The sequence below is a fragment of the Kitasatospora sp. NPDC091276 genome (assembly GCF_040684355.1).
Lineage (GTDB): Bacteria > Actinomycetota > Actinomycetes > Streptomycetales > Streptomycetaceae > Kitasatospora.
Window position 1 is genome coordinate 316,640 of the sequence record NZ_JBFBFU010000004.1, and the last position, 48,102, is coordinate 364,741.

At 74.4% G+C, this 48,102-nt stretch carries 43 protein-coding genes and 1 pseudogene (1 of these 44 running past the window's edge); 26 read left to right on the plus strand and 18 right to left on the minus strand.

From position 1 onward, the window contains the following. From AB0O19_RS07415 to AB0O19_RS07445, 7 genes are all read left to right on the plus strand, one after another. Window positions 1-931: the final stretch of a hypothetical protein gene (locus tag AB0O19_RS07415; protein ID WP_363618411.1), read on the plus strand. The gene continues 3,221 nt to the left of window position 1, outside the view; 931 of the gene's 4,152 nt are visible here — the last part of the coding sequence; its start codon lies beyond the left edge, outside the window; its stop codon occupies window positions 929-931. A gap of 128 nt (window positions 932-1,059) precedes the next feature. Next, complete coding sequence (locus AB0O19_RS07420) at window positions 1,060-1,485, plus strand: hypothetical protein (protein ID WP_350883251.1); 426 nt, start codon at window positions 1,060-1,062, stop codon at window positions 1,483-1,485. Further along, window positions 1,482-2,243: a nucleotide exchange factor GrpE gene (gene grpE / locus AB0O19_RS07425; protein WP_363618413.1), complete on the plus strand. Its 762-nt coding sequence runs from the start codon at window positions 1,482-1,484 to the stop codon at window positions 2,241-2,243. The genes AB0O19_RS07420 and grpE overlap by 4 nt, the downstream gene beginning before the upstream one ends. A 31-nt stretch (window positions 2,244-2,274) precedes the next feature. Continuing rightward, on the plus strand, window positions 2,275-4,842 hold the full coding sequence (locus AB0O19_RS07430; RefSeq protein WP_363618415.1) for an Hsp70 family protein: 2,568 nt from the start codon (window positions 2,275-2,277) through the stop codon (window positions 4,840-4,842). After that, entirely contained in the window at window positions 4,839-5,249 is a 411-nt protein-coding gene (locus AB0O19_RS07435) for a hypothetical protein (protein WP_363618417.1), read from the plus strand. The genes AB0O19_RS07430 and AB0O19_RS07435 overlap by 4 nt, the downstream gene beginning before the upstream one ends. Before the next feature lie 92 nt (window positions 5,250-5,341). After that, on the plus strand, window positions 5,342-5,581 hold the full coding sequence (locus AB0O19_RS07440) for a chaplin (protein ID WP_363618419.1): 240 nt from the start codon (window positions 5,342-5,344) through the stop codon (window positions 5,579-5,581). Window positions 5,582-5,720: 139 nt separating this feature from the next. After that, complete coding sequence (locus AB0O19_RS07445) at window positions 5,721-7,352, plus strand: AMP-binding protein (protein ID WP_363618421.1); 1,632 nt, start codon at window positions 5,721-5,723, stop codon at window positions 7,350-7,352. 145 nt (window positions 7,353-7,497) lie between these two features. Here AB0O19_RS07445 and AB0O19_RS07450 read toward each other — a convergent pair whose 3' ends face one another. The 4 genes from AB0O19_RS07450 to AB0O19_RS07465 form a co-directional block, all read right to left on the minus strand. After that, entirely contained in the window at window positions 7,498-7,899 is a 402-nt protein-coding gene (locus tag AB0O19_RS07450; RefSeq protein WP_063346584.1) for a YccF domain-containing protein, read from the minus strand. A 173-nt stretch (window positions 7,900-8,072) separates the two neighbouring features. Further along, window positions 8,073-8,600: a hypothetical protein gene (locus AB0O19_RS07455; protein WP_363618423.1), complete on the minus strand. Its 528-nt coding sequence runs from the start codon at window positions 8,598-8,600 to the stop codon at window positions 8,073-8,075. Then, a complete protein-coding gene (locus tag AB0O19_RS07460) occupies window positions 8,597-10,309 on the minus strand; it encodes an alpha/beta hydrolase (protein WP_363618425.1) in 1,713 nt (570 codons plus the stop codon). Before AB0O19_RS07460 ends, AB0O19_RS07455 begins: the two co-directional genes overlap by 4 nt. Window positions 10,310-10,312: 3 nt before the next feature. Beyond that, complete coding sequence (locus AB0O19_RS07465) at window positions 10,313-10,714, minus strand: hypothetical protein (RefSeq protein ID WP_363618427.1); 402 nt, start codon at window positions 10,712-10,714, stop codon at window positions 10,313-10,315. 199 nt (window positions 10,715-10,913) lie between these two features. On the opposite strand from AB0O19_RS07465, the gene AB0O19_RS07470 reads away from it, so the two are divergent. The 3 genes from AB0O19_RS07470 (at window position 10,914) to AB0O19_RS07480 (ending at window position 15,264) form a co-directional block, all read left to right on the plus strand. Continuing rightward, window positions 10,914-11,324, plus strand: a complete 411-nt coding sequence (locus AB0O19_RS07470; protein WP_363618429.1) for a DUF6153 family protein — start codon at window positions 10,914-10,916, stop codon at window positions 11,322-11,324. Window positions 11,325-11,422: 98 nt separating this feature from the next. Next, window positions 11,423-13,024, plus strand: coding sequence for a multicopper oxidase family protein (locus tag AB0O19_RS07475; protein ID WP_363618431.1), 1,602 nt, complete (start codon window positions 11,423-11,425; stop codon window positions 13,022-13,024). A 236-nt stretch (window positions 13,025-13,260) separates the two neighbouring features. Next, the gene (locus AB0O19_RS07480) at window positions 13,261-15,264 is read left to right on the plus strand and encodes an amino acid transporter (protein WP_363618433.1); all 2,004 of its coding nucleotides are present in this window, start codon (window positions 13,261-13,263) and stop codon (window positions 15,262-15,264) included. Between the two features lie 76 nt (window positions 15,265-15,340). Here the strand turns inward: AB0O19_RS07480 and AB0O19_RS07485 are convergent, their stop codons facing one another. Next, window positions 15,341-15,979 carry a transglycosylase family protein gene (locus tag AB0O19_RS07485; RefSeq protein WP_363618435.1) on the minus strand — a complete coding sequence of 213 codons (639 nt, stop codon included), beginning with the start codon at window positions 15,977-15,979 and terminating at the stop codon, window positions 15,341-15,343. 243 nt (window positions 15,980-16,222) lie between these two features. On the opposite strand from AB0O19_RS07485, the gene AB0O19_RS07490 reads away from it, so the two are divergent. After that, window positions 16,223-17,074 (plus strand): S-methyl-5'-thioadenosine phosphorylase, encoded by an 852-nt coding sequence (locus AB0O19_RS07490; RefSeq protein WP_363618437.1) that lies wholly within the window; start codon window positions 16,223-16,225, stop codon window positions 17,072-17,074. Here AB0O19_RS07490 and AB0O19_RS07495 read toward each other — a convergent pair. After that, window positions 17,049-17,471, minus strand: coding sequence for a hypothetical protein (locus AB0O19_RS07495; RefSeq protein WP_363618439.1), 423 nt, complete (start codon window positions 17,469-17,471; stop codon window positions 17,049-17,051). The two genes, AB0O19_RS07490 and AB0O19_RS07495, sit on opposite strands and share 26 nt — an antisense overlap. Further along, window positions 17,471-18,574 (minus strand): molybdopterin-dependent oxidoreductase, encoded by a 1,104-nt coding sequence (locus AB0O19_RS07500; protein WP_363618441.1) that lies wholly within the window; start codon window positions 18,572-18,574, stop codon window positions 17,471-17,473. The genes AB0O19_RS07495 and AB0O19_RS07500 overlap by 1 nt, the downstream gene beginning before the upstream one ends. A gap of 113 nt (window positions 18,575-18,687) precedes the next feature. Between AB0O19_RS07500 and AB0O19_RS07505 the strand changes: the two genes are divergently transcribed. Then, entirely contained in the window at window positions 18,688-20,118 is a 1,431-nt protein-coding gene (locus AB0O19_RS07505; RefSeq protein ID WP_363618443.1) for a glycosyltransferase 87 family protein, read from the plus strand. On the opposite strand, the gene AB0O19_RS07510 is transcribed toward AB0O19_RS07505, so the two are convergent. From AB0O19_RS07510 to AB0O19_RS07520, 3 genes are all read right to left on the minus strand, one after another. Then, window positions 20,039-22,438, minus strand: a complete 2,400-nt coding sequence (locus AB0O19_RS07510) for an ATP-binding domain-containing protein (protein ID WP_363618445.1) — start codon at window positions 22,436-22,438, stop codon at window positions 20,039-20,041. The two genes, AB0O19_RS07505 and AB0O19_RS07510, sit on opposite strands and share 80 nt — an antisense overlap. Window positions 22,439-22,528: 90 nt before the next feature. After that, the gene (locus AB0O19_RS07515) at window positions 22,529-23,755 is read right to left on the minus strand and encodes a glycosyltransferase (RefSeq protein WP_363618447.1); all 1,227 of its coding nucleotides are present in this window, start codon (window positions 23,753-23,755) and stop codon (window positions 22,529-22,531) included. A 311-nt stretch (window positions 23,756-24,066) separates the two neighbouring features. After that, window positions 24,067-24,540 (minus strand): hypothetical protein, encoded by a 474-nt coding sequence (locus tag AB0O19_RS07520; RefSeq protein WP_363618449.1) that lies wholly within the window; start codon window positions 24,538-24,540, stop codon window positions 24,067-24,069. Between the two features lie 264 nt (window positions 24,541-24,804). On the opposite strand from AB0O19_RS07520, the gene AB0O19_RS07525 reads away from it, so the two are divergent. The 4 genes from AB0O19_RS07525 (at window position 24,805) to AB0O19_RS07540 (ending at window position 28,018) form a co-directional block, all read left to right on the plus strand. Beyond that, window positions 24,805-25,518, plus strand: a complete 714-nt coding sequence (locus AB0O19_RS07525; RefSeq protein ID WP_363618451.1) for a molybdopterin-dependent oxidoreductase — start codon at window positions 24,805-24,807, stop codon at window positions 25,516-25,518. Beyond that, complete coding sequence (locus AB0O19_RS07530; protein ID WP_363618453.1) at window positions 25,502-26,110, plus strand: cytochrome b/b6 domain-containing protein; 609 nt, start codon at window positions 25,502-25,504, stop codon at window positions 26,108-26,110. The genes AB0O19_RS07525 and AB0O19_RS07530 overlap by 17 nt, the downstream gene beginning before the upstream one ends. Window positions 26,111-26,432: 322 nt before the next feature. Further along, entirely contained in the window at window positions 26,433-26,765 is a 333-nt protein-coding gene (locus tag AB0O19_RS07535) for a hypothetical protein (protein ID WP_363618455.1), read from the plus strand. Continuing rightward, window positions 26,762-28,018 (plus strand): MFS transporter, encoded by a 1,257-nt coding sequence (locus AB0O19_RS07540; protein ID WP_363618457.1) that lies wholly within the window; start codon window positions 26,762-26,764, stop codon window positions 28,016-28,018. Before AB0O19_RS07535 ends, AB0O19_RS07540 begins: the two co-directional genes overlap by 4 nt. A gap of 115 nt (window positions 28,019-28,133) precedes the next feature. On the opposite strand, the gene AB0O19_RS07545 is transcribed toward AB0O19_RS07540, so the two are convergent. From AB0O19_RS07545 to AB0O19_RS07555, 3 genes and pseudogenes are all read right to left on the minus strand, one after another. Beyond that, window positions 28,134-28,790 carry a class I SAM-dependent methyltransferase gene (locus AB0O19_RS07545; protein WP_363579898.1) on the minus strand — a complete coding sequence of 219 codons (657 nt, stop codon included), beginning with the start codon at window positions 28,788-28,790 and terminating at the stop codon, window positions 28,134-28,136. Next, the gene (locus tag AB0O19_RS07550; protein WP_363618507.1) at window positions 28,787-29,476 is read right to left on the minus strand and encodes a DUF2064 domain-containing protein; all 690 of its coding nucleotides are present in this window, start codon (window positions 29,474-29,476) and stop codon (window positions 28,787-28,789) included. Before AB0O19_RS07550 ends, AB0O19_RS07545 begins: the two co-directional genes overlap by 4 nt. Then, a pseudogene (locus AB0O19_RS07555) lies at window positions 29,450-30,127 on the minus strand (glycosyltransferase family 2 protein); the annotation flags it as partial. The pseudogene AB0O19_RS07555 and the gene AB0O19_RS07550, both read right to left, overlap by 27 nt. A 240-nt stretch (window positions 30,128-30,367) precedes the next feature. On the opposite strand from AB0O19_RS07555, the gene AB0O19_RS07560 reads away from it, so the two are divergent. Together AB0O19_RS07560 and AB0O19_RS07565 are read left to right on the plus strand one after the other, a co-directional pair. Continuing rightward, complete coding sequence (locus AB0O19_RS07560) at window positions 30,368-31,168, plus strand: response regulator transcription factor (protein WP_363618460.1); 801 nt, start codon at window positions 30,368-30,370, stop codon at window positions 31,166-31,168. Continuing rightward, window positions 31,165-32,337, plus strand: a complete 1,173-nt coding sequence (locus AB0O19_RS07565; RefSeq protein ID WP_363618462.1) for a HAMP domain-containing sensor histidine kinase — start codon at window positions 31,165-31,167, stop codon at window positions 32,335-32,337. Before AB0O19_RS07560 ends, AB0O19_RS07565 begins: the two co-directional genes overlap by 4 nt. A 74-nt stretch (window positions 32,338-32,411) precedes the next feature. On the opposite strand, the gene AB0O19_RS07570 is transcribed toward AB0O19_RS07565, so the two are convergent. Continuing rightward, window positions 32,412-33,962 (minus strand): AMP-binding protein, encoded by a 1,551-nt coding sequence (locus AB0O19_RS07570; protein ID WP_363618464.1) that lies wholly within the window; start codon window positions 33,960-33,962, stop codon window positions 32,412-32,414. A 39-nt stretch (window positions 33,963-34,001) separates the two neighbouring features. Continuing rightward, complete coding sequence (locus AB0O19_RS07575) at window positions 34,002-35,120, minus strand: NAD-dependent epimerase/dehydratase family protein (RefSeq protein ID WP_363618466.1); 1,119 nt, start codon at window positions 35,118-35,120, stop codon at window positions 34,002-34,004. Window positions 35,121-35,409: 289 nt separating this feature from the next. Here AB0O19_RS07575 and AB0O19_RS07580 point away from each other — a divergent pair, with 289 nt between their 5' ends. From AB0O19_RS07580 to AB0O19_RS07595, 4 genes are all read left to right on the plus strand, one after another. After that, window positions 35,410-37,032, plus strand: a complete 1,623-nt coding sequence (locus AB0O19_RS07580; protein ID WP_363618468.1) for a metallophosphoesterase family protein — start codon at window positions 35,410-35,412, stop codon at window positions 37,030-37,032. A gap of 301 nt (window positions 37,033-37,333) precedes the next feature. Beyond that, complete coding sequence (locus AB0O19_RS07585) at window positions 37,334-37,819, plus strand: hypothetical protein (protein ID WP_363618470.1); 486 nt, start codon at window positions 37,334-37,336, stop codon at window positions 37,817-37,819. A 125-nt stretch (window positions 37,820-37,944) separates the two neighbouring features. Further along, the gene (locus AB0O19_RS07590) at window positions 37,945-38,271 is read left to right on the plus strand and encodes a cupredoxin domain-containing protein (RefSeq protein WP_363618472.1); all 327 of its coding nucleotides are present in this window, start codon (window positions 37,945-37,947) and stop codon (window positions 38,269-38,271) included. 134 nt (window positions 38,272-38,405) lie between these two features. Continuing rightward, entirely contained in the window at window positions 38,406-39,035 is a 630-nt protein-coding gene (locus tag AB0O19_RS07595; protein WP_363618474.1) for a hypothetical protein, read from the plus strand. A gap of 10 nt (window positions 39,036-39,045) precedes the next feature. Here the strand turns inward: AB0O19_RS07595 and AB0O19_RS07600 are convergent, their stop codons facing one another. Next, window positions 39,046-39,498: a hypothetical protein gene (locus AB0O19_RS07600; RefSeq protein WP_363579906.1), complete on the minus strand. Its 453-nt coding sequence runs from the start codon at window positions 39,496-39,498 to the stop codon at window positions 39,046-39,048. 599 nt (window positions 39,499-40,097) lie between these two features. Between AB0O19_RS07600 and AB0O19_RS07605 the strand changes: the two genes are divergently transcribed. Both AB0O19_RS07605 and AB0O19_RS07610 read left to right on the plus strand, forming a co-directional pair. Then, entirely contained in the window at window positions 40,098-41,285 is a 1,188-nt protein-coding gene (locus tag AB0O19_RS07605) for an alpha/beta hydrolase-fold protein (RefSeq protein WP_363618476.1), read from the plus strand. A gap of 179 nt (window positions 41,286-41,464) precedes the next feature. After that, complete coding sequence (locus AB0O19_RS07610; RefSeq protein WP_363618478.1) at window positions 41,465-42,976, plus strand: ATP-binding cassette domain-containing protein; 1,512 nt, start codon at window positions 41,465-41,467, stop codon at window positions 42,974-42,976. Window positions 42,977-43,052: 76 nt separating this feature from the next. Here AB0O19_RS07610 and AB0O19_RS07615 read toward each other — a convergent pair whose 3' ends face one another. Both AB0O19_RS07615 and kdpB read right to left on the minus strand, forming a co-directional pair. Next, complete coding sequence (locus AB0O19_RS07615) at window positions 43,053-43,541, minus strand: universal stress protein (protein WP_363618480.1); 489 nt, start codon at window positions 43,539-43,541, stop codon at window positions 43,053-43,055. 169 nt (window positions 43,542-43,710) lie between these two features. Further along, on the minus strand, window positions 43,711-45,945 hold the full coding sequence (kdpB, locus tag AB0O19_RS07620; RefSeq protein ID WP_363618482.1) for a potassium-transporting ATPase subunit KdpB: 2,235 nt from the start codon (window positions 45,943-45,945) through the stop codon (window positions 43,711-43,713). A gap of 379 nt (window positions 45,946-46,324) precedes the next feature. Between kdpB and AB0O19_RS07625 the strand changes: the two genes are divergently transcribed. Together AB0O19_RS07625 and lysA are read left to right on the plus strand one after the other, a co-directional pair. Continuing rightward, window positions 46,325-46,528, plus strand: a complete 204-nt coding sequence (locus AB0O19_RS07625; protein ID WP_363618484.1) for a hypothetical protein — start codon at window positions 46,325-46,327, stop codon at window positions 46,526-46,528. A gap of 50 nt (window positions 46,529-46,578) precedes the next feature. Beyond that, window positions 46,579-47,970: a diaminopimelate decarboxylase gene (gene lysA, locus AB0O19_RS07630; RefSeq protein WP_363579911.1), complete on the plus strand. Its 1,392-nt coding sequence runs from the start codon at window positions 46,579-46,581 to the stop codon at window positions 47,968-47,970. The last annotated feature ends 132 nt before the right edge of the window (window positions 47,971-48,102 follow it).

Here is a 48,102-nt window from a genome sequence, read left to right on the forward strand (position 1 = left end):
GATCGCCGCCGAGTCCGGCGTCCGGGCCGCCCGCGCCCTGCTCAAGAGCAGCGACGACGACCAGGCGGGCGCCACCGAACTCCTGGAGAAGGCCCTCGCGCTGGCCCCCGACCACCCCGAGGTGCGCGGCGACCTCGGCGCCACCTACGCCCAGTGGGCCCGCAAGATCAACAACGAGGACAAGGACTACCCCCGCGCCCTGGTCCTGCTGCGCAAGAGCATGGAACTCGCCCCCGGCGACCCGACCGCCGTCCACTTCCTGGAGGCCGCCCTCGGCAACCGGGCCGGCCAGCTCAGCCGCCCCGACGCCCCCGAAGCGGAACTGGAGGAGGCCGCCGAAGCGTGGCGGGAGCTGATCGCGCTCAACCCCGACCCGGACCACCGGCTCGGCCTCGCCTTCGTGCTGCGCCACCTCTCCCGCATCGCCGCCTTCGCGGACCACCGCGCCCTCGCCGTCGACCGGATGGCGCAAGCCCTGCGCGCCGACCCGGAATGGGACGGCGACACCGAGGAGGAGGCCCCGCGCCGGGTCGCCGTGATGCTGGCCAACCACATGCTGGACAACCTCCAGGGCAGCCCGTTCACCACCCAGGCCGCCATGCTCCAGAAGGCCAGGTCCTACGACGACTCGGCCGAGATCCGCCGCCTGATGGTCAGCGTCTGGCGCGGCGAGGCCATCGGCCACTACGAGGCCCACCGATACCCCGACGCGATCCGGCTGCTGGAGGAGGCGCGCGCGCTCTCCCGCACCCCGGAGGACGTCGCCAAGCTGCACGTCGAACTCAGCGTCGTCTACAGCTCCTACGCCGTCAGCCGGGCCAACCTGCGCCAGTTCCGGGAGGCCCGCTCGCTGATCGGCAAGGCCGTCGAGTACAACCCGGACGACCGCGACCTGCGCGCCCTGCAACGGAGGATCGGCGCGCTGCGCTGACGGCAACCGCGGCGCCGCCGTCGTCGTCGTAGCCCATGCACCCGTTTTTGATCCGCGGCCGAAGCCAATCCCTGAGCCACAAGCGACCCCTGAGATCACGTCAGTCGTGAGGAGAGAAGCCGCCCGCCATGCCACTGCACGAACCGTCGCCGTACGAGGTCCTGGGCGTTGCGCTCACGGCCGGCGTGCGGGAGATCAACCTCGCCGTCGGCCCGGCGATGAAGGCCGGCCGCTACAGCCGCCAGCAGATCCAGGACGCCGCCGCCCTGCTGCGCAACCCCGACCGGCGGCTGGAGCTGGACCTCCAGCGGCCCCTGCCGCCGGAGCCGGTCGACCAGGCCGCCGAACTGTTGGCGCCCGCCCTCGCCGAACCGCTGCTGGTCGTCGAACGCCCGCCGCTGCCGCCCGCCGCCGCCCTCCTGGTGCTGCACCGGGCCGAGGCGGCGGCCGACTTCGCCGAACCCGCCCCCGGCGGCGCCGACCCCGAACCGCCCGTCCCCGCCCGCTACGCGGCCGACCTGTCCGTGCTGCCGCAGATCGAGGTACCCGAATGACCGACACGCCGACCGCTCCCGCGCCCGCCGGCCACCGGCCGCTGGACGTCCCGCAGCGCGCCCTGGAGGTCGACCTCGACCAGGCGTTCAGCCAACTGCTGTACCGGGCCTCCCTCCTGCAGCGCCTGCGGGCCGAGGAGGCGCAGACCGCCCGGGCCACCCAGCGGGACCTGCTGGGCATCCTGGTCGAGGTGGACGACGCCCTCGCCGCGCTCGGCCTGGACCGGGAGCTGGTGCTGCTCGGGCGCGGCACCGGGATCGAGGCCACCCGCCGGCGGCTGCTCGGCCGCCTCGCCAAGGCCGGGGTGCGCCCGATGCGGCTGGAGGGGCTGGCGGCGGACCCGGCGCTGACCGAGATCGTCGGCACCGAGCCGCGTCCCGGAGTGGCGCCGGAGACGGTCGTCCGGACGGTGGTCACCGGGTTCTTCTGGGAGGAGGAGGTGCTGCGCCGCGCCCAGGTCGTCGTCGCCGCGGTGCCCGAGCCCGCCCCGGTGGGGGAGCCGGTCCTCGCGGAGGACGTCGAGCGGGCCCTGGAGCCCGTGCCGGAGCAGGCCGAGGCGCCGGACCTTGAGCCTGGAGCCGCCGGGCCCGAGGACGCCGGGCCCACGGACGCCGACCCCGCGGACACCGAGCTGGAGGACGGCGGCCCCGAAGCAGCCGCCGCGCCGGTGAACCCCGCCGCCCGGGCCACGGCGGCCCCGCCCCGGGCCCGCCGGAAGGGAACGGCCGCGGGCGGCCGGCGCAAGCGGAAGAAGTAGCCAGGACCACGAGGGGCAAGAGGGGAACGACATGTACCGCACACTCGGCATCGACCTGGGCACCACCAACTCGGTGGTGGCCCACCTGCGCCGGGGCGAGCCGGAGATCATCTTCAACCGGCAGAACCAGGAGGCCACGCCCTCCGTGGTCGGCAGCGGCCGCAAGGGCGAACTGCTGGTCGGCTCCACGGCGCGCAGCCGGGTCGCCATCGACGGCGCCAACGTGATCCGCTCGGTCAAGCGCTTCATGGGACGCAAGTTCAAGGACCCGCAGGTCCAGGCCGCCCTCAAGGAGGTCGACTACAAGGTCACGGCAGGCACCGACGGCGACGTCAACGTCTGGTTCAACGGCCGCTCCTACACCCCGATCGAGATCTCCGCGATCATCCTGCACCGCCTCAAGGAGGACGCCGAGCAGCGCTTCGGCGAGCCCTTCCACCGGGCCGTCATCACCGTCCCCGCGTACTTCGGCGAACGGCAGGTCGCCGCCACCCAGGAGGCGGGCCGGATGGCCGGCCTGCACGTGCTGCGGATCATCAACGAGCCGACCGCCGCCGCGCTCGCCTACGGGATCACCTCCGAGGCCGGCGACGAGGGCCGGACCGTCCTGGTCTACGACCTCGGCGGCGGCACCTTCGACATCTCCATCCTGCTGCTGGTCCCCGGCTCGGTCTCGGTGCTCGGCATCGAGGGCGACAACCTGCTCGGCGGCGACGACTTCGACCGGGCCATCACCACCGCACTGCTGGAGGACATCCGCGAGGAGTACGGCGCGGACTACCAGCCCGACCTGCGGGACCGCCCCAAGATCGCCTCCACGGCCGAGACCATCAAGATCGAGCTCTCCCACCAGGAGGCCTCCGAGGTGATCCTGCCCGGCCTCGGCGCCGGCCAGCTGGTGCTGGAGACGGAGTTCGAACGGGCCCGCTTCGAGGAATTGATCGAGGCCCAGATCGAGCGCACCATCGAGCTGACCCACAAGGCCATCATGCAGGCCAACCTCACCGTCGGGGACATCGACGAGGTGGTGCTGGTCGGCGGCTCCACCGCGATCCCGCTGGTGGCCCGGCGGCTCGGCGAGGTCTTCGGGCCGCGCCGGATCCGGCGCGGCGTCAACCCGATGCAGTGCGTGGCGCTCGGCGCGGCCGTGCAGTCCGCGCTGGTCGGTGAGGTGGAGTGCCCCGAGTGCCGGGCCCCCGGCGACCTCTCCGCCTCCAACTGCGCCAACTGCGCCACCACGCTGCTCGGCGGGCCCCGGGTCTCCTGCACCGGCTGCCACCTCCCGGTCGACGCCGAGGCCGCCGCCTGCCCCAAGTGCGGCCAGGAGCTGGGCGGTTCGGCCGCCGGCGCGGCCATCCCGGCGCAGTCCCAGGCGGCCACCGCCGTGCGCAGCGACAACTGCCCGCGCTGCGGCACCCCCGCCGCCCCCGGCGTCACCGCCTGCGAACTGTGCGGCGAGGCACTCAACTCCGCCGCACCCGGCCAGACCAGGGTCGCCTCGACCGCCGCCGAGGACGTCGGCCTGCGCTGCGCGGCCTGCGGCGTGGTCAACCCGCCCGGCAGCGAGGCCTGCCAGGGCTGCGGCGAGCTGATGCAGGTCACCAACCCGTTCGACATCACCCCGAAGAACCTCGGCATCGAGCTCAACGACGGCCGACTGGCCGTCATCATCCCCAAGAACACCAGCTACCCGACCAGTTCCCCGGTCAGCCGCGAGTTCGTGGTCTCCGGCAGCGGCCGCCAGCGGCTGGAGATCGCGGTCTACGAGGGCGAGCACGAGATCGCCCAGCAGAACGAGCTGATCGGCCACCTGACCCTGCGGCTGCCCGCCGGGCTCGGCGGCCGCACCCCGGTGGAGGTGTCCTTCGGTCTCGACCGGGACCGCACCATCACCCTGTCGGTGCGGATCCAGGGCGGCGGCGAGAAGACCGTCAAGCTGGAGCGCGTCACCCTCGACCCCGAGCTCAAGGTCCAGGTCGAGGAGCAGCAGCGGCAGATCGAGACCTTCACCGACCGCTGGGGCGGCGAGCTCACCGAGGCCGAGATGCGCGAGGCGCAGCGCCTCATGGACAGCCTGGACGACCTGGCCGCCGGCCAGACCCGCGGCCAGTCGGTGGACGAGGCGCTGGAGCGGGCCCAGCGCCAGCTGAAGGCCCAGCGCTGGGTGCGCGGCTCGGAGGCGTACCTCAGCCTGTTCATCCACTACTGCGAGAAGCACCTCGACCCGAGCGACCTCGACCGGCTGCGGTCGGTGGCCGCCGACCTGCGGCTGCGCCGCGAGGCGGCCGACTGGGACGGCGCCATGCGCGCCGCCCAGCGGGCCGACGAGCTGTGCGACTCGCTCGGGCACACCTTCCGGATGCTCACCATGTGCAACGTCTACGTCAACCAGAACATGGTCTCGCCGGCGCTGGCCCAGCGGATCATGGCCGAGCTGCGCGGGCTGGACGAGGCGGTGGAGTCGGCCAACATGGAGGCCGCCAACCAGCACAGCTCGGCGCTGCTGGCGCTGTACGCGCAGGCGCAGCGGGAGCTGGGCAGCGAGCCGCTCGCGGAGTCGCTCGGCCCGGTCCGCCCGGAGGAGGCCGGTCCGCGATGAACTCCGACGTGACTCCGTCCGAGGTACCTCCGTCCGGGGTGTACCGGTCCGAGCTGTCCCCGGCCGACGTGCACCCGATCGGCGGGCGGGCTGCCGACGTTCCGCCGATCGAGGTGCTCTGCCCGCAGTGCGCCGTCCCGGCGGACCCGCAGGGCCTGCGCTGTCCGTCCTGCCGGGAGGATCTCGGCGTGCTGTTCCGGCTGCGTTACGCCGCTCGGATCGACTACAACCGGGCGCTGGCGGCGCTGGCGGCCGGCGACGGGGCGTTCGCGCTCGGACTGCTGCACCGCGCGGTGGCGGCCGAACCGGGGCTCGAACCGGCCCGGGACCTGCTGGAACGGGTGAGCGCGTCCGGGTCCGCGGGGCCGGAGCCGGGGGAGCGGGAGGGCGACACGCCCTCTGAGTGACCAATTCGGCCGTTCCCGGCCTGCCATCGAGTTCGATCGGTGCGAGTGTGTTCGTCACATGGATGTTCGCTGCCCTCACAAGGAGTGACGCAATGCGTATTCGTACCACCCTCGCCGCCACCGCACTCGCCGCCGTGGCCGTCCTGGCCGGTGCCGGCACCGCCGCCGCGGGCGACGCGACCGCGAACGGTGTCGCGTTCGGTTCCCCCGGTGTGCTCTCCGGCAACCAGATCCAGATCCCGATCAACCTCGAGGCCAACGTCTGCGGCAACTCGATCGGCATCATCAGCATCCTCAACCCGGCCTTCGGCAACACCTGCGTCAACGGCTGACCCGACTGCTGGGGCCGTCCGTCGAACCCGACGGACGGCCCCAGCATCGTGTCCGCACCCCCGTTCGGGGGTGGCGGCGCGGGGCGCGCGGTGGAGACCATGGGGGCCGACCCGCACGCGCCCACCCAGGAGCCAGAACGTGCCGACCACGCCGACCCCGCGCAGCTACGCCTCCGGCACCTCGGATGTGCCGCTGCTCGGCGACACCATCGGGGAGAACCTCGACCGCGCGGTGCGCGCCTTCCCCGAACGGGATGCCCTGATCGACCGGGCCACCGCCCGCCGCTGGACGTACGCCGAACTCGCCGCCGACGTCGACGCGTTGGCCCTGGGCCTGCTCGACCTCGGCATCGCCAAGGGCGACCGGGTCGGCATCTGGGCGCCCAACCGCGCCGAGTGGACGCTCACCCAGTACGCCACCGCCAAGCTCGGCGCGATCCTGGTCACCATCAACCCGGCCTACCGCTCGTACGAGTTGGCGTACGTGCTGAACCAGGCCGGGATCCGCCTGCTGGTCGCGGCCGAGCGCTTCAAGACCTCCGACTACGCCGGAATGATCGAGGAAGTGCGGCCCCGGTGCCCCGAGTTGGAGCGCAGGGTGCTGATCGGCGGCCCCGACTGGGACGCCCTGCTCGCCGCCGGGCGCCGCGCCGACCCAGGCCTTCTCGCGCAGCGGCAGCGGGAGTTGGCGCCGGACGACCCGATCAACATCCAGTACACCTCCGGGACCACCGGCTCCCCCAAGGGCGCGACCCTGTCGCACCACAACATCCTCAACAACGGCTACTTCGTCGGCGAACTGCTCAACTACACCGAGCAGGACCGGATCTGCGTCCCGGTGCCGTTCTACCACTGCTTCGGCATGGTGATGGCGAACCTCGCGGCCATCTCCCACGGCGCCTGCACGGTGATCCCCGCACCCTCCTTCGACCCGGGCGCCACCCTGGCCGCCGTCGCCGCCGAGCGCTGCACCTCGCTGTACGGGGTGCCCACCATGTTCATCGCCGAACTCGCCGACCCGGACTTCGCGCGCCACGACCTCACCAGCCTGCGCACCGGCATCATGGCGGGCTCCCCCTGCCCGGCCGAGGTGATGAAGGACGTCATCGGCCGGATGGGCATGGCCGAGGTCGCCATCTGCTACGGCATGACCGAGACCTCGCCCGTCTCCACCCAGACCCGCGCCGACGACACGGTCGACCGCCGGGTCTCCACCGTCGGCCGGGTCGGCCCGCACCTGGAGGTCAAGGTCGTCGACCCGGCCACCGGCCGGACCGTCCCGCGCGGCGAGCCCGGTGAACTCTGCACCCGCGGCTACTCCGTCATGCTCGGCTACTGGGGCGAGCCCGAGCGCACCGCCGAGGCCGTCGACGCCGCCCGCTGGATGCACACCGGCGACCTCGCCGTCATGGACCAGGACGGCTACCTCGCCATCACCGGCCGGATCAAGGACATGGTGATCCGCGGCGGCGAGAACCTGTACCCGCGCGAGATCGAGGAGTTCCTGTACACCCACCCCGACGTCCTCGACGTCCAGGTCGTCGGCGTGCCCGACGCCCGGTACGGCGAGGAGCTGATGGCGTGGATCCGCATGCGCGCCGGCGCCGAGCCGCTCACCGCCGACACCGTCCGCACCTACTGCGCCGGCCGGCTCGCCCACGTCAAGATCCCGCGGTACGTGCACGTGGTCGAGGAGTTCCCGATGACCGTCACCGGCAAGGTCCGCAAGGTCGAGATGCGCGCGGAGGCCGTGCGCCTGCTCGGCCTCTGACCCGACCCGCAACCGGTCGACGGGCCGCCGCCCCACCGTCCTACCGCCACCCGGTCCGAGCCCGCCCGCACACGCCGAACGGCCCCGGGCCGGCGGTTCTTCCGCCGGCCCGGGGCCGTTCGTCCTGCGGCTGCTTCTCCTGCCGCTACCGGGCGCCCCAGGCCTGGTCGGTGGGGACGACCTCGCGGCCGAGCGGCATGAGGGAGATCGGGATCATCTTGAGGTTCGCCCAGCCGAAGGGGATGCCGATGATCGACAGGAACAGCGGGATGCTGGTCACCAGGTGCGCGATCGCCAGCCACCAGCCCGCGAAGATCAGCCAGATGACGTTCCCGACGCAGGACGCCGCCCCGGCACCCGGCTTCTCCACGGTCGTCCGCCCGAACGGCCAGAGGATGAACCCGGCAATTCGGAAGGACGCGACGCCGAACGGGATGGTCACGATCAGCACGCAGCAGATGATTCCGGCGACGGTATAGGCAATAGCCATCCAGATACCGCAGAAGATCAGCCAAATGACATTGAGGACGAACTCGATCACCTTCATGGCCGACACCTTCTCACGGCTGCTGCTCGGGGTTCCACGATCCAGCCATGCCCGCCCCCGGGCGCGTCTACGCCCTTAGGGGACGTTCCTCGGGGTTTGTTCCGGGGTCGGCGCGGGCGGACGTGCCGGGGCCGCACCCTCCGGAGGGTGCGGCCCCGGTGTGGCGGCTCGGATCAGGCCGGCGGGGTGCCGTCGGGCCAGACGCAGGGGGAGCTGACCCGGAGGGTGAGGTCGTGGCTGGCGTCGGAGACCCCGTCCAGGGTGGCGAGGAAGTCGTCCTTGGGGTTCTTCAACCTGATCCAGTCGTTGTGGAAATTGGGGGGATCCTGAACCGGTTGGAAGCCCTGGCCGGTCAGGAACGTTCGGAAGGCGTTCACCGACTCGGCTTTGGGCGCGGACGGGACGTCGCCGAAGTCGTATCCCCGACGGGTCTGCGTCCTGCCGTGCGGGCCGATGTCGTTGGCGTCGCATTCCATGTCGAAGAAATCGTCCGAGCTCGCGGTCGGCTTGACCGGCAGCTTGGCCAGGGTGTCGGCGAGGTAGGCGTCGATCTGCTTCTTGGCCTGGTCGAGCGTGATCGTGGACTTCGACCGCTCGTCCAAGGTCTGCACGCCGCAGGAGTTCAGGGCCAGTACGGCGACCGCCAGTACGGCGGTGGCGGTGACCCGTTTGATCAGTGGGGTGTGCTCGGTGGTGCTCATGAGACCCGCTTTCCGGCGATGATCTGGCCCATGGAGGTCAGGGTGGGCGAATCGTCGTTCCAGTAGTCCGAGTGCCCCGCGTTGGGATTGGTGGGCAGGATCTGCGCGCCGAACTGGGGGACGGTGGTCTGTCGGCCGTGGATCAGGTGGTGGTCACCGTCGCCGAGGCCCCACGAGCCGGCGACGTTGTCGACGATGTTGTCCGTCATCCCGCCGGGGTCGGTGGCGGCGGCCCAGCCGATCGCGTCGGCCGGGCTCTGCGCCACGTACACGCGGGACGGGTCGATGTTCAGGTCCTTGGCGTTTTCGACGCCGCAGCCGGGGCTGGCGATGAGGACGACGTTGTCGACGGGAAGGCCCTTGTCGCGCATGGCGTAGCCCACGGTCGTGGTGCCGTAGCTGTGGGCGAGGACGGTGTTGTTCGACAGCTTCCCCTCGTGCGTGGCGTGCAGCCCGGTCTCGAAGGCGTGCAGCTTGTCCTCCGCGTTCTTCGCGTACTTGTCGTCCGCGGCCTCGGGGATGATCGTCTGCGGAGCGTCGTAGCCGACCCAGGTGATCGACGAGGTGGTGCCCGGGTCCTGCGCCTTGCGGTTGGCGTCGTTGGCGGACTTGACCATCAGATCGGAGCGGTTGATGTCACTGCCGATGCTGCCGAGCCGGGCGCCGGTGCCGGGTACGTATGTGGAGACGTTGTCGGCGGTGTCGGGGTTGTTGGCCGCGATGATCGCGTGGCCCTTGCCGTTGGTGTCGAAGCCCAGCAGGAAGGTGGGCGGGTGTTCGGCGTTGACCGGGGTGTTCAGCCGGTTCTCGATGGCCGTCACGCCCTTCAGCTTGTCTTCGAGGTCGTCGCGCTTCTGCTTCCACGCCGTGTAGTCGGGGTTCTGGACGGGCCCGCCGTTGGTCTCGGCGACGGACAGGTAGTGCTTCGGCTCCGGGCCGAGGCCGTCGAGCTGGTGTTGGAGGTCCTGCTTGCCACGCTGGAGGTTGATCCGATTGGCCTGGTCCCGGGCGAGTGCGGGGACGCCGTCGAGGGCGCCGACCTGATCGGGGTGGTTGAGGATCATCCGGTGCTGCTGCTCGTCGGTCAGGCCGTTCCACCAGCCCTTGACGCTGTTCGGGTCGGTGCCGGCGGCGGGGACCTGTTCGAGCGCGTTCGCGGCGGCCAGGTCGGTCTTCGCCGTGGCGGCGTCGAGCCCGGTGCCGTCGCTCGCGTTGCCGGCCAGGTGGGCGAGCCGGGCGCTGATCGTCTGGTCCGCGTGGGCGGCTTCGGTGAGCGCGGCCGTGATCCGGCTGCTGATCTGCTGGGCCTGCGACTCGGCGTCGGTGCCGGCGAAGGTGGCGGATCCGGGGTCGTTGTCCCAGGTGATCCCGCCGTCGGCGGCGACGGTCAGCTTGTGGGTCTTGGCGTCGTCGAGGGCGTTGATCAGGTGCGCCTGGGCGGCGGCGAAGCCCTCGGCCGCGTCGTGCAAGGCCCTGCTGACGAGGCCGATCTCCTGTTGGGCGGCTTGGAGTTCGTTCTCCAGGAGCTGGATCCGGGCCTGGGCGTGACCGGCGGCGTTCCCGGTCCACTGCGAGTGGTTCAGCCGGTCGACGACCTCGTGCTGCCAGTTCTCCACGTGCTGGCCGAAGGCGGTGGCCAGGGTGTCGAAGGCGGTCTTCGCGGTGGTGAGGTTGATGAGGTCGGCGTCGTGGAGGGTCTTGATGTCCATCGCCTACTCGGCCGCCTTCGCGCCGGCGGGCTTCACGGGGCCCGGGACGAAGGTCGTGCTGAAGGGGTCCGGTTCGTCGGGGACCGGTGCGGCCGGGTTCCGCATGCTCCCGTGGATGTCCTTCTCGACCTGGCGGTAGTAGGAGGCCGACGTGGCGAGCTTGGTGCCGACGTCGCCCATGTCGCCGCCGAGCCTGTCCAGCAGCGTCTTCCAGTTCGTGCCGCAGTTCTGGATGGCGGCGGCGGTGAGCCAGCCCTTCAGGCCCCCGGCGGCCTGGTTGCACGGATCGGTGATCTTCGAGGTCTCGCCCGGTATGAGACCGCCGATGTGCTGAGCGCTCTGTCCGCAGCCGTCCAGTTCGGCTGGGTTGACCTTGAACTCCAAGGCCAGATCAGGATCTGCCATGTCTTTCCCCCCGCTGATGAGCCCCCGGGCCGGCGCGCCGCCCGGGTCCGTGTCGACAAACTGCTGACGGATGCTAACGGATCGATCTTCGGCGGCCGCGAGGGCGTGGCCCGGGCGACCTGCCCCGGCTCGGCCGGGGGGCGCGGCTCGGGATACCCTGCGGGGGTAACTGGTGGCGAGGCCGGTCGGGAGGTGGACGATGGCGGAGCCGTGTCCGACCGCCCCCCGGGCCCTGCGCCTGCTGCTCCTCGTGGCGCTCCTGCTCGGCATCGTGACGATGCATACGCTCGGCCATCCGGCCGCCGGCGGGCACGGGGTGGAGCATGGGACGGACCACGGGCCGACGCGGCACGCCGTGAGCGCCGGTCACCCGGCGGACGCCGGGGAGACGGTGCACACCGCCGCGGCCGACGGCATGGATCCGATGACGGTGTGTCTGGCCGTGCTCGTCGGCTGGACGTTGCTGCTCCTCGCCGTCGGCCCCCTGCTGCGGCACAGCGGTGACGCCGCCGCCGAGGTGAGGGCCCGGCTGCTGCGGGCCGTTCGCGCGCTGCCGCCGCCCGGAGGCGGGCGGATCCTCCTCGCCCGGTTGTCGGTGCTGCGTCAGTAGGCGTACGCCGGCCGCCCCGGGTCCGCGCTCCGGCGCGGGCGGGACGGCCGTCGCGACGTCCTGCTCACCCACGCCCACCGCACGAGGTGCACTCCGTCATGCGCACACCCACCCGTCGTACCGTGCTCGGCGCGGCGCTCGCCGCCGCCGGCACCGGTCTGCTCGCCGCCTGTTCCGCCGATCCGATGAAGGGCATGGACCATGGGGGCGCCGCCCCCACCACCCCGGGCGGCTTCGTCGCCCCCGGCGGCCCCGAGGTCGCCGCCGCCGAGGCGCGGCGCGGGCCCGGGCCGGAGCGCAAGGTCGCGCTCACCGCCACCGAGACGACGCTCGACCTGGGCGGCCGCACCGTCCGCAGCTGGGCGTACGGCGACGGCCTGCCCGGCCGGGCGGTGCGCGCCACGGTCGGCGAGACGCTCGCCGTCAGTCTCGCCAACCACCTTCCGCAGCCCACCTCGTTGCACTGGCACGGCCTCGCGCTGCGCAACGACATGGACGGCGTACCCGGGCTCACCCAGGACGCGGTGCGGGCGGGCGCCGGCTTCGAGTACCGCTTCGCGCTCGCCCACCCGGGGACGTACTGGTTCCACCCGCACTCCGGCGTCCAGCAGGACCGCGGCCTGTACGCGCCGCTGATCGTCGAGGACCCGAGGGAGCCGCTGAGCTACGACCAGGAGTGGGTCGTCGTCCTGGACGACTGGGTGGACGGGGTCGACGGCAGCACCCCGGACGCCGTGCTCGCCGAACTCGCCCGGGGCATGGGCGGGATGGACCACGCGGGGACGGACCACTCGGCGATGGGCGGCCACGACATGGCAGCCATGGGCGGCACTCCAACCGGCACCCCGAGCACCGCCCCGCCCGCCGCCGGCCCGTCCCGGATGCTGATGGGTGCCCGCAGCGCGCTGCTCGGCGGCGACGCGGGCGACGTCGGCCACCCGTTCCACCTGGTCAACGGCCGGCTCGCCGGCGCGCCCGAGACCTTCACCGCCAAGCCCGGCGACCGGGTCCGGATCCGGCTGATCAACGCGGGCGGCGACACCGCCTACCGGGTCGCGCTGGGCGGCCACGAGCTGACCGTCACCCACACCGACGGCTTCCCGGTCGAGCCGGCCACCACCCAGGCGCTGCTGCTCGGCATGGGCGAGCGCTACGACGTGCTGGTGACCGTCCAGGACGGCGTGTTCCCGCTGACCGCGCTCGCCGAGGGCAAGAACGCCTCCGCACTCGCCCTGCTGCGCACCGGCGGCGGCGCCGCGCCGGACGCCTCGGTGCGCCCGGCGGAGCTGGACGGCAGGCTGCTCGGCGCGGCACAGCTCAAGGCCGACCCGAGCGTGCGACTGCCCGCCAGGGCGCCGGACCGGACGGTGCGGCTGGAGCTCACCGGCGGCATGGCGAAGGCCGACTGGGCGTTCAACGGCCGCCGGTACGACCCGGCGCAGCGCTACCCGGTGGCGGCGGGGGAGCGGGTGCGGCTGGAGTTCCGCAACACCACGAGCATGTGGCACCCCGTCCACCTGCACGGCCACACCTTCGCGCTGCCCGGTGACGGGCCCCGCAAGGACACCGCGATCGTGCTGCCGGGCGCGACGCTCGCCGTCGACTTCGACGCCGACAATCCGGGCCTGTGGATGGTGCACTGCCACAACGTCTACCACGCGGAGACGGGCATGATGACCGTCCTCGGTTACCGGGCCTGACCCTCGCGGCACGCGGCGTCGGGGCGGGGGAGCGGCCCCGCCCCGACGCCGCCCTGCCGCCGGTCGGAGCCCCGTCGCGGGCGCACTGTCACCGGCCGCACCACCCGCCGCGACCTGCGGGGCAATGACGCTTTCTTAACGCGGGGCGATGACGCGTCCTTAACGCCGGTCGCATAGCCTGTCGCACTGCCGTCGCCCGACGGCGCTTTTACGGGGTCTTTAACAAGAGGTGCAAGGTGGTTTCGTCGGGTTCGACGGAGGCGGCGACGGCGGAACCGTCGTCGGCGCGAATACGGTTGCGGGGCTGGCTGCTGGAGGGCGTGTCGGCGGACAAGCCGGCCACCGGGGAGGCCGGTCAGGACGGTTCGCAGGGCGGCGCGCAGGCGGGGGACTCCGGCGCGCACAAGGGCCAGCGCTGGTGGCGGGTGATGTGCCTGACCGGCCTGGACTACTTCTCCACGCTCGGCTACCAGCCGGGCATCGCCGCCCTGGCGGCGGGCGTGCTGTCGCCGATCGCGACGATCGTGCTGGTGGTCGTCACCCTGCTGGGCGCGCTGCCGGTCTACCGGCGGGTCGCGCAGGAGAGCCCGCGGGGTGAGGGCTCGATCGCCATGCTGGAGCGGCTGTTGTCGTTCTGGAAGGGCAAGCTGTTCGTCCTGGCGCTGCTCGGTTTCGCGGCGACGGACTTCCTCATCACGATCACCCTGTCGGCCGCCGACGCGAGCGCGCACCTGGTGGAGAACCCGCACCTGACCAGCGTCCTCGGCGGCAAGCAGGTGCTGATCACGCTGATCCTGGTCGCGCTGCTCGGCGCGGTGTTCCTGAAGGGCTTCAGCGAGGCGATCGGCCTGGCGGTGGCCCTGGTCGGGGTCTACCTGGCGCTGAACGTGGTCGTGGTGGCCGTCGGCATCTGGAAGATCATCGAGGCGCCGCACGTGGTCACGGACTGGACCACTGCGCTGACCGCCCAGCACGGCAACCCGGTGATCATGGTGGGCGTGGCGCTGGTGGTCTTCCCGAAGCTGGCGCTCGGCCTGTCCGGCTTCGAGACCGGCGTCGCCGTGATGCCGCACATCGAGGGGGACCCGGACGACACCGAGGAGAAGCCCACCGGCCGGATCCGCGGCACCCGCAAGCTGCTCACCACGGCCGCCGTGATCATGAGCTGCTTCCTGATCACCACCAGCTTCATCACCACCCTGCTGATCCCGGCCGACCAGTTCAAGCCCGGCGGCGACGCGAACGGCCGCGCCCTCGCCTACCTGGCCCACGAGTACCTGGGCGGCACCTTCGGCAGCGTCTACGACCTGTCCACCATCGCCATCCTCTGGTTCGCCGGCGCCTCCGCCATGGCGGGCATGCTCAACCTGCTGCCGCGCTACCTGCCCCGCTACGGCATGGCCCCGCACTGGGCGCGTGCGGTGCGGCCGATGGTGATCGTGCTGACCCTGATCGGTTTCCTGGTCACCTGGCTGTTCGACGCCGACGTGGACGCCCAGGGCGGCGCGTACGCGACCGGCGTGCTGGTGCTGATCAGTTCGGCGGCCATCGCCGTCACCATCGCCGCGTACAAGGCGAAGCAGCGGGGCTGGACCACCGCCTTCGCGATCATCGCGGCGATCTTCCTGTACACCACCGTGCTGAACTGCCTGGAGCGGCCGGACGGTCTGAAGATCGGCGCCTGCTTCATCGCCGGCATCATCCTGGTCTCGCTGCTCTCCCGGCTGCGCCGCGCCTTCGAGCTGCGCGTCACCGACGTGGTGCTGGACGACGTGGCGGAACGTTTCGTCAGGGACTACGCGCACCGCCCGCTGCGGCTGATCGCCAACGAGCCGACCCACCGCGACGTCGCCGAGTACCGCGACAAGATCCGCCAGATCCGCGCCGACAACGACATCCCCGGTGAGGACGACCTGGTCTTCGTCGAGGTGACCGTCCGGGACGCCTCCGACTTCGAGACCGAGCTGACCGTGCGCGGCGAGGTGCTGCACGGCCGCTACCGGGTGCTGACGCTGGAGAGCTCCAGCATCCCGAACGCGATCGCCGCGCTGGCCCTCACCATCCGGGACCGCACCGGGCAGCAGCCGCACCTCTACTTCGAGTGGACCGAGGGCAACCCCTTCGCCCAGTTCCTGCGGTTCTTCCTGTTCGGCCAGGGCGAGGTGGCCCCGGTCACCCGCGAGGTGCTGCGCGAGGCCGAACCCGACCGCAGCCGCCGCCCGCGCGTCCACGTCGGCTGACGCTCCGCCGCACGACGTCGTCGGCCCGCCCGGTCCTGTGCGACCGGGCGGGCCGACTGCTGTGCGGGAGCCGGGTTCAGGACGGCAGGCGCAGCGCGGTGCCCGGCTGGATGAGGTCCGGGTCGTCGCCGATGGCGGCGCGGTTGAGCGCGTAGAGGGCCGGCCAGCCGCCGGGCACGCGCAGGGTCTCGGCGATGTCGCCCAGGGTGTCGCCCTCGCGGACCGTCCACCCGCCGTCGCCGGCCTCGGCGCCGGCGCCGTCAGCGGCGGGTGCGGGCGCGGGTGCGGGTGCGGGCGGCGGGGGAAGGGCGGCGCCGCGCTCGCGGTCGTGGCCGCGGGTGGCGCGGGCGCCGCAGGCGGGCCAGGGGGAGAGGCCGCGCCGCCCGGCGAGGTGCTGGGCCACCGCGATCTGCTCCTCGCGGCTGGCGAGGTCGGCGCGCGGGGCGTAGGCGAGGCCGCCGTTGTCGCGCCAGGTGGGGGTGTCGAACTGGAGGCCGCCGAAGTAGCCGTTGCCGCTGTTGACGTGCCAGTTGCCGCTGCTCTCGCAGGCCGCCACGCTCTCCCAGTCGTACCTCCCTCCGTCGTACCCCCGGCCGGGGTCGGTGCCCGGGCCGCGGCCCGGGGGAGCGGCCTGGGCCGCGGGAGCGGTGAGGGCCACGGCGAGCACGCACAGGGCGGCGGGGACGAGGCGGCGAAGACGAACGGTGGGAGGCATCGGCGGCTCTCAGCTTCGGGAACAGGGCGCGCACCGCCCGGAGGCGGCGCACACCCACCGACGCACGCCGGGTGGGGCGCGTCGCCGCCGACACGTCCGGCAGGTCACCCGCTCGGCCGCCCCGGACCACCCCGTCGGCCCGCGGCCATCCGGCCCCGCCCGCCGTCCCGGAACCGTAAGGACCCGTGCCGCCGCGTGGACCCTAGAGTGGCCGGGACGCCTCCCCGAGGAAGGGTACGAACGATGACGATCGATCAGGGAACCGGTGCTCCGCGCGCCGAACTGGGCGTGATCGGCGGCTCAGGGCTCTACGCGCTGCTCGACGACGTGACCGAACTGCGCGTCGACACGCCGTACGGGCCGCCCAGCGACGCGCTGTTCCTGGGCGAGGTGGCCGGCCGCCGGGTCGCCTTCCTCCCCCGGCACGGGCGCGGCCACGGCCTGCCGCCGCACCGGATCGACTACCGGGCCAACCTGTGGGCGCTGCACTCCCTGGGCGTGCGCCAGGTGCTCGCACCGTGCGCCGTCGGCGGGCTGCGCCCGGAGTACGGGCCAGGCACGCTGCTGGTGCCCGACCAGTTCGTCGACCGCACCTCCGGCCGGGTGCAGACCTACTACGACGGCCTGCCGCTGCCCGGCGGGGCGGTGCCCGAGGTGGTGCACGTCTCGATGGCCGACCCGTACTGCCCGGACGGGCGGCGCGCCGCCCTGGACGCCGCCCGGGACGCGGCCTGGGAGCCGGTGGACGGCGGCACCCTGGTGGTGATCGAGGGCCCGCGCTTCTCCACCCGCGCCGAGTCCCGCTGGTTCACCGCGAACGGCTGGTCGGTGGTCGGCATGACCGGCCACCCGGAGGCCGTCCTCGCCCGCGAACTCGGCCTCTGCTACACCTCGTTGGCGCTGGTCACCGACCTCGACGCGGGCGTGGAGAGCGGCGAGGGCGTCACCCATGCCGAGGTGCTGGAGGTCTTCGCCGGAAACGTCGACCGGCTGCGCACGGTGCTGTTCAAGGCGCTGGAGAGCCTGCCCGTCGCCCGGGACTGCGTCTGCTCGCACGCCCTGGACGGGCTCACGACGGGTCTGCCGGGCGTCTGACCCGCGGGCGCCGCCGCCACCACCGGACGAGTGCGAACAGCAGCACCGGCCCGGCGGTGGCGGCCAGCACCAGCAGCCAGTTGCGCAGGTACGGCAGCGGCAGGAGGGAGGAGTTGCCGTGGTTCTCGCCGTCCCGCAGCACCGCCGGCAGCCCGATCGCGCTCACCGCCGCCGCGACGACCAGCCAGCCGCGCAACGCCCAGTCGCGCGCCAGTCGCGCGCCGACCAGGCAGAGCAGCGGCACCCACAGCCCGTCGTGCAGCAGCACCCCGCCCACCGCCCAGACCAGCACGTCGAGCGGGGCGGTGATGTAGGAGTCGGTGAGCAGGCCCGACAGGCCGAAGCCGATCAGGGCGAGGCCGCCGAGCAGCAGTACCGAGCGCAGCCACCGGGGCATCAGATCACCTCCAGGCGCGCGACCCACTTGGTCTGCAGCACCCCCGGCCGGTTGGGCGCGATGATCCGCGCCGGGAAGCCGTGGTCCGCCGTCAGCACCTCGCCGTTGATCCGCAGGGCGAGCAGGGTGAGCGGGTCGACGGCGTACTCGGCGGGCATCCGCATCTCGCGGTACGGGCCGTCCGCCTCCAGCGAGGTGATCAGCAGACCCGAGCCGGCCGGGGCCCCCGCCCGGACCAGCAGATCGGCCACCCGCACCCCGGTCCAGCGCGCCGAGAAGCTCCACCCCTCCACGCAGGAGATCGGCAAGTGCACGTCGTACTGGGGGAGTTGGTTCAGCTCGGCGAGGGAGAGCCGGTACGGCTGCGGGCCGTCCACCCGGAGCCGCCAGTCGGCCGGCACGGTGACCGTCCCGGCCTGCGCGGCGGTCCGGTTGACCGGCAGCTCCTGCGGGCCCAGGTCGGGGCGGCGCGGGGCCAGCAGGACCAGCCGGCGCAGGAAGGGGACGGTCTGCCCGGCCGTGGTGAGCGTGACCACACCGGCCGCGGCCGTCACGGCGGCGAGGAACGCCCGCCGCTGCGGCAGCCCGGCCGCCGGGCGGCGCCAGTGCCGTCCGATCACCGGGCCCTTGGCCGCGAGGTGGACGAACAGGCCGCCGGTGGCCAGCCAGGCCAGCCAGAAGTGCGTCTGGCGGAACGGGAACGGCCACGGATACCACTGCAGGGTGTCGAACAGCCCGGTGAACAGCTCCAGCAGCATCGCCGCGACCAGCACGAAGATCCCCAGCCGTTCCAGCGCGTGCGCCGCGCCGCGCACCGGCGGCCATGCGAACAGCTGAGGGTAGACCGTCCACAGCTTCGCCCCCAGCAACGGGACGGCCGCCAGGCCGCTGATCACGTGCAGCCCCTGGGTCACCCGGTAGCCGTTCACCGGGCGGCTCAACAGATACGGCGTCAGCCAGCCGGGCGGGTCCTGGAGGGCGTGGCTGACCAGCCCGGTCAGGAAGCACACCAGCAGCGCGGAGCCCAGCCAGCGGCCGAGCACCACGGCGGTGCGCGGCTCGTGCAGCGCCGAGCGGAATCGCGGAAGGAGGTTCGGAGTCACCCGTCCATGGAACCGCCGGGCCCCGGTTTCGCGGCGGTACGACGTGCTTACGGAATCCGAACGGCGCCACGCCGCTGCGGTCGCGCGCCGCCGCCCGGTGGCAGGGTGGGCGGGTGCCCACCCGCCTCCCGCCCACCCGCCTCCCGCTCACCCGCCTCCGGCCCGCCCGCGCACTGCCCTGCCTGCTCGCGCTGGCCGCCCTGACCGCCGCGCTCGCCCTCACCGTCACCGGCGGCGGCACGCTCGGCCACCGCGCACCGCTGTACGCCTGGTACGCCGTCGACGCCGCCCTGTACGCGCTCGCCCTGCTGGCGCTGCGCCGGGTGGGCGGCCGTCAGATCGTGCCCCTGGTCCTGGCCGGGAGCGTCGCCGTCGCCGCCGTCGGCCTGCTCGCCCCGCCGCGCACCAGCGACGACGCCTACCGCTACGTCTGGGACGGCCGCGTCCAGGCCGCCGGCACCTCCCCGTACGCGCACACCCCGGACGACCCGGCGCTGGCCCGGCTGCGCACCCCCGACCTGTGGCCGGCCGGCGGCGCCTGCGACGGCTGGGACGAGCGGCGCACCGCCGCCGGTGACTGCACCCGCATCAACCGGCCCGCCGTGCACACCATCTACCCGCCGGTCGCGGAGGCCTGGTTCCTCGCCCTGCACCCCTTCGGGGGAGGGGTGCGCGGGATGCAGGCCGCCGGCGCCCTGCTCGCGGTGGCGACCACGGGGGCGCTGCTCGTGATCGGACGGGGCAGCCGGCGGGCCGCGCTGTGGGGGTGGTGCCCCGGCGTGGCCGTGTGGTCGGTCAACGACGCGCACGTGGACACCCTCGGGGCGCTGCTGCTGGTCGTGGGCCTCGGGTACGCGGCCCGGCGGAAGGCGACGCGGGCCGGCGCGCTGCTCGGCGCGGCCGTGGCGGTCAAGCTGATCCCCGCACTGGCCCTGCCGGGCGCACTGGCCCGCCGACGCCCGCGCGAGAGCGCCCTGCTCCTGGGCGCCTCGCTCGGCGCGTTCGCCCTGGCCTACCTGCCCTACCTCGCCGCCTCCGGCACCGGCGTGCTCGGCTACCTGCCCGGCTACCTGAAGGAGGAGGGGTACGAGCAGGGGCACCTCGACCGCTTCGGCCTGCTCGCCCTCCTCCTGCCGGACACCCTGCTGCCGTGGGCCGCCGGGGCGGTCCTGGCCGCCATCGCCCTGTGGGTGCTCCGGCACGGCGACCCCGCCCGCCCCTGGGACGGCGCCCTGTTCGTCACCGGCACGGCCCTGCTCCTCGCCGCGCCCGCCTACCCCTGGTACGGCCTGCTGGTGGTGGCCCTGGTCGGCCTCACCGGCCGCTGGGAGTGGCTCGCCGTCCCCGCCGCCGGGCAGTACCTCTATCTGACGGGCGGGGTCGAGGCCCAACAGGCCGCCTACGGCGCCGCGTTGGTGTGCGTCGCGGTCGGCGCCCGGCGGCGCGGGAGAACGGCCGCCGTCCTCAGCGGGGCTCCAGGCCCTGGAGCATCTCCGGCAGGTCCCGGCTGTGCAGCACCCCGAGGGACTTCGTCGCCCGGGTGAGGGCGACGTAGAGGTCGTTCACGCCGTGGACGTGCGCCGCGAGGATCTCTGCGGGCTCCACGACCAGGACGGCGTCGAACTCAAGACCCTTGGACTGGGCGGCCGTCAGCAGGACGGCCGGCGAATCCAGCGACGCCGGACCGTCGTTGACGCAGATTCCCGCCAACCCGGCGATCCCGCCGAGCAGTTCGGCCGGGGCGTCCGGGGCGTGGATGACCGCCAGCCGGCCGCCGTCCAGCGCCGCGAGCTCCCGCTCGACGGCGCCGCGCAGCGCCGCCGCCCGGTCGTCCGCGGGGATCCGCAGGCTCCACGGGCGGGTTCCGCCGCTGCGCACCGCGGTGGGGGCGGCGAGCGAGGGGTCGAGCGCCCGCAGGACGCCCTCGGTGACCTGCATGATCTCGGCCGGGGTGCGGTAGTTGATGGTGAGTTCCACCGTGCGCCAGCGCCCTGCCGTGTACGTGTCGAGGGCCTGGCCCCAGGAGCTCAGCCCGGCCGGCGCGCCGGTCTGCGCCAGGTCGCCGACGATCGTCATGGAACGGCCGGGGCAGCGGCGGGCCAGCATCCGCCAGGCCATCGGGGACAGCTCCTGGGCCTCGTCCACGATCACGTGCCCGTAGCCCCAGGTCCGGTCCTCGGCCGCGCGCTCGGCCAGCGGCCGGAGCGACTCCTCACCGCGGTACTGGCGGGCCAGCATCTTCGCGTCCATCTCGACCAGCCCCACGCCGAAGTCGTCGAGGACGATCTTGGCGAACTCCAGCTCCGCCGCCTCGGCGGCGGCCTCGGCCCGGCGGGCGACGGCGGCGCCCGGAAGCGGGCCGAGCAGTTCGGCGGCCTCGTCGAGCAGCGGTACGTCGTCGGTGGTCCAGGTGGTCCAGGTGGTCCGGGCGGTCGCAGCGGTCGAGGCGGCCTCGGCGGCGGACTCCCGTTCCGGGCCGGGCAGTTCGCGCAGCAGCGCGGCGCGTTCGGCCTCGGTGAAGTCCGGCATCGCGCTCGCCAGCAGCTCCGGGGAGCCGAACAGGCTCGTGAGCACCTGCTCCGGGTTCAGCAGCGGCCACAGCTTCTGGGCCACGGCCTGGAACTCGGGCTCGTCGACGAGCGCGTCGGCGAGGTCCGCCACGGCGTCCAGGTCCATCTCCCCGCCCTGGTCCCGGGCGATCCGCAGGGCCAGCTCCGAGGAGAGCCGCTCCACCAGGTCGGCCCGGGCCGCGTTGTGCGGCCTGCCGCTCCGGTGCGCGGCGGCGTGGGCCCGCTCGCAGAGCGCCCGGCCGATCCGGAGCTGGAGGTTGTAGGGCGAGGTCCGGCCCACGGTGATGGTCCACGACTCCTCGGGCAACTGCCGCAGGCCCTCCAGCGCGGCGGCGAGGACCTGCGCCATCCGGGCGTCGCCCTTGACGGCGGCCGCCTCGGGCGTCTCGGTGCCGGTCCCCGTCACCCCCGGGTAGAGCGTGCCGATGCTGCTCAGCACGACCTCGCTCTCGCCGAGCGCGGGAAGCACCTCGTCGATGTAGCGCAGGAACGTCGTGTTCGGCCCGATGACCAGCACGCCGTGCTTGGCCAGCCGGTCGCGGTGGGTGTAGAGCAGGTACGCGGCGCGGTGCAGGGCGACGACGGTCTTGCCGGTGCCCGGGCCGCCCTGCACGACCAGGACGCCGCCGAGCGCGTCGCGGATGACGCGGTCCTGCTCGGCCTGGATGGTGGAGACGATGTCGCCCATCCGCCCCGTCCGGGCCGCCGTCAGCGAGGCGAGCAGGGCGCCCTCCCCGCTGAGCTCGGCGTTGCCGCGGCCCGCGTGGGCGCCCACGCCGAAGGCGTCGTCGTCGAAGTCGACGACGGTCCGGCCCTTGGTCCGCAGGTGCCGTCGCGCCACCACACCGCCCGGTGCGGCGGGCGTCGCCCGGTAGAACGGCTCCGCGGCCGCCGCCCGCCAGTCGGTGAGCAGCGGCTCGTGGTCGTCGTCCGACAGGGCGATCCGGCCGATGTACTGCCGCTCGCCGTCGGCGTCGTCGATGCGGCCGAAGCACAGTCCGTACTCGGCGGCGTGCAGCGCCGCCAGCCGCCGGGTGTGGTGGATCTCCATGGTGTCGCGCTCCAGGAGGGCCTGGATCGTCCCGCCCTTGTCCTGGAGGTGGACCTCGCGCAGCCGGGCGGCCGCGAGCGCGCGCTGGGCTTCGAGGCGCTCGTACAGCCTGCCGACGTACGCGTTCTCCGCCCGCAGTTCGCCGGTCCGCCAGTCGTCGGCGGGTGAATTCGGTTCGGGTGAGGAGGATTCGGGCGAGAAGGATTCGGATGAGGAGGACGAGGAGGACGAGATGGGGGACAAACCTGGCTCCAGGTGTTCTGAGCTCTTCGATTCCTCGGGCGGTCGGCCGGGAAATCGGGGGTGGCGGCGGGGGGAATTATCCGGCACGCCTCAGCGGCCGGCCGCGTCGAGCAGCAGTTGTGCGGCCAGCGCCGCGCCGTCGGTGCGGATCATGGTGGCCACGGCGGTCGCCCACACCCGGGTCTCGGGGGCGAGGGCCGTCCTGAGCGCGGCCGACAGGGACTCGGTGGTCGGGGTCGGCCCGTCGAGTGCGACGCCGATGCCCAGCCGGGCCACCCGGCCGGCCCAGTACGGCTGGTCCGCGGTCTGCGGGACGACGACCTGGGGCGCGCCGGCCCGGGTGGCCGTCGTCGTGGTGCCCGCCCCGCCGTGGTGCACGACGGCGGCCACCCGGCCGAACAGCGCCTGCTGGTTGACCTCGCCGACGACGAAGCAGTCGTCCCGGTCGTCGATCGGGGCCAGGGCGTGTCCGGGGCCGGCCCAGCCGCGGGCCACGACCGCGCGGCGGCCCTGCGCGCGGACCGCCTCGACGGCCACCTGGGCGGCGTCCTGGGAGGCGAGCGTCGGCATGCTGCCGAAGCCCACGTACACCGGCGGTGCGCCGTCGGCCAGGAAGGCCTCCAACCCGGCCGGCAGCGGGCGCCGGTCCGGCAGGATCCACGCGCCGGTCTGCACGACGTCCAGGTCGGCGGGCTCCTGCCACGGGTCCAGGACCGGGTCGGTCGCCAGCCACGGCCGGTCGCCGATGACGTAGTCGCGGACGTCGTCCACCGGCGGCAGGCCGATCGACGCCCGGTTGGTGTTGAGCGCCGCGCCGAACAGCGCGTTGACGCTCTCGGCGTCCAGGCCCCACAGCACCCGGTTGTCGGTCACCTCCGGCGGGAACGGCCGGCCCGGGTACGCCAGCGGCGGGCGGCCCGGCGAGGGCAGGGTGAGCTGCTGGAAGGTCACCGACACGGAGCGGATGCCCAGCTTCTCGGCCACCGACAGCGCGCCCGCCGCAGCCGGCAGCATGCCGGTGGCCACCAGCACGTCGCAGCCCTCGGCCGCCGCCGTGACCGCCTCCAGCTGCCCGGCGATCACCGCGGCCGCGCGCTCCGGCAGGGACGACGGCGGCGGCGCCGCCACCGTCAGCGCCCGCGCCGACGGGCCGACCGGCACCAGCGGCACGTCGATGTGGGCCAACCGCTGCGCGAAGTCCTCGTCCGGCGGCGCACACACCCGCACCTGCGCGCCGGACTCCCGCAGCCGCGCCGCGAGCCCCACCAGCGGTTCGACATCCCCGCGGGACCCGTACGTCGACAACAGCACACGCATTTTCGCGACCCCAAATTTCCGCGGATTCCGGTTCAGGTCGACGATTGTGCGGCACGACCAGGGCCTTGCCGCAAGGCCCCCCGTACGCTATAATTTGGAAGTGGCCGGGAGTGGTTTTTCCTCCCGTGCCTTTTTTCTCGCCCGCTGCGGGCGGACTTCTTTTCTACTGGTGAGACGGTGTGTGCGGCACGTGCCGCATGTGCTGCGTGTGCGGAGTGTTCGGCGCGCGATGCGCTCTTCGCCCGGAATGACGACGCGACGACGCCGGCGGGGCCCGACCGGAGTTCCGGTCGGGCCCCGCCGGGTGTGGGTCAGGCCTTGATGGTGAGCCAGGCGCCGAGGCCGTTGCAGCCGCGGGCGTCGTAGCTGGTGCTGCGGTAGCCGGCCGGGATCGGCGAGTAGGGGCAGGTCCAGATGCCGTTGCGGACCAGTTCGTGGAACCAGGCGCCGACGCCGCTGCACCCCTGGGGGTTGTAGTTGGTCAGGACGTAGCCGGAGACGATCGGCGAGCCGGAGCAGGTCCACAGGCGGTTCTGGGCGGGTGCCTGGAACCAGGCGCCGTGGTTGTTGCAGCCGCTGGAGTTGAACATGGTGATGACGTAGCCGTCCGGGACGGGCGTTCCGGGGCAGGTCCAGCCGCCCACCGAGGCGGTTGCCGCGGGGGTGGCCGGGGCGGCGGCGGTGGCGGTTCCGGCCGCCGTGCCGGTGAGGGCGGCGGCGAGGAGGGCGACGACGGCCGCCGCTCTTCCCGCGTGGGTCCACAGTCGACGGAGGATTCTGGTCACGGCGCACCGGTCCGATCGGTAGCCCCGGTGGCCGCGGCCGGCCGGGGAGGGGGGAACAGCGGGGATGCGTGGCACCGTAGTGGCGTGGCCGGAGCCGGGGGAATACGGGGTTCGAAAGATCGTCGAACTTGACTGGAAAACGATCTCCCACCGCTCGGACACTCGACCGCTCGGCCGTGGAGCCTGCGGGCGGAGATGACGAAAGGCTGACGGACCGGTGCCGGGCCTCGCGCCGGCCGGCCTCGGGCTGGTGCAATCGGGGGCGTGGACAGAACAGGCGAAGAGGGCAGGGGCACCCCGGTGGGGCGGCGGGTGGTGCTCGGACTGCTCGGGCTCGGGGCCGTCGGGGTGGCGGCGGGGCCGTACCTGCAACGGGCCGAGTCGGGGTTGGCCGAGCGGGACCCGAGCGGGCTGAGCGGGCTGCTGCCGGGCAACAACGGATTCCGGTACTACTCGGTGGTGTCGTCCGTCCCGGAGCGGGGCGTGGCGGACTACACGCTCAGCGTCGACGGGATGGTCGAGCGGCCCGCGACGTTCCGCCTGCCGGACCTGCGGGCGATGCCGCAGCGGCGGCTCGTGCGGGACGTGCAGTGCGTGACCGGGTGGCGGGTGCCGGACACCCCGTTCGAGGGTGTGCCGCTCGCGCACCTGCTGGACGCCGCGGGCGTGCGGTCGGGGGCCGGGGCCGTCCGGTTCAGCTGCTTCGACGGCGCGTACACCGAGAGCCTGACGCTGGCGCAGGCCCGACGGGACGACGTACTGGTCGCGCTGCGGATGCAGGACGGCCCGATCTCCCACACCCACGGCGGCCCGGTGCGGTTGTACGTCGCGCCGATGTACTTCTACAAGTCCGCCAAGTGGCTCTCCGGGATCACCGTGACCGGCTCGGTGGAGCCGGGCTACTGGGAGCGCGACGGGTACGACGTCGACGCCTGGGTCGGCCGGTCGAACGGACGTGACGATGCGCCCACCGGCTGAACTCCTGCTGCGCTTCACCCGGGCCGAGCGCTGGGTGCACCGGACGACCGCCGCGCTGACCGGCGTCTGCCTGGCCACGGCGGCCTGCCTCTACTTCGCTCCGCTCGCCGAACTGGTCGGCAACCGGCGGCTGGTGGTGACGGTGCACGTGTGGTGCGGCCTCGCGCTGCCGGTGCCGCTGCTGCTCGGGCTCGCCTCGCGGGCGCTGCGCGCGGACGCCGCCCGGCTGAGCCGCTTCACCCCGGCGGACTGGGACTGGCTGCGCGCCGTCCGGCGCCGCGCCCCGCACCGGCCGGCGGGCAAGTTCAACGCCGGGCAGAAGCTCTACGCGCAGTGGACGCTCGGCTCGATGCTGGTGATCGTCGGCACCGGGCTGCTGATGTGGCTGCCCCGCCTCGCCCCGCCCTCCTGGCGGACCGGGGCGACCTTCGTCCACGACTGGCTGGCCGCCGCCATCGCCGTGGTGGTGGTCGGACACGTCCGGATGGCCTGGCGGGATCCGCAGGCGCGGCTCGGGATGCGGACCGGGCTGGTGGAGCGCCGGTGGGCCGAGCGCGAGCACCCGCAGTGGCGGCCGGTGGGCCGGGAGTAGGCGGCCGGTCGGACGTCTTGTCGTGGCCCGGGGCGTGTGGCAGGCTCGGCCGGGACGCCTCGAAGGGTGCCGCCGGGGCACCCCTGACCGTGGGGCCAAGAGGCGGTTGGGCGACAGCCGCACGCGTGGTGCACGACCGGCATCCTGCAAGGCTCCTTGGACCCCGGCGCCAATCTCCTCCTCGCCGCCCTGTCGATCGCGGGCGGCCCTCCGGCTCCGCGGGTAGCCGACGTCCAGGTTAGGCATGCCTTGCTTTAGCTCTGACCAGCACTCTAAGGTAACTCCTCAGAGGACCTGAGAGCCTGAGGACTTGGAAGTGACCGTGACAGAACTCCATGAACTGACCCTGGCCGGGGCCCGGCCGACCGCCGCCGAGGACACCTCGCAGCTGCCGCCGCTGCTCCGAGTGCCGATCGCGGTGAAGGGCACCTGGCCGGCGGCCGGACTCCCGTTCACCGGGGGATCGGCCGTCTTCGCCGACCGGATCGCACCCGCCGGCGCCGTCGTGGTCGGCGCCCAGCCGGAGCAGGCCCGGCCGTGGCTCCACCACACCCCGCAGCAGGTGCTCGACCGGGACGCCGCACACCGGGACGCCGCACACCGGGGCCTCGCGTTCCAGGGCCTCGCGTTCCGGGTCGAGGGAGGAACCACGTGAAGCGCGGCCAGCTGGCCTTCCTGACCGGCACCCACGTCGTCAACGACCTCTACCAGGGCGCCGTCCCGGCACTGCTGCCCTTCCTGATGTCCGAGCGGCACTACAGCTACACCGCCGTCTCGGGGATCGCGCTGGCCGCCACCGGCCTGTCCAGCGTGGTCCAGCCGCTCTTCGGCCTGCTCGTCGACCGCCGCCACCGCGGCTGGCTCGTCCCGGCCGGCTTCCTGACCGCCGCCGGGGGCCTCGGCTGCGCCGGACTCGCCGACAGCTACCTGCTCACCTGGCTCTGCGTGGCCCTCGCCGGGATCGGCGTCGCCGCCTACCACCCGCCCGCCACCAACCAGGCCAGAGCGGCGGGCGGCCAGTCCCAGCAGGCGATGAGCCTGTTCTCCGTCGGCGGCACACTCGGTGCCTCGCTGGCGCCGGCCCTGGTGACGCTCGTGGTCGGCTCGCTCGGCCTGGCCGGCAGCTGGCTGCTCGCCGTCCCCGCGGTGGTGATGGGCGCACTGTGGGCGGCCCAGGGCCCGTGGCTGCGCCGCCGGGGCCACACCCCCGCGCCGCCGCTGGTGACGGGCGGCGCGGCCGGGAGCGGACAGCGCGACGACTGGCGGGCCTTCGGCCGGCTGGTGGTCGCCACGGTCTGCTGGTCGGTGCCCTACGTCACGGTGACCTCGATGCTCGCCCTGCACCTCCAGCGCGACCTGAACACCTCGACGGGCGCGGGGGCGGTGGCCCTCACCTCCCTCACCCTGGCCGGTGCGGCGGGAACCCTGCTCGGCGGGCGGCTGGGCGACCGGTACGGGCGGCTCCTCCCGATCCGGCTGGGCTACCTGCTGGCCGCCCCCGCCCTGGCCGGCGTGGCCTTCGCCCCCACCTTCGCGGTGGCCGAACTCGCCACCGTCGCCTTCGGGTTGGCGATGTTCCTGCCGTTCGCCGCCCAGGTGACCCTGGCCCAGGACTACCTGCCCAACCGGCCCGGCACCGCCAGCGGACTGACCCTGGGCCTGGCGATGTCGGTGGGCGGGCTGGCCGCCCCGCTGCTCGGCCGGATCGCCGACGCGTACGGGCTGCGCACCGTACTGGGATCGGTGCTCGGGGTGCTGCTGGTCGCCCTGGCCTGCGGACTGCGGCTGCGTGACCGGGTGCTGCCGACGGACGAGTCCGCCCCGCCGCCGGGCCTGGAGTCGGCGTCGGCGTCGGAGCCGGCGTCGGTGGGCGCGGCGGCGGAACGGGCAGGTGGGCGGGCCCGCTGAGGGGCTGCGGGGCCCGTCCTGATGGCAGCCGGACCGGGTACCGTCGTTGCCGAGGATCCGCCGACACGTCAGGACGGTGGGGCCGCGTCCGTCAAGGGCAACGGCCTTGTGCGCCTCAGCGCTTGTGCAGGGCGAGGAAGCGGCGGCCGTGCGAGGTCCAGCGCTCCGCCTCGACCAGTCCGGCGGCGGCGTGGGCCCGCCGTAGGGCGGCGGCCGTGCCGAGCCGGGCCCAGGGGAAGGCCGGCCCGAGCCGGCCGTCCGGACCCTCGACCTGGACGGTGACCTGCTCGTCCAACTCCACGGGCTCCACCTCGACCAGCAGCAGACCGTCCGGCGCGATGAGTTCGGCGCCCCGGTGGAGCAGGGCGTCCGGGTCGCCGCCGATGCCGAGGTTGCCGTCGGCGAGGAGCGCGGCGCCCCAGCGGCCCTCGGCGGGAAGCCGGTCGAAGACCGAGCGGCAGAGCGCCGGGCCACCCAGTCCGACCGTGCGGGCGACGGCCGCCCTGGTCACGTCGACGCCGAGGGCCGGGACGCCGAGCGCGAGCAGCGCGGCGACCAGCCGCCCGGGCCCGCAGCCGAGGTCGAGGACGGGCGCGGCCCGGCGGGCGCAGCGCCGGAGCAGGCTGTGGTCGGCGCCGGCCGCCGGGGCGCACCAGCGTTCGATGTCCAGCCGGAGGCGGTGGCCGTCCTCCCGGCGCAGCCAGAGCGGGCCGCGCCCGGTGCGGACGGCTTCGGCGAACGGGTCGTCCACCCAGGCGGTGGCGGTCGTCAACTCGCCACCTCCGGCTTCAGGTCGACCGTTCCCAGCTGGGCGGCGAAACGGCTGTCCGGGGCCTCGGCGGCGACGCGGCGGGCGTCCTCGGCGGTGTCCACGTCGGTGAGCAGCGGAAGGTGACGAATCGTCAAGTCGGCTTCGGCGAGGCGTTCCAGGAGTGCCGCGCCGGTCCTCGGGGTGGACATCGGCACTCCGTGCAGCAGGCGCGCGGCCAGTTCGGCGGTCGGCCGGGCCAGGCCCAGCGCCCAGAAGCCGCCGTCGGCCGCCGGGCCGTACCAGGCGTCCGTGCCCGCCCGCCGTGCGGCCGACAGCGGCTCGGCCAGCGCGGCGGCGCTCAGCTGCGGGGTGTCCATCCCGACCAGCAGCGCCGGGGCGTGCGGGGCCACCCGGGCCGCGTGCGCGAAGGCGGCGGCCAGCCGTTCGTCCAGCCCGCCGCCGGTCTGCGCGACGACCTCCCAGTCGGGCGGCAGCCAGTCGCCCGGTTCGCCGTCCAGGACGAGCACGCGCCGCCCGGCCGGCATCGTGCCCAGGGTGTGCAGGGTGTCGGCGAGGGCGGCCGAGGCCAGGGCGGCGGCCTGTTCGGGGGTGTACGGCGGGGTGAGCCGGGTCTTCACCCGGCCGGGGGCGGGCGACTTGGCGATCACCAGCAGGGTCGGCGGGGGCGCGGCCAGCACGGCCCGCATGTCGCGGACGGCCTGGCGGGTGCCGCGCAGGGTGCCGGTGACCTTGGAGCGGCCCGCGCGCGGCAGGTAGTCGACGGGGGTCTCGGTGATCCGCAGCCCGGCGGCCGAGGCGGCGAGCACCATCTCCAGCGGGTAGCCGGACCGGCGGTCGCCGAGCCCCAGGGCCAGCAGCTGTTCCCGGCGGGCGGCCCGCATCGGGCCGAGGTCGTGCAGCGGCGCGCCGGTGCGGGCGCGCAGCCGTCGGGCCAGGACGGTGTTGGCCAGGCGGGCGTGCAGCGGCCACGCCCCGGCCGTGGCCGGGCGGCGGCGGCCCAGCACCAGGTCGGCGGAGCCGGCCAGCACCGGACCGGCGACCAGGGGGAGCTGGGCGGGATCGAGGGAGCCGTCGCAGTCCAGGAAGCAGACCAGGTCGGCGGTGGCGGCGCGCAGCCCGGCGTGGCAGGCGGCGCCGAACCCGCGCCGGGGCTCCTCGACCACCGTCGCGCCGAGCGAGCGGGCGAGGTCGGCGGAGCCGTCCCGGGAGCCGTTGTCGACGACGACGGCCCGCCAGCCGTCCGGGATCCGCCCCAGCACCCAGGGCAGCGCGGCGGCCTCGTCGAGGCAGGGCAGCACGACGTCGACGGGGGAGACGGGGGAGGTGGGTGAGGTCACCCGGCCACGCTAAGTGCGGGACGGCGCGGTGCGGCGGCGGCGCAGCCTTACGGAAGTCGGACGCCCCGGCGGCTGACCCGTCCGGCGGATCGGGCCGGGCCGCATCGGGCTGGTCCGGCTGGGCTGGGCTGGGCTCGGCTGGTCCGGGTCGGGCGAGGTGCGGGCGGCGGATCTTACGGAACGCGAACGCGGGCCCGCTTCCGCCCGCGCCCGCCGCCGAGGCCTCCTATCCTCGGCGAGGTGAACGACACCTCGCACATCCTGGTGATCGACGACGACCCGACCGTGGCCGAGGTCGTCGCCGGCTACCTCACCCGCGCCGGGCACCACGTGGACCGGGCCGCCGACGGTGCGCTGGGCCTGGACCTCGCCGAGCGCACCCGCCCCGACCTGCTGGTGCTGGACCTCATGCTGCCCGGCCTCGACGGGCTGGAGGTGCTGCGCCGGCTGCGGGCCTCCGCCGGGGGCGCCGCGCTGCCGGTGGTGCTGCTCACCGCCAAGGGCGACGAGGCGGACCGCATCCTCGGCCTGGAGCTGGGCGCGGACGACTACGTCACCAAGCCGTTCAGCCCGCGCGAACTGGTGCTGCGGGTGCAGTCGGTGCTGCGCCGCGCCCGGGCGGGGAGCGGGGCCGCCGAGGGGACGGGCGGCGGGCCGGCCGGCGGGCCGGGCGACGGGGTGCTGCGCTCGGGGGACGTCACGCTCGACCCGAAGGCCCGCCGTGCCCACCGGGGTGCGCGGGAACTCGCCCTCACCCTGCGGGAGTTCGACCTGCTGGCGTTCCTGCTCCGGCACCCCGGCACGGTGTTCTCCCGGCAGAGCCTGATGCGGCGGGTGTGGGGCTGGGACTTCGGCGACCTCTCCACCGTCACCGTCCACGTCCGGCGGCTGCGCGAGAAGATCGAGGACGACCCGGCCGCGCCCGCCCTGATCAGCACCGTCTGGGGCGTCGGCTACCGCTACGACCCGGCGTCCCACGGCCCGGCTCCCCACGGCCCGGCTCACGACATGCCGCACCACCCGCAGGGCGGTGCGGCGTGAAGGACCTGCTGCTGATCGCCCTGTTCGCCGCCCTCGGCGCGGGCGGGGCCGGCCTGCTCGGCTGGGCGGCGATCCGGCTGCTGCGCCGCCGCTCCGTCGCCCTGTCCCTGTTCTGCGTGGCGGTGGTGACCGTCCTCGCGGTGACCTCCGGGACGTTCGCGGTGGCGCAGGCGATGTTCCTGTCCACCCACGACCTCGGCGTGGTCATCACGGTGCTCGGCATGGCCGCCGTCGTCTCGCTGCTCACCGCCGCGCTGCTCGGCCGTCAGGTGGTGGCCGGCAGCCGGGCGCTGACCGAGGCCGTCCGGACGGTCGGCAGCGATGCCGGGTTCACCGCGCCCGCGCACCCGCTCGGCGCGGAACTCGCCGCGCTGAGCGAGGAGTTGGCCGCCACCAGTGCCCGGCTGGCGGAGTCCCGGGCGCGCGAGCAGGCCTTGGAGCACTCCCGCCGGGAGCTGGTCGCGTGGATCTCGCACGACCTGCGCACCCCGCTGGCCGGCCTGCGGGCGATGGCCGAGGCGCTGGAGGACGGCGTCGCCGAGGACCCCGACCGCTACCTGGTGCGGATCGGCACCGAGGTCGAACGGCTCACCGGCATGGTGGACGACCTGTTCGAGCTCTCCCGGATCCAGGCGGGCGCGCTCGCCCTCTCGCTCACCCGGGTCTCGGTGTACGACCTGGTGGACGACGCGCTCGCCGGGGCGTACCCGCTGGCCCGGCGGCGCGGCGTCCGGCTGGAGGGGCGGCAGGTGGCCGACGAGCCGGCGGCGGCCGAGCCGGTCGAGGTGGACAGCGGGGAGATCACCCGGGTGCTCGGAAACCTGCTGGTCAACGCGATCCGCTCGACCCCCGCGGACGGCGTGGTGGCCGTCGCCGCCCGGCGGGAGGCCGACGAGGTGGTGCTGTCGGTGACCGACGGCTGCGGCGGCATCCCGGAACAGGACCTGCCCCGGGTGTTCGAGACGGGCTGGCGCGGCGGCTCCGCCCGCACGCCCCGCCGCGACGACGGCCGGGCCGCCGGCGAGCCCGGCGAGAGCGGTGCCGGGCTCGGGCTCGCCATCGTGCGCGGCATCGTCGAGGCGCACGCCGGGCGCGCGGAGGTGCGCAACGTCGCCGGGGGCTGCTGCTTCGAGATCGCCCTGCCCGCGCCGCGCGCCCGGCGGGAATGACGAGGCAGGTCCCGGGGTCCGCCCTTCGGACGCGCGGCGCGCTCGGCCCGCTCGGCCTACTTGGCCCGCTCGGCCTACTTGGCCCGCTCGGCCACGGCCTCGCGCAGCCGCTTCTTGTCCGGCTTGCCGACCGACGTCAGCGGGATCTCGTCCACGAGGTGCAGGGCCTCCGGCGCGTAGATCCGCCCCTTGCGGGCCGTGACGAACGCCTGGACGTCCGCCAACTCGGGCTGCTGCCCCGGAGCGGGAACGACGGCGACGTGGACGTGCTCCGCCTCCTGCGCGTCGCGGACGCCGAAGACCGCGCAGCGGGCGATCGCCGGGTGGGTGAGCAGGAGGTCCTCCACCTCGGACGGGTAGACGTGCCCGCCGACCACGATGATCAGGTCCTTGACCCGGTCGGCCAGGTAGAGGTTGCCGTCCGCGTCGAAGTAGCCGACGTCGCCGGTGTTCAGCCAGCCGTCGCGCAGCACCTCGGCGGTCAGGTCGGGCCGCTTCCAGTACCCGGCCATGAGCCCGGCCGATCGGACGTGGACCTCGCCCTGCTCCCCCGTGGGCAGCTCGGTGCCGTCGGCGGACCGGATCACCACCTCGACGCCCGGGAGGGGGCGGCCGACCGAGACCTGGCCGCCCTGCGCGATCCGGTCGTGCCCCTCCGGGGTGAGGAAGGAGATCAGCTGCGCCTCGGACATCCCGTAGACGCCCACCAGGACCGGCCCGAACACCTTGAGCGCCTCGCGGATCCGGGTGGGCGAGGCGGCGCAGCCCCCGTACGTGATCTGCCGCAGGCTGGACAGGTCGGTGCGGCCGATCGTCGGGTGGTCGAGCAGCTGGTAGAGCAGCGGCGGCAGCACCCAGAGGCTGGTGATGCGTTCGCGCTCGACGGCGGCCAGTACCTCGCTGGGGTCGAAGGTGCGCTGGAGGACCACCGTGCCGCCGTGGTGGAGCGTCAGGTCGGAGAAGATCCCGGCGAGGTGGGCGAGCGAGGTGGCGGCGAGGAAGCGGGGCGCCTCGTCGGCCGTGCCGGCGGAGCCGAACGAGGTGTCGAAGACGCCGCGGTAGGGGCCGTGCAGGCTGAGGATGCCCTTCGGGACCCCGGTGGTGCCGCCGGTGTGGCGGATGCCGAGGTCGTCGTCCGGGCCGATCCGGACGGCGGGCGGCTCGGCGGGGCGGTGTGCGGAGGCGGCGATCACGTCCTCGCCGATCGCGTCCGGTCCGGGGCCGAGGCGGAGGACCGTCGGCACGTCGATCAGGGGCAGCAACTCGGCGGCCTCCGCGTACCGTTCGGCGTCCACGAGGAGGACGGCGGTGTCGACGCTCGCCGCGATCTCGGCCAGGACGGGGGTGCTCATGCCGTCGTACAGGGTGACCACCCGCGCACCTGCGAGGCCCGCGGCGTAGCGGGCGCCGAGCGCCTCGGCGGTGTTGCCGGTGAGCAGGGTGACGGTGTCCCCGCGGGTGACGCCCCGGGCGATGAGCTCGTGGGCGAGGCGGTAGGTGGCGGTGGCGAAGTCGCCGGCGGTGATCTCGACGCCGTCGGCGGTGACGATGGCCCGCCGCTCCGGATCGGCGGAGAGGGACCGGAGGATCAGGGCGGGTGCGCTGACGAATTCCTGGTCGTTCATGGCCACTTCTTCCTTGTAGTTTGCAACCATGTTGCAAGGCTAGCCCCATCCTCCGCTCTTCACCGGTGAGTTCCGGCCGATATCGGACGGGCCGTCAGGTGTGGCGCCGGGCCGCGGTGCCGCCGCGAACTCGGCCATCCCGGCGGGGAACGGCACCTGCGGGCGCCAGCCGAGTTCGGCGCGCAGCCGGGAGGAGTCGGCGGTGATGTGCCGGACGTCGCCCAGGCGGTACTCGCCGGTCACCAGCGGTGCCGGGCCGCCGTACGCCGCCGCCAGCGCCCCGGCCATCTCGCCGATCGTGCGGACCTCGCCGCTGCCCACGTTGTAGGCGCGGGAGCTGCCCGGCGCGCGGGCGGCAAGGGCCTCCAGCGCGGTGAGGTTGGCCGCGGCGACGTCCTCGACGTGGACGAAGTCCCGGCGCTGGCCGCCGTCCTCGAACACCCGGGGGGCCTCGCCCCGGGCCAGCGCCGAGCGGAACAGCGAGGCGACCCCCGCGTACGGGGTGTCGCGCGGCATGCCCGGGCCGTACACGTTGTGGTACCGGAGCGTCAGGACGGCGCCCTGGCAGGCCCGGGCCCAGACGGAGGCCAGGTGCTCCTGGGCGAGCTTGGTGGCCGCGTACACGCTGCGCGGGTCGGCCGGGGCGTCCTCGGCGACCAGGCCGGGGCTCAGGGCGCGGCCGCAGGCCGGGCAGGGCGGCTCGAAGCGCCCGGCCTCCAGGTCGGCCGGGCGGCGCGGGCCCGGGGCGACGTCGCCGTGCGCGGGGCAGCGGTAGCGGCCCTCCCCGTACACCACCATCGAGCCGGCCAGGACGAGCCGGCGGACACCGGCGCGGGCCATCGCGGCGAGCAGGACGGCCGTGCCGAGGTCGTTGCAGCCCGCGTAGGCGGGGGCGTCGTCGAGGTCCAGCCCGAGGCCGACCATCGCCGCCTGGTGGCAGACCGCGTCCACCCCGGCCAGCGCCCGCTGCACGGCGGCGGCGTCCCGGACGTCCCCCTGCTCGAAGGCCACGCCCCCGGGCAGTTCGGGGGCCCGCCCCGAGCGGTGGACGGCGGGCAGCAGCGCGTCCAGCACCCGCACCCCGTGCCCGGCCGCGACCAGCGCGCGGACCACCGCCGACCCGATGAACCCGGCTCCGCCGGTGACCAGAATCTCCATGCCGCCGACGCTAGCCGCGCGGTGCGGCGGATCGGGCGTGGACGGACCGGCCGTCAGGGATCGGTAATCCTCCCGGCGTAACCGGCGTAACCGGCGTAACCGGCGTAATCGGCGTGACCGGTGTGACCGGCCTGACCGGTGTGACGGGCCTGGCCGGTGTCACGGTCGATCGCCGCCCGATCCGATCCGGCGTTCAACTGGCGTTCGCCGGAAGAACCTTCCCCGGTGGCCCGGGCGCCCGGTTCGGCTGGGACTCTCCAGGGCGTTTCCCGGAGCCTTGGAGGCGGCAGTGTCACATCCCTCGCGCAGAACGGTCCTTCGGACGGGTACCGCGGCCGGTGCGCTGGCCGCGCTGCCCGCGTCCGCCCTCCTCTGGACGCAGCCGGCCCTGGCGGGCACCCCCGGACCGGAGCAGATCCACCTCCAGTGGGGCAACGAGCCCTCCCGCGAGATGACCGTCTCCTGGGCGACGGCCGCCAGCGTGCGCCGCCCCCGGGTGCGGATCGGCACCCCCCGCGGCGGCGCCGGCCACACCGTGGACGCCGAGACCCGCACCTACGTCGACGGGCTCAACAAGGTCGAGACGTACACCCACCACGTCCGCCTGGACGGCCTGCGGCCCGACACCACGTACGTCTACGAGGTGCTGCACGACGGCTCCGGCCCGGTGCGCGGCACCTTCCGCACGGCGCCCGCGCGTGGCCGGGCCGCGTTCCGCTTCACCAGCTTCGGCGATCTCGGCACCGGCGACAACGTGTTCAGCAAGTCCTCGATCCACGGCGCCGCCGCCGTCCGCCAGGTCGAGCAGTTCGCGCCGCTGTTCCACCTGCTCAACGGCGACCTCGCGTACGCCAACAACAACCCGCAGCGCCAGCCGCAGTGCTGGAACGCGTTCATGAACAACCTCGCCAAGTCGGCCGCCAGCCGGCCCTGGATGCCCGCGCCCGGCAACCACGAGGTCGAGGCCGGCGGCGGGGACCTCGGCTACGCCTCCTACCTGACGCGCTTCGAACTGCCCGACAACGGCACCCGCGACTACTGCGGCAACTGGTACAGCTTCCAGGTCGGTTCGGTGCTGTTCGTCAGCCTCGACGGCAACGAGATCGCCGTCGAGGACGACGCCAGCCTCGACCCGGCCACCGGCCTGTCCATCTACATCAGCGACTACAGCGAGGGCGCCCAACTCCGCTGGCTGGAACGCACCCTGGCGCGCGCCCGGCGCGGCCGCGCGGTGGACTGGGTCGTCGTCAACCTGCACCAGTTCGCGATGTCCTCCTCGGCCGCCAGCCACGGTGGTGACATGGGCATCCGCGAGAAGCTGCTGCCGCTGCTCGACCGCTACGGCGTCGACCTCGTCCTGGCCGGGCACGACCACGACTACGAGCGCACCCACCCCGTCCGCGGCACCGAGCCGGGCGGCCTGCTCACCCCGGCCGTCGCCGACGACGATGTGCGCCGGATCGACACCTCGCAGGGCACCGTCCACCTGATCCTCGGCGGCGGCGGCACCGCCGGCCACGACGACGTCTACCTGCCCGCCGACGCGGACGGCGTCCGCCAGGCCTCCGTGCGCACCCAGCGGCTTACCTTCAAGGCCGACCCGGACGCCGAGGAGAAGGCCCACTGGTCCGCGGTCACCGACCCGGACACCGCCTTCCCCTACGGCGTCGCGGTCTTCGACGTCGACCCCGGGCCGCTGCCGGGCGGCCGCACCACCATCACCGTCAGCTACTACCACTCCCCGTCCGCCACCGCGGCCAACCCGTTCCCGACGCCGGTGCTCTTCGACCGCTTCACCCTGTACCGCGACCGCAGCGACGGCTGGGGCGACCGGGACCGGAGCGACGACCGGAACGACGAGCAGGGCGAGGACGAGAACACCGGCTCCGAGGTCGCCGCCGGGCGCCGGTAACGCCTCGCGTCCCTGAGGGCCCGTCGCGCGTACCGCGCGGCGGGCCCTTCGTCCGTTCAGGCGGCTCCGGGGAGGGCGGCCGAGGGGACGCCGGTCCATGCGGGGCGGGTGGTGACGGAGGGTCGTCGCGGCGGTCCGGCCCGGTGGTGACGGTCGGTCGGCAGCGGGTTGGGCCGTTGGTGACGGCGGGTCGCCGCCGTGGCTGGGCTGTCCGTGCGACGGGTGCCCGCCTCGGCGCGCGGGCCACTGGCGGGGCGGTTAGCGTCGGCCGCAACACGGTTTCAGTTATGGGAGGTTGGCAGTGCAGCGGTGGATCATTGTGACGGCCCTCACCACGGCCCTCGGCGGGCTCACGGTACCCGCCCTGGCCGCCGACCCGGCGCCGGCCGCGGCTTCGGTGGCCGCCCCGGCCCGGGTGCGGGACGGGGACGCGGCCCCCACGGGCGTCACTCTCGGTGAGGCCCGGATCGACCCGAAGGTGCCCGGCCGGGTCCGGGTCGACGTCGAGTACGTCTGCGGGGTCGCGGAGGAGGCCCGGTCGCTCACCGTCTCGGTCGAGCAGCGGGACCCGGAGGACACCTCCTCGATGGCCTTCGGCTCCAGCCGGACGGCCGAGGCGGACGTGATCTGCGACGGCACGGCGCGGCAGCGGCAGCTCGTCGTCCAGTCCAAGACGGTCAACTGGATCCCGGGCGCGGACGCCGTCCTGATCGCCACGGTCTCCGACCTCGGCGCCACCCCGCCCGCGTCCTCCGACGCCCGGCGGGTCCCGCTCTTCGGCTCCTGATGCGTCCGCGGGCCCGGGCCGTGGCCGCCGTGCTCCTCGGCGCCGCCCTCGCCGCCTGCTCCGTCCGCGTGGGCGGGCCGGACTCAGGCCCGGACTCAGGCGTGACCTCGGGAGCGACCTCGGGCGTGACCTCGGGCCCGGGGCCGACCGGGTCCGTTTCGGCGACCCCGGCCGCCTCGCCGTCCTCGGCCACCGCTCCCGCCCCGGGGGCGGTGGCCATCAGGGACTTCGCGTTCGAGCCGGCCGACTTCACCGTCCGCCCGGGCGCCGTCGTCACGGTCCGCAACGCCGACACCGTCGACCACACCCTCACCGCCCAGGACCGCAGTTTCGACACCGGCACCATCGCCCCGGGCGCGTCCGCGACCTTCACCGCGCCGGCCCGGCCGGGCGCCTCCTCGTACCTGTGCACCCTGCACCACTTCATGCGGGGGATCCTGACGGCGTCCTGAGCCGACCGGTCCGTCGGCCGCGCGGGTGCCGGCCGCTCCTGAATCGCAAGCCCACAGGTGAACGGGGCTGCTGCTATCCGCCGCCATGTTCTACAGTTCTGTAGAACTAGGAGAACAGCGAACGGGGGCACGGCATGGACAGGCCGCTTCGACTGCCGCAGCAGGATCGGGCCGACTTCGAGACGGAACTGGGGAGGGCGCTGGCCGGGTCGCAGGTGCGGGCGGCCCTGCGGGCGGTGGGGGACGAGGGGCCGGGGGTGGAGCGGTTGCGGCGGAGCGCCCGGGAGAACGCGGAGTTCGTGCTGGCGGCGGCGGCGCCCGAGTACGAGCGGTACGCGGCGCTGCGGGCGGACCAGGACGCGGTGGCGCGGCTGCCGGTGGACGAGCCGGGGCGGCAGCGGGTGTCCGGGTGGTGGGGGGTGCTGGGGGTGATCGTGCCGATCGTCGCCGGGGTGGCCGCCGCGATCTTCCTACTGCTCGGGTACGCGCTGGGGCTGGCGGACGACGCCGAGGTGCTGGGGCACGCGCTGGTCGGCGCCGGGTGGGTGGCGGCCGGGGTGGCCGCGCTGAGCCTGCTGGTGGGCGGACTGGGACTGCTGGGCGCGGCCTCGCGGTCGAGGTCGGCGGAGTCCGGCGGGGAGACCGGCGTGCTGGGGGAGCTGGGGTTGGCGCGGGACGCCTGGCGGTCGGCGCTGGCGGAGCGCGGCCTGGTGCCGTTCCTGCTGGCGCAGGCGGGCGCGGGGGCGCCCGGCCGGCGCCGCTGACGCCGCCGGCTCAGTCGTGGCGGGTGCGGGCGGCGTCGACGAGGAGGTGGGCGGCGTCGAGCGGGATGCCGAGTCGGCGGGCGATCCACGGGGCCGGGCGGCCGGCCCGGGCGAGCATCCAGGCGGAGTACAACTGGCCCAGCTGCGGGGCCTGGTGGGCGAGGAGGAGCGGGCGCACGGCGTCCATCGGGAAGTCTTCGAGGGCACGGGCGCTGTACTCGCGGCCGTTGGGGCCGGGCGGGGGTAACGGGAGTGGGCGGCGGGTGTCGAGCCAGCGTCCGAGCAGCACCGCGCCGACCGCCAGGAGGCCGGAGCCGGAGGCGCCGATCAGGACGGCGTTGATGACCGGGCGGTCCTCCTCCTCGGCCAGGCCGAGGGCGAGTTCCTCGGCGACGAGCAGGGCGAGGACGGTGAGCAGCACCGCGGCTTCGGCGGGGCGCGGGTAGGGCCGGGACGTCGTCATGGGATACCTCTCCTCGGCGGGGGAGACCGGGGCGGGCGAAGGGGCCGCGGACGGCGGTGGCGGCAGGGCCGACGTGTGGGACGTGGCGCCAAGAAGACTTGACGTTGCGTCAGGAAGTCCGTGCGACGGGCGTGTTCACCGTCTCGACCGTGCTCACCGTCTGCCGGAGGCGGACCGGGGCATGCGGGGGTGGGGGTGGGTGGTGCGGCCCGCACTGCTGCTGTCCATGCGTCTCGCCTCCTTCCGGTCGGGCGCGCCATGCTGGTGCGTTCGTCGACGGGGCAAGGGGGGGTCATCCTCGGACTTCGGGACAGCATAGCCCGGCCCTCACGCCAACTTCGACACCCTTGTCGAAGTTGGCGCCGGTGGGAGAGCCCGCCGTTGGACGATCGACCAGGTGGGGCCGGGTGCGGCTGGTGTGCGGGCCCACCCGTGCCCGGCCGGTCGCCGCCGCTTCAATCGCCGTACCGAAGGAACGGGACCGGCCGGGGGCGATGGAGCGACGTGGATCTGAACGCGGTGGCCGACCGGCGGGAGTGACGTTCGGTCCTGCCCTGGTTACCCTGGGTCGCGCCGTCGGACGTGCCCAAGGAGGCCGGATGGGACTCACCAGTCACAAGCTGCTGGCGCTGGCGGCGCTGTTCGCGGTGTGCACGGTGCTCGGCACGCTCTGGGTCTGGCCCCGGCTGGCCGTCCGCAGCTGGCCCGCGGTGTTCCTGCGGCTCGGGACGATCGCCGTCACCCAGTTCGCGCTGCTGGCCACCCTCGGGCTCGCCGTCAACGACGACTTCGTGTTCTACAGCAGCTGGTCCGACCTGTTCGGGCGCGACCGCGGGACGGGCGTCATCCAGGCGGGCGGCCCGTCCGCCAGCCCGACCGTCGTTCCGTCCGGAGGGCCTGGCGGCACCCCCGGCGGCACCCCGGCCGAGGTGCCCGCCGGGGTACAGGTGCTCGGCACCGCCGAGATCACCGGCGCGGACGGGGCCGACCGCGGCCCGGCCACCATCGGGCGGCTCGACCGGGTACGGCTGCCCGGCGGCACCACCGGGCTCAGCACCGACGGGTACGTCTACCTGCCGCCGCAGTACTTCCGGCCCGGCGCCGAGACCCGGCACTTCCCGGCCGCGCTGGTGATGACCGGCTTCCCGGGGGACGCCGCCAACCTGGTCACCAAGCTGCGCTACCCGGCGTACGAACTCGACCTGCTGCGCCGGGGGGTGATGAAGCCGACCGTCCTGGTGCTGGTGCGCCCCTCGCCGTCGATGCCGCGCGACAGCGAGTGCGAGGACGTCCCGAACGGCCCGCAGGCCCAGCGCTACTTCACCACCGACGTGCCGGCCGACCTGCGGGCCTCCTACCGGGTGCTCGACGGCACCGGCAGCCTCGGCGTGATCGGCGACTCCACCGGGGGCTACTGCGCCGTCAAGCTCGGCATGGTCCACCCGGAGACCTTCCCGGTGGCGGTCTCGCTGTCCGGCTACTTCAAGGCCGCCGAGGACGTGACCACCGGCGACCTCTTCGGCGGCAGCCGGCAGCGGCGCGACGAGGCCGACCTGAACTGGCGCCTCGCCCACCTGCCGATGCCCGCCCTGGCCGTGCTCCTCGCCGACAGCAAGGAGGACGGCCACGGCTACGCCGACTCCGTGGCCTTCGCCGCGGCCGCCCGCCCGCCGCTGGTGGTCGCCCAGGCCACCGTGGAGACCGGCGGGCACAACTTCACCACCTGGACCAGGTTGCTCCCGCCGTCGCTGACCTGGTTGAGCGACCACCTGCACGACCCGCAGTGACACCGGCCGCGCGCCGGCCGCGCGCCGGGCTCGTTCCGGTGCCGGCGGCCGGACGGCGGCCGAGAACGTCGGCGGGGTGGTCACTCCTGAGCCATTGTGTGGCAGGAGGGTTGCCGGGGGGCTCAACTTCAGGATAGGCAAACCTAAGTGCTTTCGGTTCGGGGGTGAGGACGCGCGGAATGACTGTGACCGAGAACCCGACCGCCCGGGTCGACCGGCTCGCCATCGCCCTCGCGGACGGCACCCCGCTGCTCGCCCCGGTCAGCCTCGACCTGCGCCCCGGACGCGTGCACGCCGTCACCGGCCCCCCGGGCGCGGGCAAGACCACCCTGCTGCACGTCCTCGCCGGAGCCCTGCCCCCGGGCGCCCGGGCCACCGGGCTGGTCACCGTCCTCGGCCAGGACGTCCTCTCCCTCGCTCCCGAAGCGCTGCGCCGGTTGCGCCGTCACCGGCTCGCCTTCCTCGGCCAGGACCAGGGTTCGGGCCCCAACCCCCGGACGTGGGTCGCCGGACCGCCCGCCGGGGCCGCCGCCGACCGCGGCCCCGAAGCCGTGTGCGACCTGCTCGCCCGGGTCCGACTGCCCGCCGACCAGCGGCTCGAACGCCGCCTCCCCGGCGCCCTCGCCCTCCCAGGTGCCCCCTCCGGCGGTCAGCAGCGCCGCGTCGCCCTCTCCCGGGCCCTCGCCCGCCGCCCCGACCTGCTGCTCCTCGACGAACCCGGCGCCGGCCTGGACCCCGCCCTGCGGGACGAGATCGCCGACCTGCTGCGCGAACTCGCCCGCCGGCACGGCATCGCCGTCGCGCTCGCCAGCCACGACGCCGCCTTCGTCGCCCGCTGCGCCGACGAGGTGCTCGTCCTCGCCCCGGCCCGCCCCGGGGTGGACGGCGGCGCCATCCGGGCCGGGGCCGGCCGTACGTCCGGACCGGTCGCGGCGCGCACCGCCGTCGGGCTGGCCGCGCTCGGCGTCGAAGCCCACGTCGGGTACGGGCGCGGGCGGCGCCGGATCCTCACCGGGGTCGACCTGCACCTCGCGCCCGGCAGCTGCACCGGCATCATCGGTCCCTCCGGCGCGGGCAAGACCACCCTCGTCCGGGTCCTCGCCGGGCTCCACCCGCCCACCGGCGGCACCCTCACCCTGGACGGCGCCCCGCTGGCCGGCTCGCACCACGCCCGCACCCGCGAGCAGCGCCGCCGCGTCCAACTCGTCCCGCAGAACCCGCTCGGCGCGCTCAACCCGGCCCGGACGGTCGGCGCCACCCTCACCCGTCCGCTGCGGCTGCACCACACCACCCCGCACGAGCAGTGCCCCGGCCGGGTCGCCGAACTACTGGCCGCCGTCGGCCTCCCCGCCGGCCTGGCCGCCCGGCACCCGCCCGAGCTGTCCGGCGGCCAGCGTCAACGCGTCGCCATCGCCCGGGCGTTGGCGGCCGAGCCGGACGTCCTGCTGTGCGACGAGGTGACCTCCGGGCTGGACGCCGACACGGCCGCGGGCATCATGGCCCTGCTGGGCCGGCTGCGCGCCGAGCGCGGGGTGGCGCTGGCGCTGATCAGCCACGACCTACCGCTCGTGCGCGAACACGCGGACGCGGTGGTGCAGTTGGGGGCGACGCCGGGGCGAGCCCGGACCAAGGGGCCTGGAGCGGCGGGCCCGGGCGCGATGGCGCCCGCCGGCTCGGCGTGGGTGAGGTGACGCGTCGAGCCGGCGGGCGGGTTCGGGGGAGCTGCTGTCAGGGCCTGTCCGGCGAGATCCGGGGGACACGCCCCAGCTAGGCGCGCCCCAGCAGCGGGAGCGGTGCCCCGGTGCGGGCGGGGAGTTCGAGCCGGGTCAGCAGCGCGGAGGGCGACACCTCGACCACCCGGCAGCCCGCGCGGTGGCGGCAGTGCCGGGCCACCGAGCCGTGCCGCAGCCGGTCGAACCGTCGGCGGGTGGCGGCGCCGAGGACCAGCAGGTCCTCCGGCCCGGTGACGGCGCCGACCAGGGCCGGCCCGGGCTCGGCCTTGACCACCAGCGGGTGGATGACCAGCCCGGCCGGGTAGCCGCCGTAGGCCTGCTCGAAGGCGATGTCCAGCCGCCGCCGGGCGGCGTGCTCCAGTTCGGACAGCGGGCGCAGGCCGTCGCGTTCGCCCGTGTTCCACGCGGCCACCGGCACCAGCACGGCCTCGCTGCGGGCCGCCTCGCCGACGGCGTGGTAGAGGGCGGCCAGACTGCTCAGTGATCCGCTCAGGCCGACGATCACTCGGGTGGTCCCGGTCATGGCCGTTCGCCTCCGTTTCTCCGGTCGGGTACTCCCGGTTCCGTACTCCTTGGTTCGGATGATTCCAGTGAACCCCGGAACCGGTCCGTCCGTACCGCCGCTGATGGCTCCATGACGCCGGTCGCACACTTCTTGACGGCCTTCTGACAGCTCCGGCGCGCCGTGCGCCTCAGCCGAGGCCCGGCACGAACTGGATCAGCAGGTCGATCGCCTTGATGCCGAGGAACGGCAGGATCAGCCCGCCCAGTCCGTACACCCGCAGGTTGCGGCGGAGCAGGTCGGTGGCGGAGGCGGGCTGGTAGCGGACGCCGCGCAGGGCCAGCGGGATCAGGGCGACGATGATCAGCGCGTTGAAGATGATCGCGGAGGCGATCGCCGAGGTCGGGCTGTGCAGTTCCATGATGTTGAGGTGGTGCAGCCCGGGGTAGGCGTTCGCGAACATCGCGGGGATGATCGCGAAGAACTTGGCCACGTCGTTGGTGATCGAGAAGGTGGTCAACGCGCCACGGGTGATGAGGAGTTGCTTGCCGACCCGGATGATGTCGATCAGCTTCGCCGGGTTGGAGTCGAGGTCGACCATGTTGCCGGCCTCCTTGGCGGCCGGGGTGCCGGAGTTCATCGCGACCCCGACGTCGGCCTGGGCGAGCGCGGGTGCGTCGTTGGTGCCGTCGCCGGTCATCGCGACCATGTTCCCGGCGGCCTGCTCGCGGCGCAGGTGGGCGAGCTTGTCCTCGGGGGTGGCCTCGGCGAGGAAGTCGTCCACCCCGGCCTCGGCGGCGATGGCGCGGGCGGTGAGCGGGTTGTCGCCGGTGACCATGACGGTGCGGATGCCCATCCTGCGCAGCTCGGCGAAGCGCTCGGCGATGCCCTCCTTCACCACGTCCTTGAGTTCGACCACGCCCAGCGCGCGGGCGCCGTGCCGGTCGTGGACGGCGACCAGCAGCGGGGTGCCGCCGGCCTCGGCGATCCGGTCCACCAGCGGCTTGGCCTCCATCGGCATGCGCCCGCCGGACTCCACCACCCAGCGGGCGACGGCGCCGGCGGCGCCCTTGCGGATCAGGCAGTTCGTCCCGTCGGGCCAGGTCAGGTCGACGCCGCTCATCCGGCTGTGCGCGGTGAACGGGACGGGCCGCTGCTCGCCGAGTTCGCCGGGGGCGCGGGGCGGCACCCAGTACTGACGGTTCGTCAGTTCGACGAGCGAGCGCCCCTCGGGGGTCTCGTCCGCGACGGAGGCCAACTGGGCTGCCTCGGCGAGCTGTTCGGTGCTCGCGCCGGGCAGCGGGTGCAGCGCGACGGCCCGGCGGTTGCCGTGGGTGATGGTGCCGGTCTTGTCGAGCAGCAGCACGTCGACGTCCCCGGCGGCCTCGACGGCCCGGCCGGAGAGGGCGACGACGTTGCGCTGGACCAGCCGGTCCATCCCGGCGATGCCGATCGCGGACAGCAGCGCGCCGATGGTGGTCGGGATGAGCGCGACCATCAGGGCGACCAGCACCACGGTGGTCTGCGGCGCGTGCGCGTAGATCGCCATCGGCTGGAGCGAGACCACCGAGAGCAGGAAGACGATGGTGAGCGAGGCGAGCAGGATGTTGAGCGCGATCTCGTTCGGGGTCTTCTGCCGGTTGGCGCCCTCCACCAGGGCGATCATGCGGTCGACGAAGCTCTGCCCGGGCCGGGAGGTGACCCGGACGACCAGGTGGTCGGAGAGCACCCTGGTGCCGCCGGTGACGCCGGTGCGGTCACCGCCGGACTCGCGGATCACCGGCGCGGACTCCCCGGTGATCGCCGACTCGTCGACGGAGGCCACCCCCTCGACCACCTCGCCGTCCTGCGGCACGACCTCGCCGGCCGGTACCAGCACCACGTCGTGCAGCATCAACTGCTCGGCGGGGATCACCTCGTGGCGGTGGTCGCGGGTGCCGACCCGCCAGTGCAGCAGCCGCCGGGCGGTGGTCCCGGCCTGGGTGCGGCGCAGCGACTCGGCCTGCGCCTTGCCCCGGCTCTCGGCGACGGCCTCGGCGAGGTTGGCGAACAGCACGGTCAGCCAGAGCCAGAAGCCGATCACCCAGGCGAACACGCTCGGGTGGATCACCGCGCTGAGCGTGGTGAGCGTGGAGCCGGTCTCCACCACGAGCATCACCGGGTTGCGCATCATGGTGCGCGGGTGGAGCTTGCGGACGGCGGCGGGCAGGGCCTCGGTGAGCTGGCGGCGGGTGATGAGCCGGCGGCGGCCGCCGTCCGGGCCGGTCGGCCGGTGGCTCGGGTGGTGGCTCGGGTGGTGCTGCGGTTGGTGCGGCCGGTCGTCCGGTCGGTCGTGCGGGGGTTGCTCGCGGACGCCCTCCGGGCGGCGGAACCAGTCGGTTCGGGGCGTGGTGGTGTCCGGGGGAGTGAGGGCCGAACGGCGCATCGTCTCGGAAGACCTTCCGGGCCGCCCCGGGCTGCGGGGCAACGGGGCGGCGGACTCGGTGGCGGCGGGGACGGCGGCCAGCCCACCACCGGATCCGCGCCCGCCACGCGCCTCTTGACGCGGGCTTGGCGTGCGGGCGGCCGTCCTTGACGGCTCCCTGACATCCGGGCCGGGTGGGCATTCGGGCGGTCGTACGGACGTTCGGGGTCGGGTGCGGCCGTACGGGTGATGACCGGGGCGGCGGATGTCAGGAAGGCGTCAAGGACGCACGGCGGAGCGTAGGCCACGCGTCAAGGCCCGGTGCGATCGGCGTTCGGTGGGCATCCACTGGAACCGAGGGCCGCACCACGGCGGCCCGCCCGAGCCCGAGGAGCCTTCCGTGAGCAGCACGATCGTCACCGCCGTCGACCAGTCGCCGCGCCGCCTGGTCCGCCTGGTGCCCGCCGGTGTCCGGCAGGACCGGCAGGAGCGGCAGGAGCTTCAGGACAGCCCCGAGCCGCCCGAACCGGCGCCCGCGCCCACGGTCGGCCGCGACCGCGACCGCCCGGCGCACTGCCGGATCGCGATGCAGTTCGAGGACTGACCCCGCCCACCGCGTGCCGCACCCCCGCCCCGCCCCGTAGGAGTACCGCCATGACGCAGCTGACCGCCCCGTCCGTCCCCTCCGCCGTCCCCGCCCCCTCCACCGGCACCTCCACCGCCCGCCCCGACGCCCCGGCCGTCGACGCGCTCGGCGGCCCCTGGCCGGCCTCGGCGCGGCCCGGCCCCGGCGGCGACGTGCTGGTCGGCGGGGTGGGGCTGGCGGAGGCGGCCGAGCGGTTCGGCACCCCGCTGTACGTCCTGGACGAGGCCGAGGTGCGCAACCGCGCCCGGGCGTACCGGCGGGCGCTGCCGCACGCCGAGGTGCTGTACGCCGCCAAGGCGTTCCTGTGCAGCGCGATGGCCGACTGGGTGGCCGAGGAGGGCCTGGGCCTGGACGTCTGCTCCTCCGGCGAGCTGTGGCTGGCCGCCTCGGCCGGCTTCCCGGCGCAGCGGATCCTGCTGCACGGCAACGCCAAGTCCCCGGAGGAACTGCGGCTGGCCCGGCGGCTGCGGGTCGGGCGGATCGTGATCGACGGACCGGCGGAGATCGCCCGGCTGGCCGCCCTGGTGGCCGCCGACACCCCGCAGCGGGTACTCGTCCGGGTCGTCCCGGGGATCGCCGCCGGGCACCACACGGCGGTCCAGACGGGAGTGGGCGGGCAGAAGTTCGGCTTCCCGATCGAGGGCGGCGACGCGGCCGACGCGATCGCCCGGGTGCTCGACCAGCCCGGGCTCGAACTGGCCGGCCTGCACTGTCACCTGGGCTCGCAGATCACCGAGGTCGAGCCCTACCTCCAGGCGGTGGACGCGCTGGTGCGGCTGCTCGCGGAGATCCGGGAGCAGCACGGCGTGGAACTGCCCGAACTGGACCTCGGCGGCGGCCACGGCATCCGCTACCTGCCGGGGGACGCCGAGTTCGACGTCGCCGACTTCGCCGTCCGGGTGACCGACCGGCTGGCGGTGCGCTGCGCCGAGGCGGGCCTGGAGGTGCCGCGGCTGATCGTCGAGCCCGGCCGCGCGCTGGCCGGCCCGGCCGCCGTCGCCGTGTACCGGGTGCTGTCGGTGAAGCACACCGCGGACGGCCACTGCTTCGCCGCCGTGGACGGCGGGATGAGCGACAACCCGCGCCCGGCGCTGTACGGATCGCCGTACAGCGTCCGCCTGGTGGGCCGCCGTTCGGAGGCGGGCGCGGCCCGGGTGGACGTGGTGGGCCGGCACTGCGAGGCCGGCGACGTGCTGGTCCGTGACGCCGTGCTGCCCGCCGACCTGCGTGCGGGGGACCTGCTGGCCGTCCCGGCGGCCGGGGCGTACCAGCTGTCGATGGCCTCCGGCTACAACCTGGTCGGCCGCCCGGCGGTGGCCGCCGTCAAGGACGGCCGGGCCCGCCTGCTGATCCGCCGGGAGACGGTCGAGGACTTCCGCCTCCGCGAGGTCGGCCGGTAGCCGAATACCGTTGCGCGAGAAGTCGGCCCCGCCGACTCCTGGATGCCCATCAGCGCGGCGGCCAGCCGGGCGTCCAGCCGGCGGTCCCAGTGCACGTGCGAGCCCAGACCCACCGGCACGCCGTACGCGAGC

Bases quoted from the DNA above. Each gene is read 5' to 3' on its own strand.
- AB0O19_RS07490 (WP_363618437.1), top strand. From the start codon at position 16,223: ATGACGATCGATCAGGGAACCGGTGCTCCGCGCGCCGAACTGGGCGTG.
- AB0O19_RS07515 (WP_363618447.1), bottom strand. From the start codon at position 23,755: ATGCGTGTGCTGTTGTCGACGTACGGGTCCCGCGGGGATGTCGAACCG.
- AB0O19_RS07550 (WP_363618507.1), bottom strand. From the start codon at position 29,476: ATGCGGGCCGTGCTGGCCGCGCCCCCGCCGACCCTGCTGGTGATCGCC.
- AB0O19_RS07610 (WP_363618478.1), top strand. From the start codon at position 41,465: ATGACTGTGACCGAGAACCCGACCGCCCGGGTCGACCGGCTCGCCATC.
- AB0O19_RS07615 (WP_363618480.1), bottom strand. From the start codon at position 43,541: ATGACCGGGACCACCCGAGTGATCGTCGGCCTGAGCGGATCACTGAGC.
- AB0O19_RS07575 (WP_363618466.1), bottom strand. From the start codon at position 35,120: ATGGAGATTCTGGTCACCGGCGGAGCCGGGTTCATCGGGTCGGCGGTG.
- AB0O19_RS07460 (WP_363618425.1), bottom strand. From the start codon at position 10,309: ATGGACATCAAGACCCTCCACGACGCCGACCTCATCAACCTCACCACC.
- AB0O19_RS07440 (WP_363618419.1), top strand. From the start codon at position 5,342: ATGCGTATTCGTACCACCCTCGCCGCCACCGCACTCGCCGCCGTGGCC.
- kdpB (WP_363618482.1), bottom strand. From the start codon at position 45,945: ATGCGCCGTTCGGCCCTCACTCCCCCGGACACCACCACGCCCCGAACC.
- AB0O19_RS07595 (WP_363618474.1), top strand. From the start codon at position 38,406: ATGGACAGGCCGCTTCGACTGCCGCAGCAGGATCGGGCCGACTTCGAG.
- AB0O19_RS07530 (WP_363618453.1), top strand. From the start codon at position 25,502: ATGCGCCCACCGGCTGAACTCCTGCTGCGCTTCACCCGGGCCGAGCGC.
- AB0O19_RS07450 (WP_063346584.1), bottom strand. From the start codon at position 7,899: ATGAAGGTGATCGAGTTCGTCCTCAATGTCATTTGGCTGATCTTCTGC.
- AB0O19_RS07435 (WP_363618417.1), top strand. From the start codon at position 4,839: ATGAACTCCGACGTGACTCCGTCCGAGGTACCTCCGTCCGGGGTGTAC.
- AB0O19_RS07485 (WP_363618435.1), bottom strand. From the start codon at position 15,979: ATGCCTCCCACCGTTCGTCTTCGCCGCCTCGTCCCCGCCGCCCTGTGC.
- AB0O19_RS07495 (WP_363618439.1), bottom strand. From the start codon at position 17,471: ATGCCCCGGTGGCTGCGCTCGGTACTGCTGCTCGGCGGCCTCGCCCTG.
- AB0O19_RS07455 (WP_363618423.1), bottom strand. From the start codon at position 8,600: ATGAGCACCACCGAGCACACCCCACTGATCAAACGGGTCACCGCCACC.
- AB0O19_RS07600 (WP_363579906.1), bottom strand. From the start codon at position 39,498: ATGACGACGTCCCGGCCCTACCCGCGCCCCGCCGAAGCCGCGGTGCTG.
- AB0O19_RS07570 (WP_363618464.1), bottom strand. From the start codon at position 33,962: ATGAACGACCAGGAATTCGTCAGCGCACCCGCCCTGATCCTCCGGTCC.
- AB0O19_RS07465 (WP_363618427.1), bottom strand. From the start codon at position 10,714: ATGGCAGATCCTGATCTGGCCTTGGAGTTCAAGGTCAACCCAGCCGAA.
- grpE (WP_363618413.1), top strand. From the start codon at position 1,482: ATGACCGACACGCCGACCGCTCCCGCGCCCGCCGGCCACCGGCCGCTG.
- lysA (WP_363579911.1), top strand. From the start codon at position 46,579: ATGACGCAGCTGACCGCCCCGTCCGTCCCCTCCGCCGTCCCCGCCCCC.
- AB0O19_RS07475 (WP_363618431.1), top strand. From the start codon at position 11,423: ATGCGCACACCCACCCGTCGTACCGTGCTCGGCGCGGCGCTCGCCGCC.
- AB0O19_RS07470 (WP_363618429.1), top strand. From the start codon at position 10,914: ATGGCGGAGCCGTGTCCGACCGCCCCCCGGGCCCTGCGCCTGCTGCTC.
- AB0O19_RS07605 (WP_363618476.1), top strand. From the start codon at position 40,098: ATGGGACTCACCAGTCACAAGCTGCTGGCGCTGGCGGCGCTGTTCGCG.
- AB0O19_RS07430 (WP_363618415.1), top strand. From the start codon at position 2,275: ATGTACCGCACACTCGGCATCGACCTGGGCACCACCAACTCGGTGGTG.
- AB0O19_RS07420 (WP_350883251.1), top strand. From the start codon at position 1,060: ATGCCACTGCACGAACCGTCGCCGTACGAGGTCCTGGGCGTTGCGCTC.